Annotated in this window: 57 protein-coding genes (1 of these 57 running past the window's edge); 38 read left to right on the forward strand and 19 right to left on the reverse strand. The window is 57.3% G+C overall.

Translation table 11 applies throughout. The features are described from left to right. Together ompR and envZ are read left to right on the forward strand one after the other, a co-directional pair. Window positions 1-705: the 3' portion of an osmolarity response regulator transcription factor OmpR gene (ompR, locus tag AC0TN7_RS02485; protein WP_001157751.1), read on the forward strand. The gene continues 15 nt to the left of window position 1, outside the view; only the last 705 of its 720 coding nucleotides appear in the window; the start codon falls outside the window, past its left edge; its stop codon occupies window positions 703-705. Further along, on the forward strand, window positions 702-2,048 hold the full coding sequence (gene envZ / locus AC0TN7_RS02490) for a two-component system sensor histidine kinase EnvZ (RefSeq protein WP_023309494.1): 1,347 nt from the start codon (window positions 702-704) through the stop codon (window positions 2,046-2,048). Before ompR ends, envZ begins: the two co-directional genes overlap by 4 nt. A 66-nt stretch (window positions 2,049-2,114) precedes the next feature. Here the strand turns inward: envZ and pckA are convergent, their stop codons facing one another. The 5 genes from pckA to AC0TN7_RS02515 all read right to left on the reverse strand — a co-directional run bounded on the left by pckA (window position 2,115) and on the right by AC0TN7_RS02515 (window position 8,281). Continuing rightward, entirely contained in the window at window positions 2,115-3,734 is a 1,620-nt protein-coding gene (pckA, locus tag AC0TN7_RS02495) for a phosphoenolpyruvate carboxykinase (ATP) (protein ID WP_023309493.1), read from the reverse strand. Window positions 3,735-4,094: 360 nt separating this feature from the next. Continuing rightward, the gene (hslO, locus tag AC0TN7_RS02500) at window positions 4,095-4,979 is read right to left on the reverse strand and encodes an Hsp33 family molecular chaperone HslO (RefSeq protein WP_161495995.1); all 885 of its coding nucleotides are present in this window, start codon (window positions 4,977-4,979) and stop codon (window positions 4,095-4,097) included. Between the two features lie 17 nt (window positions 4,980-4,996). Continuing rightward, on the reverse strand, window positions 4,997-5,398 hold the full coding sequence (gene hslR, locus AC0TN7_RS02505; RefSeq protein ID WP_023333710.1) for a ribosome-associated heat shock protein Hsp15: 402 nt from the start codon (window positions 5,396-5,398) through the stop codon (window positions 4,997-4,999). Beyond that, a complete protein-coding gene (yrfG, locus tag AC0TN7_RS02510; RefSeq protein WP_032648326.1) occupies window positions 5,395-6,078 on the reverse strand; it encodes a GMP/IMP nucleotidase in 684 nt (227 codons plus the stop codon). The genes hslR and yrfG overlap by 4 nt, the downstream gene beginning before the upstream one ends. 67 nt (window positions 6,079-6,145) lie before the next feature. Next, window positions 6,146-8,281 (reverse strand): intracellular growth attenuator family protein, encoded by a 2,136-nt coding sequence (locus AC0TN7_RS02515; RefSeq protein WP_473701811.1) that lies wholly within the window; start codon window positions 8,279-8,281, stop codon window positions 6,146-6,148. 321 nt (window positions 8,282-8,602) lie between these two features. Between AC0TN7_RS02515 and nudE the strand changes: the two genes are divergently transcribed. Further along, on the forward strand, window positions 8,603-9,163 hold the full coding sequence (gene nudE / locus AC0TN7_RS02520; protein ID WP_023333707.1) for an ADP compounds hydrolase NudE: 561 nt from the start codon (window positions 8,603-8,605) through the stop codon (window positions 9,161-9,163). Window positions 9,164-9,243: 80 nt separating this feature from the next. Here the strand turns inward: nudE and mrcA are convergent, their stop codons facing one another. Continuing rightward, on the reverse strand, window positions 9,244-11,796 hold the full coding sequence (gene mrcA, locus AC0TN7_RS02525; RefSeq protein ID WP_473701812.1) for a peptidoglycan glycosyltransferase/peptidoglycan DD-transpeptidase MrcA: 2,553 nt from the start codon (window positions 11,794-11,796) through the stop codon (window positions 9,244-9,246). A 120-nt stretch (window positions 11,797-11,916) separates the two neighbouring features. Between mrcA and AC0TN7_RS02530 the strand changes: the two genes are divergently transcribed. The 12 genes from AC0TN7_RS02530 to trpS all read left to right on the forward strand — a co-directional run bounded on the left by AC0TN7_RS02530 (window position 11,917) and on the right by trpS (window position 21,900). Then, window positions 11,917-12,693, forward strand: a complete 777-nt coding sequence (locus tag AC0TN7_RS02530) for a DNA utilization protein HofM (protein ID WP_473701813.1) — start codon at window positions 11,917-11,919, stop codon at window positions 12,691-12,693. Then, entirely contained in the window at window positions 12,690-13,184 is a 495-nt protein-coding gene (locus AC0TN7_RS02535) for a PilN domain-containing protein (protein ID WP_032648332.1), read from the forward strand. Before AC0TN7_RS02530 ends, AC0TN7_RS02535 begins: the two co-directional genes overlap by 4 nt. Window positions 13,185-13,187: 3 nt before the next feature. Then, a complete protein-coding gene (locus AC0TN7_RS02540; RefSeq protein ID WP_090420622.1) occupies window positions 13,188-13,643 on the forward strand; it encodes a HofO family protein in 456 nt (151 codons plus the stop codon). After that, complete coding sequence (locus AC0TN7_RS02545) at window positions 13,633-14,037, forward strand: HofP DNA utilization family protein (protein WP_032645261.1); 405 nt, start codon at window positions 13,633-13,635, stop codon at window positions 14,035-14,037. The genes AC0TN7_RS02540 and AC0TN7_RS02545 overlap by 11 nt, the downstream gene beginning before the upstream one ends. After that, window positions 13,949-15,187: a DNA uptake porin HofQ gene (gene hofQ, locus AC0TN7_RS02550; protein ID WP_473701814.1), complete on the forward strand. Its 1,239-nt coding sequence runs from the start codon at window positions 13,949-13,951 to the stop codon at window positions 15,185-15,187. The genes AC0TN7_RS02545 and hofQ overlap by 89 nt, the downstream gene beginning before the upstream one ends. Before the next feature lie 286 nt (window positions 15,188-15,473). Then, window positions 15,474-15,995 (forward strand): shikimate kinase AroK, encoded by a 522-nt coding sequence (gene aroK, locus AC0TN7_RS02555; RefSeq protein WP_003861630.1) that lies wholly within the window; start codon window positions 15,474-15,476, stop codon window positions 15,993-15,995. A gap of 57 nt (window positions 15,996-16,052) precedes the next feature. Further along, the gene (gene aroB, locus AC0TN7_RS02560) at window positions 16,053-17,141 is read left to right on the forward strand and encodes a 3-dehydroquinate synthase (RefSeq protein ID WP_024907920.1); all 1,089 of its coding nucleotides are present in this window, start codon (window positions 16,053-16,055) and stop codon (window positions 17,139-17,141) included. Between the two features lie 92 nt (window positions 17,142-17,233). Then, the gene (gene damX / locus AC0TN7_RS02565) at window positions 17,234-18,550 is read left to right on the forward strand and encodes a cell division protein DamX (protein WP_024907921.1); all 1,317 of its coding nucleotides are present in this window, start codon (window positions 17,234-17,236) and stop codon (window positions 18,548-18,550) included. Between the two features lie 67 nt (window positions 18,551-18,617). Further along, entirely contained in the window at window positions 18,618-19,430 is an 813-nt protein-coding gene (gene dam, locus AC0TN7_RS02570) for an adenine-specific DNA-methyltransferase (protein ID WP_024907922.1), read from the forward strand. Window positions 19,431-19,471: 41 nt separating this feature from the next. Beyond that, window positions 19,472-20,149 (forward strand): ribulose-phosphate 3-epimerase, encoded by a 678-nt coding sequence (gene rpe, locus AC0TN7_RS02575; protein WP_024907923.1) that lies wholly within the window; start codon window positions 19,472-19,474, stop codon window positions 20,147-20,149. Continuing rightward, the gene (gph, locus tag AC0TN7_RS02580) at window positions 20,142-20,903 is read left to right on the forward strand and encodes a phosphoglycolate phosphatase (protein WP_267217662.1); all 762 of its coding nucleotides are present in this window, start codon (window positions 20,142-20,144) and stop codon (window positions 20,901-20,903) included. The genes rpe and gph overlap by 8 nt, the downstream gene beginning before the upstream one ends. Then, window positions 20,896-21,900 (forward strand): tryptophan--tRNA ligase, encoded by a 1,005-nt coding sequence (trpS, locus tag AC0TN7_RS02585; protein ID WP_148769869.1) that lies wholly within the window; start codon window positions 20,896-20,898, stop codon window positions 21,898-21,900. The genes gph and trpS overlap by 8 nt, the downstream gene beginning before the upstream one ends. 143 nt (window positions 21,901-22,043) lie before the next feature. On the opposite strand, the gene AC0TN7_RS02590 is transcribed toward trpS, so the two are convergent. From AC0TN7_RS02590 to nirB, 4 genes are all read right to left on the reverse strand, one after another. Then, entirely contained in the window at window positions 22,044-22,214 is a 171-nt protein-coding gene (locus AC0TN7_RS02590; protein WP_008503029.1) for a YhfL family protein, read from the reverse strand. A 143-nt stretch (window positions 22,215-22,357) separates the two neighbouring features. Continuing rightward, window positions 22,358-23,731: a siroheme synthase CysG gene (cysG, locus tag AC0TN7_RS02595; RefSeq protein ID WP_048226380.1), complete on the reverse strand. Its 1,374-nt coding sequence runs from the start codon at window positions 23,729-23,731 to the stop codon at window positions 22,358-22,360. Between the two features lie 134 nt (window positions 23,732-23,865). Further along, window positions 23,866-24,192, reverse strand: coding sequence for a nitrite reductase small subunit NirD (nirD, locus tag AC0TN7_RS02600; RefSeq protein ID WP_045909328.1), 327 nt, complete (start codon window positions 24,190-24,192; stop codon window positions 23,866-23,868). Beyond that, window positions 24,189-26,732: a nitrite reductase large subunit NirB gene (gene nirB, locus AC0TN7_RS02605; protein ID WP_233396107.1), complete on the reverse strand. Its 2,544-nt coding sequence runs from the start codon at window positions 26,730-26,732 to the stop codon at window positions 24,189-24,191. Before nirB ends, nirD begins: the two co-directional genes overlap by 4 nt. Window positions 26,733-26,971: 239 nt before the next feature. Here nirB and AC0TN7_RS02610 point away from each other — a divergent pair, with 239 nt between their 5' ends. Then, a complete protein-coding gene (locus AC0TN7_RS02610; RefSeq protein WP_024907928.1) occupies window positions 26,972-28,273 on the forward strand; it encodes a cytosine deaminase in 1,302 nt (433 codons plus the stop codon). A gap of 18 nt (window positions 28,274-28,291) precedes the next feature. Here AC0TN7_RS02610 and tsgA read toward each other — a convergent pair whose 3' ends face one another. Then, complete coding sequence (gene tsgA, locus AC0TN7_RS02615) at window positions 28,292-29,476, reverse strand: MFS transporter TsgA (RefSeq protein ID WP_024907929.1); 1,185 nt, start codon at window positions 29,474-29,476, stop codon at window positions 28,292-28,294. Window positions 29,477-29,754: 278 nt separating this feature from the next. On the opposite strand from tsgA, the gene ppiA reads away from it, so the two are divergent. From ppiA to argD, 4 genes are all read left to right on the forward strand, one after another. After that, entirely contained in the window at window positions 29,755-30,327 is a 573-nt protein-coding gene (ppiA, locus tag AC0TN7_RS02620) for a peptidylprolyl isomerase A (RefSeq protein WP_023309471.1), read from the forward strand. Between the two features lie 105 nt (window positions 30,328-30,432). After that, window positions 30,433-31,017, forward strand: a complete 585-nt coding sequence (locus AC0TN7_RS02625; protein WP_024907930.1) for a putative adenosine monophosphate-protein transferase Fic — start codon at window positions 30,433-30,435, stop codon at window positions 31,015-31,017. 30 nt (window positions 31,018-31,047) lie between these two features. After that, complete coding sequence (gene pabA / locus AC0TN7_RS02630) at window positions 31,048-31,611, forward strand: aminodeoxychorismate synthase component 2 (RefSeq protein ID WP_024907931.1); 564 nt, start codon at window positions 31,048-31,050, stop codon at window positions 31,609-31,611. Between the two features lie 86 nt (window positions 31,612-31,697). Next, the gene (gene argD, locus AC0TN7_RS02635; RefSeq protein ID WP_463727372.1) at window positions 31,698-32,921 is read left to right on the forward strand and encodes a bifunctional acetylornithine/succinyldiaminopimelate transaminase; all 1,224 of its coding nucleotides are present in this window, start codon (window positions 31,698-31,700) and stop codon (window positions 32,919-32,921) included. On the opposite strand, the gene AC0TN7_RS02640 is transcribed toward argD, so the two are convergent. Further along, window positions 32,918-35,005, reverse strand: a complete 2,088-nt coding sequence (locus tag AC0TN7_RS02640) for a YccS/YhfK family putative transporter (RefSeq protein ID WP_290094983.1) — start codon at window positions 35,003-35,005, stop codon at window positions 32,918-32,920. The genes argD and AC0TN7_RS02640 overlap by 4 nt on opposite strands. A 57-nt stretch (window positions 35,006-35,062) precedes the next feature. Further along, the gene (gene crp, locus AC0TN7_RS02645; protein WP_000242758.1) at window positions 35,063-35,695 is read right to left on the reverse strand and encodes a cAMP-activated global transcriptional regulator CRP; all 633 of its coding nucleotides are present in this window, start codon (window positions 35,693-35,695) and stop codon (window positions 35,063-35,065) included. Between the two features lie 311 nt (window positions 35,696-36,006). Here crp and AC0TN7_RS02650 point away from each other — a divergent pair, with 311 nt between their 5' ends. Next, on the forward strand, window positions 36,007-36,411 hold the full coding sequence (locus AC0TN7_RS02650) for an OsmC family protein (protein ID WP_008503018.1): 405 nt from the start codon (window positions 36,007-36,009) through the stop codon (window positions 36,409-36,411). A 66-nt stretch (window positions 36,412-36,477) separates the two neighbouring features. Here the strand turns inward: AC0TN7_RS02650 and AC0TN7_RS02655 are convergent, their stop codons facing one another. The 3 genes from AC0TN7_RS02655 to AC0TN7_RS02665 are packed head-to-tail and all read right to left on the reverse strand — an operon-like array spanning window position 36,478 to window position 38,615. Then, window positions 36,478-37,347, reverse strand: a complete 870-nt coding sequence (locus AC0TN7_RS02655) for a phosphoribulokinase (protein WP_008503017.1) — start codon at window positions 37,345-37,347, stop codon at window positions 36,478-36,480. Between the two features lie 30 nt (window positions 37,348-37,377). Continuing rightward, window positions 37,378-37,596 (reverse strand): YheU family protein, encoded by a 219-nt coding sequence (locus tag AC0TN7_RS02660; protein ID WP_008503016.1) that lies wholly within the window; start codon window positions 37,594-37,596, stop codon window positions 37,378-37,380. Beyond that, window positions 37,593-38,615 carry a hydrolase gene (locus AC0TN7_RS02665; protein ID WP_024907935.1) on the reverse strand — a complete coding sequence of 341 codons (1,023 nt, stop codon included), beginning with the start codon at window positions 38,613-38,615 and terminating at the stop codon, window positions 37,593-37,595. The genes AC0TN7_RS02660 and AC0TN7_RS02665 overlap by 4 nt, the downstream gene beginning before the upstream one ends. A gap of 228 nt (window positions 38,616-38,843) precedes the next feature. Here AC0TN7_RS02665 and mdcA point away from each other — a divergent pair, with 228 nt between their 5' ends. The 8 genes from mdcA (at window position 38,844) to mdcH (ending at window position 45,895) form a co-directional block, all read left to right on the forward strand. Further along, window positions 38,844-40,499: a malonate decarboxylase subunit alpha gene (mdcA, locus tag AC0TN7_RS02670; RefSeq protein ID WP_032648362.1), complete on the forward strand. Its 1,656-nt coding sequence runs from the start codon at window positions 38,844-38,846 to the stop codon at window positions 40,497-40,499. Further along, window positions 40,499-41,356 carry a triphosphoribosyl-dephospho-CoA synthase gene (locus AC0TN7_RS02675; protein WP_024907937.1) on the forward strand — a complete coding sequence of 286 codons (858 nt, stop codon included), beginning with the start codon at window positions 40,499-40,501 and terminating at the stop codon, window positions 41,354-41,356. The genes mdcA and AC0TN7_RS02675 overlap by 1 nt, the downstream gene beginning before the upstream one ends. A gap of 9 nt (window positions 41,357-41,365) precedes the next feature. Continuing rightward, on the forward strand, window positions 41,366-41,665 hold the full coding sequence (mdcC, locus tag AC0TN7_RS02680; protein ID WP_024907938.1) for a malonate decarboxylase acyl carrier protein: 300 nt from the start codon (window positions 41,366-41,368) through the stop codon (window positions 41,663-41,665). After that, window positions 41,658-42,491, forward strand: coding sequence for a biotin-independent malonate decarboxylase subunit beta (locus tag AC0TN7_RS02685; protein WP_473701815.1), 834 nt, complete (start codon window positions 41,658-41,660; stop codon window positions 42,489-42,491). The genes mdcC and AC0TN7_RS02685 overlap by 8 nt, the downstream gene beginning before the upstream one ends. Further along, the gene (gene mdcE / locus AC0TN7_RS02690) at window positions 42,491-43,291 is read left to right on the forward strand and encodes a biotin-independent malonate decarboxylase subunit gamma (protein ID WP_148768917.1); all 801 of its coding nucleotides are present in this window, start codon (window positions 42,491-42,493) and stop codon (window positions 43,289-43,291) included. The genes AC0TN7_RS02685 and mdcE overlap by 1 nt, the downstream gene beginning before the upstream one ends. A gap of 128 nt (window positions 43,292-43,419) precedes the next feature. Next, complete coding sequence (locus tag AC0TN7_RS02695) at window positions 43,420-44,379, forward strand: AEC family transporter (RefSeq protein ID WP_024907941.1); 960 nt, start codon at window positions 43,420-43,422, stop codon at window positions 44,377-44,379. A gap of 2 nt (window positions 44,380-44,381) precedes the next feature. After that, a complete protein-coding gene (locus AC0TN7_RS02700; RefSeq protein WP_473701816.1) occupies window positions 44,382-44,999 on the forward strand; it encodes a malonate decarboxylase holo-ACP synthase in 618 nt (205 codons plus the stop codon). Further along, entirely contained in the window at window positions 44,999-45,895 is an 897-nt protein-coding gene (gene mdcH / locus AC0TN7_RS02705) for a malonate decarboxylase subunit epsilon (protein WP_473701817.1), read from the forward strand. The genes AC0TN7_RS02700 and mdcH overlap by 1 nt, the downstream gene beginning before the upstream one ends. A 62-nt stretch (window positions 45,896-45,957) precedes the next feature. Here the strand turns inward: mdcH and AC0TN7_RS02710 are convergent, their stop codons facing one another. Both AC0TN7_RS02710 and AC0TN7_RS02715 read right to left on the reverse strand, forming a co-directional pair. Beyond that, window positions 45,958-46,890: a LysR family transcriptional regulator gene (locus tag AC0TN7_RS02710; protein WP_061716386.1), complete on the reverse strand. Its 933-nt coding sequence runs from the start codon at window positions 46,888-46,890 to the stop codon at window positions 45,958-45,960. Between the two features lie 15 nt (window positions 46,891-46,905). Continuing rightward, a complete protein-coding gene (locus AC0TN7_RS02715) occupies window positions 46,906-48,810 on the reverse strand; it encodes an ABC transporter ATP-binding protein (protein ID WP_061716387.1) in 1,905 nt (634 codons plus the stop codon). 138 nt (window positions 48,811-48,948) lie between these two features. Here AC0TN7_RS02715 and kefG point away from each other — a divergent pair, with 138 nt between their 5' ends. The 4 genes from kefG (at window position 48,949) to slyD (ending at window position 52,204) form a co-directional block, all read left to right on the forward strand. Further along, window positions 48,949-49,500, forward strand: coding sequence for a glutathione-regulated potassium-efflux system ancillary protein KefG (gene kefG, locus AC0TN7_RS02720; protein WP_014885493.1), 552 nt, complete (start codon window positions 48,949-48,951; stop codon window positions 49,498-49,500). Then, a complete protein-coding gene (gene kefB / locus AC0TN7_RS02725) occupies window positions 49,500-51,305 on the forward strand; it encodes a glutathione-regulated potassium-efflux system protein KefB (protein WP_473701818.1) in 1,806 nt (601 codons plus the stop codon). Before kefG ends, kefB begins: the two co-directional genes overlap by 1 nt. 13 nt (window positions 51,306-51,318) lie before the next feature. Next, the gene (locus AC0TN7_RS02730) at window positions 51,319-51,519 is read left to right on the forward strand and encodes a YheV family putative zinc ribbon protein (protein WP_010436300.1); all 201 of its coding nucleotides are present in this window, start codon (window positions 51,319-51,321) and stop codon (window positions 51,517-51,519) included. 94 nt (window positions 51,520-51,613) lie between these two features. Beyond that, window positions 51,614-52,204, forward strand: coding sequence for a peptidylprolyl isomerase (gene slyD, locus AC0TN7_RS02735; protein ID WP_024907947.1), 591 nt, complete (start codon window positions 51,614-51,616; stop codon window positions 52,202-52,204). A gap of 51 nt (window positions 52,205-52,255) precedes the next feature. Here the strand turns inward: slyD and AC0TN7_RS02740 are convergent, their stop codons facing one another. Next, entirely contained in the window at window positions 52,256-52,474 is a 219-nt protein-coding gene (locus AC0TN7_RS02740; protein WP_262751852.1) for a protein SlyX, read from the reverse strand. A gap of 238 nt (window positions 52,475-52,712) precedes the next feature. On the opposite strand from AC0TN7_RS02740, the gene fkpA reads away from it, so the two are divergent. The 5 genes from fkpA to tusB all read left to right on the forward strand — a co-directional run bounded on the left by fkpA (window position 52,713) and on the right by tusB (window position 55,460). Beyond that, window positions 52,713-53,531 carry an FKBP-type peptidyl-prolyl cis-trans isomerase gene (gene fkpA / locus AC0TN7_RS02745; protein WP_023309460.1) on the forward strand — a complete coding sequence of 273 codons (819 nt, stop codon included), beginning with the start codon at window positions 52,713-52,715 and terminating at the stop codon, window positions 53,529-53,531. A gap of 166 nt (window positions 53,532-53,697) precedes the next feature. Next, window positions 53,698-54,420, forward strand: coding sequence for a helix-turn-helix transcriptional regulator (locus AC0TN7_RS02750; protein ID WP_003861697.1), 723 nt, complete (start codon window positions 53,698-53,700; stop codon window positions 54,418-54,420). After that, window positions 54,420-54,806, forward strand: coding sequence for a sulfurtransferase complex subunit TusD (gene tusD, locus AC0TN7_RS02755; protein ID WP_024907949.1), 387 nt, complete (start codon window positions 54,420-54,422; stop codon window positions 54,804-54,806). The genes AC0TN7_RS02750 and tusD overlap by 1 nt, the downstream gene beginning before the upstream one ends. Beyond that, entirely contained in the window at window positions 54,806-55,165 is a 360-nt protein-coding gene (gene tusC / locus AC0TN7_RS02760) for a sulfurtransferase complex subunit TusC (protein WP_024907950.1), read from the forward strand. Before tusD ends, tusC begins: the two co-directional genes overlap by 1 nt. Window positions 55,166-55,172: 7 nt before the next feature. Continuing rightward, entirely contained in the window at window positions 55,173-55,460 is a 288-nt protein-coding gene (gene tusB, locus AC0TN7_RS02765) for a sulfurtransferase complex subunit TusB (protein WP_024907951.1), read from the forward strand. The last annotated feature ends 14 nt before the right edge of the window (window positions 55,461-55,474 follow it).

The following is a 55,474-nucleotide window of genomic DNA, read 5'->3' on the forward strand; positions in this document are numbered from 1 at the left end:
AAAATTCTGGTCGTGGATGACGACATGCGCCTGCGTGCGCTGCTGGAACGTTATCTGACCGAGCAGGGCTTCCAGGTTCGTAGCGTCGCGAACGCTGAGCAGATGGACCGTCTGCTGACCCGTGAATCTTTCCACCTGATGGTTCTCGACCTGATGCTGCCTGGCGAAGACGGGCTTTCTATCTGCCGCCGTCTGCGCAGCCAGAGCAACCCGATGCCGATCATCATGGTGACGGCGAAGGGAGAAGAAGTTGACCGTATCGTGGGCCTCGAAATCGGCGCCGACGACTATATTCCAAAACCGTTTAACCCGCGTGAACTGCTGGCGCGTATTCGCGCTGTCCTTCGCCGTCAGGCGAACGAACTGCCTGGCGCGCCGTCGCAGGAAGAAGCCGTCATCGCCTTCGGCAAGTTCAAGCTGAACCTCGGTACGCGCGAGATGTTCCGTGAAGACGAGCCAATGCCGCTCACCAGCGGCGAGTTTGCGGTCCTGAAAGCGCTGGTCAGCCACCCGCGTGAACCGCTTTCCCGTGACAAGCTGATGAACCTGGCGCGCGGTCGCGAATACTCCGCAATGGAACGCTCCATTGACGTGCAGATCTCCCGCCTGCGCCGCATGGTGGAAGAAGATCCGGCGCACCCTCGTTATATTCAGACCGTATGGGGTCTGGGCTACGTGTTCGTCCCGGACGGCTCTAAAGCATGAGGCGAATGCGCTTCTCGCCGCGTAGCTCGTTTGCCCGCACCCTGTTACTGATCGTCACCCTGCTGTTCGTCAGCCTGGTGACGACCTATCTGGTGGTGCTGAACTTTGCGATCCTGCCGAGCCTCCAGCAGTTTAATAAGGTCCTGGCCTACGAAGTCCGTATGCTGATGACCGATAAACTGCAGCTGGAGGACGGCACGCAGCTCGTCGTTCCCCCGGCGTTTCGCCGTGAAATCTACCGTGAACTGGGCATTTCGCTCTACTCGAATGAAGCGGCGGAAGACGCGGGCCTGCGCTGGGCGCAGCACTATGAATTCCTCAGCCAGCAGATGGCGCAGCAACTGGGTGGCCCGACGGAAGTGCGCGTTGAGGTCAACAAGAGCTCGCCCGTCGTCTGGCTGAAAACCTGGCTGTCACCCAATATCTGGGTGCGCGTCCCGCTGACCGAAATCCATCAGGGCGACTTCTCGCCGCTGTTCCGCTACACCCTGGCGATTATGCTGCTGGCGATAGGCGGCGCGTGGCTATTTATCCGTATACAGAACCGACCGCTGGTCGACCTGGAGCACGCTGCGCTGCAGGTCGGTAAAGGGATTATTCCTCCTCCGCTACGCGAGTATGGAGCCTCGGAAGTCCGCTCGGTGACGCGCGCGTTTAACCATATGGCGGCAGGCGTGAAGCAGCTGGCGGATGACCGTACGCTGCTGATGGCGGGCGTCAGCCATGATCTGCGCACCCCCCTGACGCGTATCCGTCTGGCGACGGAAATGATGGGAGAAGAGGACGGTTATCTTGCCGAGTCCATCAATAAGGACATCGAAGAGTGTAACGCCATCATCGAGCAGTTCATCGACTACCTGCGCACCGGTCAGGAGATGCCGATGGAGATGGCGGATCTGAACGCGGTGCTGGGTGAAGTGGTGGCGGCGGAAAGCGGCTACGAGCGCGAGATCGATACCGACCTTCAGGCGGGCGAGATCCAGGTACGTATGCACCCGCTCTCGATCAAACGTGCGGTCGCCAACATGGTGGTCAACGCGGCGCGCTACGGCAACGGCTGGATTAAGGTCAGCAGCGGGTCTGAACTCAACCGCGCCTGGTTCCAGGTGGAAGACGACGGTCCGGGCATCAAGCCCGAGCAGCGTAAGCATCTGTTCCAGCCGTTTGTGCGCGGTGACAGCGCACGCAGCACCAGCGGAACCGGTTTAGGCCTGGCGATTGTGCAGCGTATTATCGATAACCATAACGGATTGCTGGAGATTGGCACCAGCGAGCGGGGTGGGTTGAGCATTCGCGCCTGGTTGCCGGTACCGGTCACGCGGGGGCAGGTGAAAGAGAGTTAAAAAAAGGGTGGCATTCGCCACCCTTTTTTGTAGGTCGGGTAAGGCGAAGCCGCCACCCGACATGGACTACAGTTTTGGACCCGCACTCACCAGCGCAGCACCCGCCGGAGTATCGGTGTACTTCTCGAAGTTCTCGATAAACAGTTTCGCCAGCGATTCCGCTTTCTCACGCCACTGCTCCGGCGAACCGTACGTATTGCGCGGGTCGAGGATATGCGTATCCACACCCGGCAGCGACGTTGGGATCGCCAGGTCAAACATCGGCAGCGTGAAGGTTTCGGCGTCGTCCAGAGAACCATCCAGAATAGCGTCGATAATCGCGCGGGTATCTTTGATCGAGATACGTTTGCCGGTGCCGTTCCAGCCGGTGTTCACCAGGTATGCCTGCGCGCCGGATGCCTGCATGCGTTTCACCAGCACTTCAGCATACTGCGTCGGGTGCAGCGACAGGAAGGCCGCGCCGAAGCAGGCGGAGAAGGTTGGGGTTGGCTCCGTCACGCCGCGCTCGGTACCCGCCAGCTTGGCGGTGAAACCGGAGAGGAAGTGGTACTGCGTCTGGCTGGCCGTCAGGCGAGACACCGGAGGCAGTACGCCGAACGCATCCGCCGTCAGGAAAATAACCTTCGTGGCATGACCCGCTTTTGACACCGGCTTCACGATATTGTCGATGTGGTAGATCGGGTAAGAGACGCGGGTGTTTTCCGTTTTCGACGCATCGTCGAAGTCGATGGAGCCGTCGGCACGCACGGTGACGTTTTCCAGCAGCGCATCGCGACGGATCGCGTGGAAGATATCCGGCTCGGCCTCTTCAGACAGGCGAATGGTCTTCGCGTAGCAGCCGCCTTCAAAGTTGAATACGCCATCGTCATCCCAGCCGTGTTCGTCATCGCCAATCAGACGACGTTTAGGATCGGTGGACAGAGTCGTTTTCCCGGTGCCGGACAGGCCGAAGAAGACCGCCACGTCGCCTTTTTCACCGACGTTCGCCGAGCAGTGCATGGAGGCAATGCCCCGCAGCGGCAGCAGGTAGTTCATGACCGAGAACATCCCTTTCTTCATTTCGCCGCCGTACCAGGTACCGCCGATCAGCTGGATACGCTCGGTCAGGTTGAAGGCAACAAAGTTTTCGGAGTTCAGACCCTGCTCTTTCCACTGTGGGTTGGTGCATTTCGCGCCGTTCATCACGATGAAATCAGGGGTGAAATCCTGCAGCTCTTCGTCGGTTGGACGAATAAACATGTTTTTCACGAAATGCGCCTGCCAGGCCACTTCGGTGATAAAACGTACGGAGAGACGGGTGTCGGCGTTAGCGCCGCAGAAAGCGTCGACAATAAACAAACGCTTGCCGGAAAGTTGATGGGTGACGAGCCCTTTCAGGTGCTGCCAGGTTTCCGGAGAGAGCGGTTTGTTGTCGTTCTTCCCTTTGCCCTTGTCAGCCCACCACAGCGTATCGCGGGTGGTTTCGTCTCGGACGATATACTTATCTTTCGGCGAACGACCGGTAAAGATACCGGTATCGACGGCGATAGCACCAAGATTCGTCAACACACCACGCTCGTATCCTTCCAGTGCTGGATTGAGCTCTTCCTGATACAGCGTATCGTAGTCGGGGTTGTAGACGATTTCCTGGACGTCGTGAATACCATAAGCCTTGAGATCTTGCGGGGTTAAACCAGTAACACGCATATCACTGCTCCTTAGCCAATATGTACTGCCTGAAATTGTAGGGTTTTTCTGGGGTTGTTTACCGCGACGGGGCTCATAGATTCATGCATCTGGACAAAACCCTTACTAACGGAAAACGCTGCGACTCCAGTCACAGCGCAGGCGGATTATCGCAGGAATCGCTTTTTGGGTGGGGAAAATGTTCCTAAAAGGTTAAAGACTGGTGATTTTATCGGAAGGAATGTGAATGTAATCGCATACACGTAAGAAAATTACGTAAGAGTTACATAGGGAAAACGATTCAGCTTGGGTGGAGTTTTTACCCCTCACCCCAGCCCTCTCCTCAAAGGGGAGAGGGTTATAGGGGGAGGGGAAAGAGGTTTAGTGAACCTGAGGATCTGCCGGGGAGGCGTTATTGCGGATCTCAGCGATATCCATTGAATTGAACACATAGTGCGTACCGCAGTAGTCACAGTGCATATCAATTTCACCGTCTTCCGCCATGATGCTGTCGATCTCTTCATCCGGGAGGGTTTTCAGTGCGCCAGCGCAGCGTTCGCGGGAGCAGGTGCACTTAAATTCCACGGACTGCGGGTCGTAAACGGTCACTTCTTCTTCGTGGTACAGACGCCACAGCACGTCAGTCGCTGACAGGTTGAACAACTCTTCCGCTTTGATGGTTTCTGTCAGCGTCGCCAGGTGCTCAAAGTCATTGGTCTGTGCGTCCTGCGCAGGCAGAACCTGCAGCAGCATACCGCCCGCAGCAGGCTGACCGTCCACTTCACCGGTGCGGATGAACAGACGCGTCGGCAGCTGTTCAGAACGCATGAAGTAATCTTCCAGGCAGGCCGCCAGGGTATCGCCTTCCAGACCCACCACGCCCTGATAGCGCTCACCTTCCTCAGGGGAGATGGTGATCACCAGGTAGCCATTACCCACCAGCGTTTTGAGGTCTGCATTTTCAGGCACGTCGCCCTGAACGCGCGCGACGCCGCGCATCTGCTGCTGGTTATTGCCGTTGATGACCGCCAGCGTCATCGGGCCGTCACCCTGCAGCTGCACGGTGATATCACCGGCAAACTTCAGCGTCGCCGTCAGCAGGCTGGTGGCAACCAGCAGTTCGCCCAACAGGGTCTTCACCGGCAGCGGGTAGTTGTGGTTTTCCAGAATCTGTTTCCAGGTTTCAGATACGGTGACCAGCTCGCCGCGCACGGCGAATTGTTCAAACAGATAGCGGTGTAATTGGTCGTGTTGGGCCATTTTCATCTCTCGTGCGGGTGAGGTTATTCAGTCTCACCGTGTTTAAATTTCATCAGGTCGCGGCGCTCTTTTTTATCCGGTCGCCGGTCCGGGTGAGGCATCGTCAGCGCGTTCATTTTGCGCGCCAGCGCGGTCTTCTCGCGCTTTTCAATGCTCTCCGCCGTCTCTTCATAAAGCAGTACGGCTTCCGTTGCGGGTCGACGTTGTTCGGTAATGGCTTTAATCACTACCGTACGTTCATCGTTGCCCTGACGCAGCGTTAAGGTGGCATTCAGCTCAACCAGCTTGCTCGGTTTGCTGCGCTGGCCGTTGTAATGCACTTTTCCGCCGTCAACCATCTCGCGGGCAAGGGCGCGCGTTTTATAAAAACGCGCCGCCCACAGCCATTTATCCAGTCTTACCCCGTCAGAGGGTTTTTCTTTCATGGCGTCTCCTTCACGGTCAGTGAGGGGATCATCTGGCGATAGTCGTTCAGTCCAGGGTGGCGCAGATAGCTTTTTTCAGCCAGGCCAGAGTCAGGATTGGTAACGCCCAAACAGTAGCGGATGCCAAACTTTGCCGCGGAATCCAGAATGGGCTCGCTGTCATCAATGAACAGCGTACGTTCTGGCTGCAAACCCGTCTCTTCCTTCACCGCATGCCACAACCGCTGATCCTCTTTCGGATAACCAAATGTGTGGGTGGAAAGTAATAAATCAAGGTGCGACGCCAGACCCGTATGCTCCAGCTTCACCGCCAGATTATGTGGATGCGCGTTGGTCAGTAAAATACGGCGCTTGCCGCTTGCTTTCAGCGCATCCAGGAACGGAACCGTATCCTCGCGCAATACGGCGCGTGGACCCTGGGCGGTGGTCATGGCACAAATATCCAGACCGAGGCGTTCGCTCCAGTAGTCAAGACAGTACCAGTTTAGCGTATGTTGGACCGCGCTATATTGCGAACGAATGAATGCCTGCGCTTCTGTCGGGGAGATCCCCTGCTGCTCGCCATAGGTTTCAGGAACCAGCGTTTGCCAGAAATAGTTATCAAAGGCGAGATCGAGCAGCGTGCCGTCCATATCCAGCAGAACGGTATCAACCTCCTGCCAGGCGATATCAAGGTGCATAAGGGGGAACTCCAGCCAGAAGAAACGTGCGCGACAGGGTAGCACATCTTGTCGCGCAACGACGTTATCAGATCAGGCTCTCAGACGAGGGGATCAGCTTAGGATTGAGGCAGTTTTCATAATACTGCTGGATGTCGGCAAGCCGGGTGCGCGAGCGCTGGTAGCGGCGCAGGGCCATAAAACCGTTCCAGAAAATGGCAATCAGCATCACGGTCATCAGCAAAGAGGTGCCAACGTAACGCCACAGCCCTGCGCTATCCGGCATCCGGTGCAGGCCGATATGGCGAGTGCCGTTGGCATCGGTGTACAGGCTTGTGACAATCCCTTCGGCGCTGAATGGCGTTTGCATCAGCATCTGTGCCAGGCGCTGGAATTGGCTCCACTGCTCCTGCGCCGGGTAGTCATAAAGCGCAACCTGCGGGTAAGGCTGATCGACCAGGTCGCTGCCTTCATCGCTGACGATCACAAACCCGCCCGGTGCCGGGCTGTTCAGCGCCTGAGCCGCACGGGTGGTCTCGCGCATCATGAACGGCGAGGTGGAGGTGGCGACCAGGTTATCCAGCGATTCAGCGCTCACCGGACGCAGCAGCACGTTAACACCGTCCAGTCGTCCCGCTTCGGCGCGTTTCACCAGCGAGTCCCAGTCTTTACTGTTACCCAGGTTTACCAGGGCGTTTTTAAGACGTATACACTCATCCTGAGAGGAGCATAAATCCTGCGTTTTCAGGACGATGTCACCAAAATCATCCAGCAGAACCATGCCTGATTTCTGAATGGCCGAGCGCAGCGCGGGGCTGACGCGCGAGTCATCGTCCGTTTTCGGGTGCAGCTGGCGGTTCACCGTCTGGGTAAGGGCCGTGGCTTTATTCACCACTTCGGATTCCGGCAGCGGCAGCGGCGGCGCGTCGTTCCAGATAATTTGCGAGCAGTCGAACGGCATAAACGGCGAATTCTGGCGGGTGTTCCACGCCCCCGGGGTGTGAATATTACACATCCCGGTACCCTTCAGGCGCAGCGTGTCCCCCACGCGCACACCGGCTTCATCCAGCTTGTTGACGCTGGTCGCTTCGATGGTTTGCGCCCCTTTGATCCACGACAGGGTGAATTTGATGGGCATATCCAGCGGCACGAAAAGCAGCAGCATGACTAAGACCAGCGCCGCGCCTCCGGCAATGACCGTGCTGCGAAGCCAGTGCTGAAGCGGGAAATTTTTCACTTCATCATGCAGGGACAAGAAGCGCCCCTGACGCACAACATGTCGGTCAAGGTAAATATCAATATCGGTTTTCTGACCCAGGTCCTGCGCAATCCACGGTTGCCAGTGGCGCGGGTAGATCAGGTCGATAATACCGAGCGAAATATTATTGAGATGTTCCTGATCGTTTTCACCGAACAGGCCCCAGCGCTTTGGCGTACCGCGCAGGCAGTGGATCTCACGCAACGAGGTTTTGGCCGGTGGGGCAAAGAGACCCCAAAGCCCGGCCGCCAGCAGCAGCACCGCGCCTCCCGCCAGCCAGGGGACAAACACATCCGGCGTCAGCAGGCAGACAAAAAAGAGCAGGAAGGCGGAGACGATCAGAAGCGCTTCACGAATGCCGTCCGGGCGGCTCAGGGCGTACTCTTCATGCGTCTCCTGGCGAATATTCAGCAGTTCGATCTGCTCAGTCTCTTCGCCACGAATGGAAGCCTGCGTTGAACTCGCACGTTCCAGCGCAAAACGCGGGGCTTCCTGAAGGTATTCATTCAGCGTGTGGCCGTTAAGCGAGATAACCAGGGGCAACGAATCGGTGTGAATCAGCTCAACGCTGTTTTCGTCATTAATGTATTGCTCCCAGGACGGAGGGAGATGCACTTCGACGGAATCCAGGTAATAGCGCCATTTGTTGGGGTCATCAGTGGTGATGCCATAGCGCGTGATGGAGCGCGTCACGCAGAGCACGGTATCACTTTGCGCATTGAGCTTTAGCGCGACGGGTGCGGCGGTAGCTCCCGTTGGCCCAGGCGTGAGCTGAGAACGGTTCAGGATTTCGAGATAGTTTTCAACTGCATCGCGCTCGTCTTGCGTGAGTTTACGCGTGGTCGCGCCCGCAAATGCATTTAAAAAGGGCAGACGATAACGGCGCTGTACGCGGCGCCTGTACATCCACCCTGCAACCAATGCGCCGGCCAGCATAGCAGCGAGAACAATCAAAATGGTGCTCATGCTTTCCCCATCTTACTTATCTTACAGGTGTAGTCAGTAGCACCTTTACATTGAATGAGTGTCTGTGGTTGGCTATCGGCAAGTATGGAGTCGAACTTGAGCATTCTGAAGCGCATCCCAGTGACCGGTGATGATAGCAAAGCCTGTTATGGCGCGATATCAGCAAATTCCTGGAAACATTTCAACCTCTTGACATTTGTTTTGAATTGAGGATTGATTCCTGCTACGTTGCACAAATGTAAATACAGAACAATTGACATTGCCGAAACCGTGCGGCGTATCGCACAATAACCCCAGTTCTCACTGCTAAGACCCATCACGATGAGCAAACCACTACAAAAACCCACCATTCTGAATGTTGAAACTGTCGCCAAATCGCGGCTGTTTAATGTTGAAAGTGTGGACCTGGAGTTCAGCAACGGTGTGCGTCGCGTTTATGAACGTATGCGCCCCTCGTCGCGCGAAGCGGTGATGATTATTCCCATTATCGACGATCATCTGATTTTGATCCGCGAATACGCTGTGGGAACGGAATCTTACGAGCTTGGGTTCTCGAAAGGGCTTATCGATCCGGGTGAAACCGTCTTTGAAGCGGCAAACCGCGAGCTGAAAGAAGAGGTCGGTTTCGGGGCGAATGAGCTTTCATTCCTGAAAAAACTGAGCATGGCGCCGTCTTATTTTTCCAGCAAAATGAATATTGTGGTCGCTGAAGATCTCTATCCTGAATCGCTCGAAGGGGATGAGCCGGAGCCGCTGCCGCAGGTTCGCTGGCCGCTGGCGCATCTGATGGACCTGCTGGAAGACCCTGACTTTAACGAGGCTCGCAACGTGAGCGCGCTGTTCCTGGTTCGGGAGTGGCTGAAGGGGCAGGGGCGGCTGTAGGCCATAAAAAAAGCCGGGTGACGGCTTCGCCTTACCCGGCCTACGATGCTTTGCCCGGTTTTTACCGGGCATTTTTATGTTTAGAACAGCTCGTGCGTTTCGCCGTTGTCAATGATCTCTGTACCCACCTCGTGCACCGCCTGTGTGGTTGGCTGGGTGCCCTCAATGAAATACTCTTCGCGACTGTTACCGCCGTTGGCGAGCTGACCCGTACTGCGGTCGATATTGACCGTCACCACACCTGGCGGTGGCGTCAGCGGCTGCTCCGGCACGCCTTCAAGAACGAACTTCATATAGGCGTCCCAGGCTGGTTGCGCGCTCTTCGCTCCGCCTTCGTAGCCGGAAATCTGATCTTTAATCGCGCCGGAGGCCGTGGTACGACCTAAGTCGCGGCGGTGATCGTCGAAGCCGATCCAGACCGATGTCACCACGCCCGGCCCGTAACCGGAGAACCACGCGTCTTTCGAGCTGTTGGTTGTCCCCGTTTTACCGCCGATATCATGGCGCTGCAAATCACGTCCTGCACGCCAGCCGGTACCCTGCCAGCCCGGTTCACCGAAGATGTTGGTGTTCAGCGCGCTTTTGATCAGGAACGACAGCGGCGTGTTGATCACATGCGGGGCATACTGCTGCGCACCGGTCTGCGCCACCAGCGCCTGGTTCGCCTGTTCCAGCTGCGGCTGCGGCACAACGCCGTTCTGCTGCTCCTGCGACACGGCCGGGTCTTCCATGTCCTTGTTTTCAAGCACGTCGGATTTCGGCGTATTGCCATAAATGACTGGAATATCGCAGTCAGGGCAGGCAATTTTCGGCTTCGCTTCAAACAGCACGCCGCCCTGGTCGTTCTCGATCTTGCTGATGAAGTACGGGTCAATCAGGAAGCCGCCGTTGGCCATCACCGAGTAACCGCGTGCGACCTGAAGCGGCGTAAAGGAGGCTGAGCCCAACGCCAGCGACTCGGTGCGAACGATATTCTGCGCCGGGAAGCCGAAGCGCTGCAGATACTCTGCGGCATAGTCGACGCCCATCGCGCGCATGGCGCGTACCATCACCACGTTTTTCGACTGTCCCAGGCCCTGACGAAGACGAATAGGACCGGCATACTCCGCAGGGGAGTTCTTCGGCTGCCAGTCGGAACCGGCACCGGCATCCCAGCGGGAAATTGGCACGTCGTTCAGGATGCTGGCGAGGGTCAGACCCTTATCCATCGCTGCCGTGTAGAGGAACGGTTTGATATTGGAACCGACCTGACGCAGCGCCTGGGTGGCGCGGTTAAATTTGCTCTGGTTGAAATCAAACCCGCCGACCAGGGCCAGAATGGCGCCGTTCTGCGGGTTGATAGAGACCAGGGCCGAGTTCACGTCCGGCACCTGCGCCAGCCACCAGGATTCACCTACCTTGCGCACCCAGATTTGCTGCCCGGTTTGTACCGCATCGGTCACTTTACGCGGCGTGGCGCCCTGCAGGGTATCCGAGCGGTACGGACGCGCCCAGCGGATACCGTCCATACGCAGGGAGACGGAGGTACCGTCCGCGAGCGTTGCAACGGCTTCCTGAGGATCGGCCTGCGTCACCACGGCAGGAAGGAGCGGACCGTAGGTTGGCAGCGCCTTCAGCGTACTGGTGATTTTTTTGCTGTCCCACGCGCTTTCGCCCACTTTCCACAGCACGTTTGACGGGCCGCGATAGCCGTGACGCATATCGTAGTCCATCACGTTGTTGCGTACCGCTTCCTGCGCCGCCTGCTGAACTTTGCGGGTAACGGTGGTGTACACGCGATAGCCATCTTCATAGGCCTTGTCGCCATAACGATTCACCATCTCCTGGCGAACCATCTCGGTCAGGTAAGGGGAGGCGAAGGCGATCTCAGGGGCGTGGTAGTTAGCGTCAATGACATCGTTACGCGCCTGGTCGTACTCACTCTGGCTGATGTAGCCTTCGCTCAGCATACGTGACAGGACGACGTTCCGACGCGCGGTGGCGCGATCGAGCGAGTAGAGCGGGTTAAACGTGGACGGCGCTTTTGGCAGACCGGCAATGGTTGCCATTTCGCTTAAGGTGAGTTGCTCAACAGGCTTACCGAAGTACACCTGTGCGGCAGCCCCCACGCCATAAGCGCGGTAGCCCAGGTAGATTTTGTTGAGGTACAGCTCAAGGATTTCGTCTTTGCTCAGCAGCTGTTCAATACGGATCGCAAGGAACACCTCTTTGATCTTACGTATCAGCGTCTTTTCAGGGCTGAGGAAGAAGTTACGCGCCAGCTGCTGCGTAATGGTACTCGCTCCCTGAGAGGCGTGACCAGAGAACAGCGCAATGCTCGCGGCACGGAAAATCCCCACAGGATCGACACCGTGGTGCTCGTAAAAACGGCTGTCCTCCGTGGCGATAAAGGCTTTCACCATCACGGGGGGAATTTGGTTTAAGGTCAGCGGAATACGACGCTTCTCGCCATACTGCGCCATGAGCTCGCCATCGGCGCTATAGACTTGCATCGGGATCTGGAGTCGCACATCGCGAAGCGTGGCGACATCAGGTAGCTGTGGCTCAATATATTTGTACAAACCGTAAATCGAGCCTGCTCCCAGCAGAATGCAACAGACTGCAAGGATGAATAAATACTTTACGAACTTCACCGGAGATTTCCCATTTGGTTTCACTTGGGCAGTTTCTAAACAATCGCGCGGTAGTATAAAGGCAAGCCTGATTCATTGATATAGCCGTCAGGGTGACGGGCGATAAGGAGATCGTGAAGCATGGCTTTCAAAACATGGCAAACGGGCATTCATATTCAACAGGATAGGGTACTGATCGTCGCACTGGCCCGGGAGAAGTCCGGCTGGTGTTTGCGGCGCTGGTGGGCAATCCCGCTGGCCGAAGGCATCATTCGTGACGGCAAAATTTATCAGCCAGAACAGCTGGTTGATGCGTTACGCGACTGGCGAAAAACGCTGCCGCACTACCACCGGGCGTTTCTCTCTTTCCCGGCAGCACGTACCCTGCAGCGGTCGCTTGCCCGTCCGACCGTTGCGCTGCGCGACAGCGAGCAGCTCTCATGGCTTGGCGCCGCGCTCGCCCGCGAACTGGAGATGTCTGCCGATACGCTCTGTTTCGATTACGTGCAGGATACGTTCAGCAATACCTTTCAGGTAACAGCCGCACAAAACAACGAGGTTGACACCCTTCTGGCGCTGGCGAAGGCGCTGCGTTTGCGGCTGATGACCATTACGCCGGATGCCAGCGCTCTGGCGAATCTTCTTCCTGCGGTGACACCAGCGACGTGCATCGCCTGGCGGGACGAGCGGCAGTGGCTCTGGGCGATGCGCCACCAGTGGGGACGCCGCTTTACCACAGAAGCAGACAATGTGGCTGAGCTGTCGGCGCTGCTGGCGCTTGGTCCGGATGACATCGCGCTGTTTGATAGCCGACGTGACCCGTGGGAAATCCTTGAGCGCTGCCATGCCCCGCTGCCGGACTGCGGCGCTGATTATACCGTTGCGCTGGCGCTGGCCATGAGCGAGGTGCCCGGATGAGCATCATGAACTTTCTGCCCTGGCGTCAGCAGCGACGCGCGCGATGCCTGCGTTTCTGGGGCGCAATGTGTGTCGGTACCGTACTGTTAATCTTCATGGCCATTTTCTGTCTGCGGATGAACCCTCTTATGAGGCTGCACGCTCTGCAAACGGATCTGACGGGCATGCAGGCCGTGCAGCATGTGCTTCTCTCCCGGCAGAGACTCGCCTCACAGGCGCAGCTGCCAGCGCAGGAAATTCAACGACGTGCATGGCAACCGGTGCTGGAAGCCCTTTCCCGCACCATTCCGGCACAGGTCTGGCTGACAGAGCTGCGCTATCAGCCTCCTGCTCTGATGCTGAGCGGGTATGCCATAACCCTGCCGGCCCTGTCTGCTCTGCGCGATGCGCTTGGCCAAATAGCGGGTTTTACGCCCGGGACGGCGGGTGAGCTTCGGCGGGACAGCCAGGGGCGCTGGATGTTCACGCTTCAGCTTAAAAGCGAGGGGTAACGCGTGGATACCCTGTTAGAACGCTGGTGCGAAAGCCGTCCCTGGTATCGGGTGCTCTTCTGGTGTCTGGGGAGTCTCCTGGCAGGACTGGCCGCGTGGGGCACCTTGCTCAGACCGGTAGACAGGCAGTGTGCTGAACGACAGCGCCAGCTGATTCAGGACACGAGAGCTAACGCAGCGTTATGGCCTGCCGTCAGAAAGGTGCCGTTTCGTCCTGAAACGCCGGAATCACGGGAATTGATATCTTTTTCCCCGCTCGATTTTCAGGGTGATAACACGACGCTGATTCACTGGAAGCCGCTGCAGAACGGAGGGGAACTGATGCTGGAGGTTGAGTGGCAGGCGCTTCCGGCGCTTTTTTCCCGGCTGGCGCAGCGGGATGTGCAGATCGCCGCTTTTGCGATTTCGCCACAAGGTACGGCGTTGCGCCTGCGGCTGGAGCTGGCACATGCGAAATAGCGCGCGATATTTGCTGGTTTGCTCAGCGCTGCTATTGACCGGCATGCGCGATCCATTTCACCCGCCGGACGATCCCTGCGCCATTGGCGAGCTGGCGCAGTGGCACTATCGCGGCATGGTGGGAGGGCAGCAGGCTATCGGCATTTTACAGGATGGGCAAAAGCGCTGGTACCGGCTGAAAACGCATGAGCGCTTCCCGGCAGGCTGGACGATAACAGCCATCAATGCAACGGAACTGGTTGTTGATGTGGGTGACACATGTGAACCAGAAAAATGGACGTGGCAACGAGAAGGAACGGATAAGAATGAATTTACGGATAATGCTGTGGCTGCTGGCGTTCAGCCATCCGCTGTGGGCCGCCGCGCCAAAACCGGTCACGCTGGTGGTGGATGACGTTCCTGTTGTCCAGGTGTTACAGGCCCTGGTCGCACAGGAGAACCGTAATCTGGTGGTCTCGCCTGATGTTAACGGCACAATTTCGCTCAACCTGACGCGCGTCCCCTGGCGGCAGGCGTTACGGACGGTTGTCACCAGCGCTGGCCTCGTTTTACGAGAGGAGGGCGGCATTTTTTACGTGCATACCGCCGCCTGGCAGCGTGAACAGCAGGAACGTTCAGAACAGGAGCGGGCGCGTCGACAGCTTGATGCGCCGCTGGTGTCTCACACTATCCCTTTTTCCTATGCCGATGCCGGAGAGCTGCAAAAAGCCGCGGAAAAACTCCTGAGCCCGAAGGGGAGTTTATCTGTCGACAAACGCACCAACCGCCTGCTGATCCGGGATAACCAGACGGTGGTGGAGACGCTGCAGCGCTGGGCCGCTCAGATGGATATTCCCGTCGAACAGGTCGAGCTGGCGGCGCACATTGTGACCATTAATGAAAAAAGCCTGCGTGAGCTGGGAGTGAAGTGGAATCTCGCCGACGCCACCGACGCGGGCAAGGTTGGCCAGCTCACCACGCTTGGCAGCGATCTTTCCGTCGCCAGCGCCACCAGCCACGTGGGTTTTAACATCGGACGGATCAATGGTCGGCTGCTGGATCTGGAGCTCTCTGCGCTGGAGCAAAAACAGCAGGTCGATATCATCGCCAGCCCGCGGCTGCTGGCCTCGCATATGCAGCCGGCCAGTATCAAGCAGGGGAGTGAGATCCCGTATCAGGTCTCAAGCGGTGAAAGCGGCGCAACCTCCGTTGAGTTTAAGGAAGCGGTATTAGGGATGGAGGTCACGCCGGTGGTGCTACCGGGAGGGCGCGTGCGCCTGAAATTGCACATTAGCGAAAATATGCCGGGACAGGTTCTGCAGCAGGCGGACGGCGAAACGCTGGCGATCGACAAACAGGAGATAGAAACCCAGGTGGAGGTAAAAAGTGGAGAAACGCTTGCGTTGGGCGGAATTTTTTCGCAGAAGAACAAAACCGGCAGTGACAGCGTGCCGGGGCTGGGAAAAATCCCCTGGCTTGGTCAGCTTTTTCGCCATGACGGGAAAGACAACGAACGGCGTGAGTTAGTGGTGTTTATTACACCACGTCTGGTCGGTATTCGCTGACGGGTAACGATCCCCGCAATGAATTTGCATTCAGTTTGTTGCAGATGTTTGACGTGGGGCATGAATTAGCATACAAGGAGTACCGATTTGAGTTGGACTTACGTCTTATTACCTTATGCGCCCGGCGCGGTGATTTAATCAGTTGCCAAACAAGCCGGAGTATTGAGATAATTTTTAGTCTGACTCTCGCTCTATTGCATATGAGGTTTCAGTTCATGTCCTGCTACGCCGGGTGTCTGCGCAGCGGGGATTACCATTAACGAATAGTCTTAGTAGTACCGATAAAATGGCAGAGAAACGCAATATCTTTCTGGTTGGGCCTATGGGTGCCGGCAAAAGCACTATTGGGCGTCAGTTAGCTCAACAACTCAATATGGAATTTTACGATTCTGATCAAGAGATTGAGAAACGAACCGGAGCTGATGTGGGCTGGGTTTTCGACGTAGAAGGCGAAGAAGGTTTCCGTGACCGAGAAGAAAAAGTGATCAACGAACTCACGGAAAAACAGGGCATCGTTCTGGCAACAGGCGGCGGCTCTGTGAAATCTCGCGAAACCCGCAACCGTCTCTCCGCCCGTGGCGTAGTGGTCTATCTTGAGACGACTATCGAGAAACAGCTGGCACGTACGCAGCGCGATAAAAAGCGCCCGCTGCTGCAGGTTGAAACGCCACCACGCGAAGTTCTGGAAGCGTTGGCCGATGAACGCAATCCGCTGTATGAAGAGATTGCCGATGTGACCATTCGTACTGACGACCAGAGCGCTAAAGTGGTTGCAAACCAGATTATTCATATGCTGGAAAGCAACTGATTCTGGCTTTATATACACTCGCCTGCGGGTAAAAGCATTAAAGGTGGATGTCGCGTCATGGAGAGGATTACAGTTACTCTCGGGGAACGTAGTTACCCTATCACCATCGCGGCTGGTTTGTTTAACGACCCAGCTTCCTTTTTACCACTGAAAGCGGGTGATCAGGCGATGCTGGTCACCAATGAGACGCTGGCTCCGCTTTATCTCGACCGCGTACGCCACCTGCTTGAGCAGGCGGGCGTAAAAGTCGACAGTGTGATTCTCCCCGATGGCGAGCAGTATAAAAGCCTGACGGTACTGGATACCGTCTTTACCGCATTGCTGCAAAAACCACACGGTCGCGATACAACACTGCTTGCCCTGGGCGGCGGTGTTGTTGGCGATCTGACCGGTTTTGCGGCCGCAAGCTATCAACGTGGCGTCCGTTTTATTCAAATCCCGACCACGTTGCTGTCCCAGGTCGACTCCTCTGTCGGTGGCAAAACGGCAGTCAACCATCCGCTCGGTAAAAACATGATTGGCGCCTTCTACCAGCCCGCATCGGTGGTGGTGGATCTCGACTGTCTGAAAACGCTGCCGAAGCGCGAGCTGGCTTCTGGTCTGGCGGAAGTGATCAAATACGGCATTATTCTGGATGGCGAGTTCTTTAGCTGGCTTGAAGAGAATATGGATGCGCTGCTGGGCCTGGATGAGGCTAAACTGGCATACTGCATTCGTCGTTGCTGTGAGCTGAAAGCAGAAGTTGTTGCCGCAGACGAGCGTGAAACGGGCTTACGTGCTTTACTGAATCTTGGGCATACGTTTGGTCACGCGATTGAAGCCGAAATGGGCTACGGTAACTGGCTGCATGGTGAAGCCGTCGCGGCCGGCATGGTGATGGCGGCCCGCACCTCGGAACGTCTCGGGCAGTTCAAGCCGGAAGAGACGGCACGCATTATTGCGCTGCTTGAGCGTGCAGGTTTGCCGGTGACCGGGCCGCAGGAGATGTCGGCGCAAGCGTATTTACCCCACATGATGCGCGATAAAAAAGTATTGGCAGGCGAGATGCGTCTTGTACTCCCGCTTGCAATAGGGAAGAGTGAAGTACGCGGCGGAGTGCCGCACGATGTCGTTCTTGGCGCTATCGCTGACTGTCAGCAGGCGTAACAACTAGAAAGGTCAGGCCACTGTCGCAGGTGGTCGTTTAGCTTCAGGTGAAATGCAAAGTCGTTGGCATAAGCCTTTGAGTGGGGTGTTAAATGGATGAATTCAAACCAGAAGACGAGCTGAAACCCGATCCCAGCGATCGTCGTACTGGTCGTTCTCGTCAATCTTCAGAACGTGATAACGAGCCGCAGATCAACTTTGACGATGTTGATCTGGATGCAGACGATCGTCGCCCTTCGCGCAGCCGCAACGCGCACGAAGAGCGAGCAGAAGAGGATTATGAGTCCGAAGAAGATTCAATGGACGAACAGCCTGTAGAGCGTCGCCCGCGTAAACGTAAAAAAGCCGCTGCACCTAAACCGGCGTCCCGCCAGTACATCATGATGGGCCTTGGCGTTCTGGTGCTTGTGCTGCTGATTGTCGGCATTGGCTCCGCGCTTAAAGCACCGTCAACGAACTCAACCGAGCAAACGGCTTCCGCTGAGAAGAGCATCAACCTGTCCGGTAACGATGCGTCCAATCAGGCGAATGGTGCACAGCCTGCTCCGGGTACCACTTCCGCAGAGCAGACCGCAGGGAACACCGCAGCGCCGCAGGATGTTTCTCTGCCGCCTGTTTCTTCAACCCCTGCTCAGGGTCAGGCACCTGCTACGCCTGAAGGCCAGCAGCGCGTAGAAGTTCAGGGAGACCTGAACAATGCGTTGACGCAGCCGCAGAACCAGCAGCAGGTTGATAACGTCGTGGTTAACTCTACGTTGCCAACTGAACCTGCAACCGTTGCCCCGGTTCGCGGTGGTAACGCTCAGCCGCAAGCGGCCGCGACGGAAACCAAGCCGCGCCAGACGCAGACTGCGACACGTCCTGAACGCAAGCAGGCGGTGATTGAGCCTAAGCGTGAAACCAAACCTCAGGCAGTTGTTAAAGCGCCTGAAGTGAAAGCTGTTCCGGCCCAGCCGAAACATACCGAAACGGCCGCGGTGAGCGAGCCGGCTAAAGCGCCCGTCACGCAGACTGCGCCGAAAGCCACGGCGACCACCACGGCACCGGCTGCCACAGCTGCACCTGCAGCCACGGCTCCAGCAGCCACGGCAACAGCCTCCAGCAGCGCCGCAGGTAAAACTGCAGGTAACGTTGGCTCGCTGAAGTCTGCGCCATCCAGCAACTACACGCTGCAGCTGAGCAGTTCGTCTAACTATGACAACCTCAACAGCTGGGCGAAGAAATCAAATCTGAAAAACTACGTTGTTTATCAGACGACCCGTAACGGTCAGCCTTGGTATGTGCTGGTGAGCGGTGTTTATTCGTCCAAAGATGAAGCAAAACGTGCCGTAGCGGCGCTGCCAGCTGATGTTCAGGCGAAAAACCCATGGGCGAAGCCGATTCATCAGGTTCAGGCCGATCTGAAGTAATGTTTAAAGCGCAGGATGCTGTCGGAGCTTTCTCCACAGCTGGAGAAGGTGTAATCAGTTAGTCAGCATGAAAAAAAATCGCGCTTTTCTGAAATGGGCAGGGGGGAAATACCCCCTGCTCGATGATATTAAAAAGCACCTGCCTAAAGGCGAGTGTCTTATCGAACCTTTCGTGGGTGCAGGATCGGTGTTCCTCAACACCGATTTTTCTCGTTATATCCTGGCGGATATCAACAGCGACCTTATCAGCCTCTATAACATCGTTAAGCTGCGTACCGATGAGTATGTCGCCGAGGCGCGCAAACTGTTTACGCCCGAGAACAATAACCCGGACGTTTACTACCAGTACCGCGCGGAGTTTAACCAGAGCCAGGACCCGTTCCGCAGAGCCCTGCTGTTCCTCTACCTTAACCGACATGGTTACAACGGCCTGTGCCGGTATAACCTGCGCGGGGAATTTAACGTGCCTTTTGGCCGCTATAAGCGCCCGTATTTTCCGCAGGACGAGCTGTATCACTTTGCCGAAAAAGCGCAGAACGCAGAGTTTCATTGCCTCTCCTATGAAGAGTGTATGGAACTGGCAGGTGTAAACTCGGTGGTTTACTGTGACCCGCCATACGCGCCGCTGTCTGCGACGGCGAACTTCACCGCCTATCACACCAACAGCTTCAGCCCGGCCGAACAGGCTCGTCTGGCTGAGATGGCGGAAAAGCTGGTCAGCAAAAGAATTCCGGTGTTAATTTCGAATCACGATACCCCTGATACGCGCGAATGGTACAAAGCCGCGAAGCATTTTCAGGTCAAAGTGCGGCGTAGCATTAGCAGCAACGGCGGCACACGTAAAAAGGTGGACGAACTTCTGGCTCTTTATCGCCCCTGAGCCGTTTTGCCCGCCGGTAAACACATTTCAAGGAGAAGCGGATGAAACAGTTTTTGATTGCTCCCTCAATTCTGTCGGCCGATTTTGCCCGTCTGGGTGAAGATACCGCCAAAGCTCTCGCGGCTGGCGCAGATGTCGTCCATTTCGACGTGATGGATAACCACTACGTTCCGAATCTGACCATTGGTCCAATGGTGCTCAAGGCATTGCGTAACTATGGCATTACCGCGCCGATCGACGTTCACCTGATGGTGAAGCCTGTTGACCGCATCGTGCCTGACTTCGCCGCGGCGGGTGCCAGCATCATCACTTTCCATCCGGAAGCCTCTGAACACGTCGACCGCACGCTGCAGCTGATCAAAGAGAACGGCTGTAAAGCGGGTCTGGTGTTTAACCCGGCCACGCCGCTGAGCTATCTCGACTATGTCATGGACAAGCTGGACGTGATCCTGCTGATGTCCGTTAACCCGGGCTTTGGCGGCCAGTCGTTTATCCCCCACACGCTGGATAAGCTGCGTGAAGTTCGCCGTCGTATTGACGAGTCAGGCTACGATATTCGTCTGGAAGTGGACGGGGGCGTGAAAGTGAATAACATTGGTGAAATTGCGGCGGCAGGCGCGGATATGTTCGTTGCCGGTTCAGCCATTTTCGACCAACCGGATTACAAAAAAGTCATCGATGAAATGCGCCGCGAGCTGGCGAAGGTAAGTCATGGATAAATTACAGGCTATTCGGGGTGTGGCATTCGACCTCGACGGCACGCTGGTTGACAGCGCGCCGGGCTTAACGAGCGCCGTTGACCAGGCGCTGTATGCACTTGAACTCCCCGTTGCGGGTGAAGAGCGTGTCGTTACGTGGATTGGCAACGGCGCCGATGTTCTGATGGAGCGTGCGTTGACGTGGGCTCGCCAGGAGCGCGCGTCGCAGCGTTCCGCGCAGGGTAAACCGAGCGTCGATCACGCGGATATTCCTAAGGATGAGCAGCTGCGTATTCTGCGCAAATTGTTCGATCGTTTCTACGAAGAGACCGTCGAGGAGGGCAGTTTCCTGTTCCCGGACGTTCAGGAAACGCTGAGCGCGCTTCACGCGAAGGGCATCCCGCTGGGGCTGGTGACCAACAAGCCAACCCCGTTCGTTGCGCCTCTGCTGGAAGCGCTTGATATCGCGAAGTATTTCTCCGTGATTGTGGGCGGCGATGACGTGCAGAACAAAAAGCCGCATCCGGAACCGCTTTTGCTGGTGGCAGGAAAATTATCCTTAACGCCTGCGGAGCTGCTCTTTGTCGGGGATTCGCGCAATGATATTCTGGCTGCCCGAACGGCAGGGTGTCCTTCCGTCGGATTAACCTATGGCTACAACTACGGTGAGGCCATCACGCTAAGTGAGCCGGATGTGGTCTTCGACCACTTCAAAGATTTGTTGCCCGCACTCGGGCTTTCGCACAGTGAACATCAGGAATTGAATAATGACTAAGCCCATCGTTTTTAGTGGCGCACAGCCTTCAGGTGAATTGACCATTGGTAACTACATGGGTGCGTTACGTCAGTGGGTCAGCATGCAGGATGACTACCATTGCATTTACTGCATCGTCGATCTCCATGCGATTACCGCGCGTCAGGATCCTGAGAAGCTGCGTAAAGCCACGCTGGACACCCTGGCGCTGTATCTGGCCTGCGGTATTGATCCAGAGAAGAGCACCATCTTCGTTCAGTCTCACGTGCCGGAGCACGCGCAGCTGGGCTGGGCGCTGAACTGCTACACCTATTTCGGCGAGCTGAGCCGCATGACGCAGTTCAAGGATAAATCCGCGCGCTACTCTGAAAACATCAACGCCGGTCTGTTTGACTATCCGGTGCTGATGGCGGCAGACATCCTGCTGTATCAAACCAACCAGGTGCCGGTGGGTGAAGACCAGAAGCAGCATCTTGAGCTTAGCCGCGATATCGCCCAGCGCTTTAACGCGATCTACGGTGATGTGTTCAAAGTGCCAGAGCCGTTTATTCCAAAATCCGGTGCGCGCGTGATGTCGCTGCTGGAGCCGACCAAAAAGATGTCCAAGTCTGACGATAACCGCAACAACGTTATCGGCCTGCTGGAAGACCCGAAATCCGTCGTCAAAAAGCTCAAGCGCGCGGTCACCGACTCCGACGAGCCGCCTGTTGTGCGCTACGACGTGCAGAACAAAGCGGGCGTCTCCAACCTGCTGGATATCCTCTCCGGCGTGACCGGCCAGAGCATTCCTGAGCTGGAACAGCACTTCGAAGGCAAGATGTACGGCCACCTGAAAGGTGAAGTGGCAGACGCCGTTTCCGGCATGCTGACCGAGCTGCAGGAGCGCTATAACCGCTATCGCAACGACGAAGCCTTCCTGCAGAAGGTGATGAAAGAGGGCGCGGAAAAAGCCAGCGCGCGCGCGTCCGAAACCCTGAAAGCGGTATACAACGCGATTGGGTTTGTGGGTAAACCTTAAGTAAAAGCAAAACGGTAACCACGTTACCGTTTTTAGGGTTTGTTCCCTCTCCCTGTGGGAGAGGGTCAGGGTGAGGGCATCAGGCCGCACTTCCCTAAACAAAAAAACCGGGACATCCCGGTTTTTTTACGCCTGTAAAACGTTTACTGCTGCGCCGCCGGGCCGCAACCACCGATGATCTTCGAAATGGAGATCGCCGGGTGCAGCAGATAATCGTAGCTGCAGTTATTTTTGGTGTTCTGTACGTGACCGGTGCAGGCAGTCAGCGTCGATAACAGGCCAACCAGAACGGCGGCTTTTGCCAGTTTGAACATACGCATTCCTTGTCTTAAAAACGAAAATTGGATGTAACTCAATGGAATAAAGGGAAAAGTTCCACTTCGGGGCGGTATGTTATCGACAGCGGTAAGAGGGGAGTAGTCCGCTTAAGGACTACTCCGGAAAGGAAGAATATGCGTTAGTGATTCGAGAACCAGTTCAGCCTGTCGCGCAGTTCAACCACACGACCTACCACGATCAGCGCCGGGCTTTCAACCTGCTGCGCCAGCTCGCCTAACTGCGTCAGCACGCCATCCACCACGCGCTGCGTAATGGCGGTGCCGTTTTCGACCAGCGCGACGGGCATATCCGCATTCATACCGTGCTCCAGCAGCTTCGCCTGAATCGTGGCGGCCTGATTGAGCCCCATGTAGAACACCAGCGTCTGCTTTTCGGCGGCCAGGTTATGCCAGTCCAGCTCGCTGCCGGTCTTCAGGTGGCCCGTCACCAGACGCACGCTCTGAGCGTAGTCGCGATGGGTCAACGGAATGCCAGAGTACGCTGAACAGCCGGACGCCGCCGTAATGCCGGGCACGACAGAGAACGGAATGCCCGCGTCGCACAGGGTTTCCAGCTCCTCGCCGCCGCGCCCAAAGATAAACGGATCGCCGCCCTTAAGGCGCACTACGCGTTTACCTTTCTGCGCCTCGCGCAGCAGGATCTGGTTAATCTCCTCCTGCGGCACGCAGTGGTAGCCCGCCCGTTTGCCCACGAAGACGCGGTCGGCATCGCGACGGACCAGATTCATAATGTCATCGGACACCAGACGGTCGTACACCACGATATCCGCCTGCTGGATCTGCTGTAGCCCTTTCAGCGTCAGCAAACCCGCATCACCGGGGCCTGCGCCCACCAGCACCACTTCGCCGCGATGGTCCAGCGGTTCGCTCAGCAGCTGTTCGGTCGTCTCTTCAACGGCTTTGGTGTCCTGATTCGCCAGCGACTGCGCCAGCCTGTCGTTCACAAAGAATTTTTCCCAGAAGCGACGGCGCTCGCCCACGGTCGCGAAGGTTTGCTTCACGCGTGAACGCAGTTGCCCGGCATAATGCGCAATCTGGCCAAGATGCTGGGGCAACAGGGCTTCCAGTTTTTCCCGCAGCAGACGCGCGAGAACCGGCGAACGTCCCCCGGACGAGACCGCAATCATCAGCGGCGAGCGGTCGATAATCGACGGCATGATAAAGCTGGCCTCTTTCGGCGCATCCACCACGTTGCAGAAGATACGACGTAACTCGCAGGCGTCGCTCACGCGCTGGTTCACTTCATCGTCATCCGTCGCGGCAATGGTTAGCCAGCAGGTATCCAGCAGGGATTCATTAAACGCGCCCTGTTCCAGCGTGAGCATCCCTTCCTGAGCCCAAACCTCAAACTGGGGGGCGAAGGACAGGGCATTCACGGTCAGGCGGGCGCCAGCCTCTAACAGCAGGCGCGCTTTGCGCTCGGCCACGTCGCCGCCGCCCACGAGCAGGCAGTCGCGGTTGCGTAATTGACAAAAAATCGGCAGGTGATCCACGACGTTACCTCACAGCATTCATGGCGGGGGAAGAATTGACGTCAGGATAACAGCAGGAATCGTACAGAACATACGGTTTTTCCTGCCGTTACCCATAAGGGGTCATAAGCCTTTCCTATTGAAAAGGCGAGGGGTTACGCTTTCAGCTGCACCTCGCCGTCCTTCACGCGGACGTCGTAGTGTTTGACCGAGAAGCTTTCATCTTCCATGCAGAGTCCGTCGGTTAAGCGGAAACGCTGCTTTTTCAACGGGCTGGCGACCCACAGTTCACCCTGGTGCTCGGCAATCAGGCCGCGGGAGAGCACGCTGGCCTCAAAGAACGGGTCGATATTGCTGATGGCAAAAACCTGTTCATCGTGGCGAGGGCGGAAAATCGCCACCTGCTCGCTGCCCAGCAGCGCACAGACGCCGGTGGCGGGGAGAATGTCGTTAATATTGCAGATGTTTACCCACTGGCTCATGCGTTTTCCTCCACCAGCGTGACCGGAATACGTTCATACGGCGTCGCCGGACGATGCTGTTCGCGCTCCGGCACAACCTGTACGTTCGGGTCGCGCTGGGTGCTGTTGATAAAGTGTTTGAAGCGCGTCTGTGCCGCCGGGGTGTTGACGGTTTCCGTCCACTCGCAGATCACCGCCTCGCGCAGGCGCGCCATCTCCGCTTCCAGATGTTCGTTCAGGCCCAGCTTGTCGTCGATGATGACCGATTTCAGGTAGTCGATGCCGCCCTCGAGGTTATCGAGCCAGGAGGCGGTACGGGTCAGCTTATCGGCGGTACGGATGTAGAACATCATGAAGCGGTCGAGATACTGAATCAGCGTGTCGCGATCGAGATCCGCCGCCAGCAGGTCCGCATGGCGCGGTTTCATCCCGCCGTTGCCGCACACATACAGGTTCCAGCCTTTCTCGGTGGCAATAATACCCACGTCTTTACCCTGCGCTTCCGCACATTCGCGGGTGCAGCCGGAGACGCCGAACTTCATTTTGTGCGGGGTACGGATGCCTTTGTAGCGGTTTTCCAGCTCAACGCCGAAGCCCACGCTGTCGCCGACGCCGTAGCGACACCAGGTGCTGCCCACGCAGGTTTTCGCCATGCGCAGCGCTTTAGCGTACGCGTGGCCGGTTTCGAAGCCCGCTTCAATCAACTGACGCCAGATTTCCGGCAGGTCGTCCTTCTGCGCGCCAAACAGGCCGATACGCTGGGAGCCGGTAATTTTGGTGTAAAGGTTAAATTCACGTGCGATACGGCCCACCGCGACCAGCCCTTCCGGCGTGATTTCACCACCGGCCGAGCGTGGAATCACGGAGTAGGTGCCGTCTTTCTGGATGTTGGCCAGGAAGTTGTCGTTGGTATCCTGCAGCGGCGTATGCTCGGGCTTGAGCACGTACTCGTTCCAGCAGGAGGCCAGCAGGGAGCCGACGGTCGGTTTACACACTTCACAGCCGTAGCCCTGGCCGTGCTTCGCCAGCAGTTCGTCGAAGGACTTAATGCCTTCCACGCGGATCAGGTGATACAGCTCCTGGCGAGAATACGCGAAGTGCTCGCACAGGTTGTTGTTCACTTCGATGCCCTGTTTCGCCAGTTCGGCGTTCAGCACCTGAGTGACCAGCGGAATACAGCCGCCGCAGCCGGTACCGGCTTTGGTTTCCGCTTTCAGCGCCGCAACGGTGTGGCACCCTTTGTTGATCGCGGAGATCAGCATACCTTTGGTCACGTCGAAGCAGGAGCAAATCTGCGCGCTGTCCGGCAGTTTATCCACGCCGATGGACGGCTTGCCGCTGGAGGCGTGCGCCGGGAGGATTAGCGCGTCCGGGTTTTCCGGCAGTTCGATGGCGTTGAGCACCAGCTGGAGCAGATTACCGAAGTCGCTGGTGTCGCCCACCAGCACCGCGCCGAGCAGGGTTTTGTTGTCCTGGCTGACGATGAGTCGTTTGTAGACCTCTTTGCTTTCGTCCAGATAGACATAGCTGCGGGAATTCGGGGTGCGGCCGTGCGCATCGCCAATACCGCCTACGTCCACGCCCAGCAGCTTCAGCTTGGCGCTCATGTCTGCGCCAGTAAACGCGTTTTCGCTGCCGAGGATATGGTCCACGGCGACCTGCGCCATTTTGTAGCCCGGCGCCACCAGACCGTATACGCGGTTGTTCCAGCTGGCGCATTCGCCGATAGCGTAGATATCCGGATCGGAGGTCTGGCAGGTGTCGTTAATCATGATCCCGCCGCGCTGCGCCACGGCCAGCCCGCACTGGGTCGCCAGCTTGTCGCGCGGACGAATACCGGTGGAGAAGACGATGAAGTCCACTTCCAGCTCGCTGCCGTCGGCAAAGCGCATGGTTTTGCGTGCTTCGGTGCCTTCCTGGACAATCTCTTTGGTGTTCTTGCTGGTGTGAACCTTCACGCCCATGCTCTCAATTTTACGACGCAGCTGGTCACCGCCCATGTGGTCCAGCTGTTCGGCCATCAGCATCGGGGCAAATTCGATGACGTGGGTTTCAACGCCGAGGTTTTTCAGCGCGCCAGCCGCTTCCAGGCCCAGCAGACCGCCGCCGACCACCGCACCGCGCTTGCTGCGGCGTGCGCAGGATTCGATGGCGTTGAGATCTTCAATGGTACGGTAAACGAAGCAATCCTGTGTTTCCGAGCCTTTAATTGGCGGGATCCACGGGTAAGAGCCTGTCGCCATGATCAGCTTGTCGTAAAAAACCGTACGCCCGGCGCTGGAGTGGATCACTTTTTCCTGACGGTTGATGGTGATAGCGCGTTCGCCCACCAGCACTTTTACGCCATGCTTCTCGTAAAAACCTTCACGCACCAGAGAGAGCTCTTCGGCGGTATGATGGGAGAAGTAGGAAGAGAGGTGCACACGGTCGTACGCCTTGCGGGGTTCTTCACAGAACACGGTAATATCGAACTGCTCAGCATCGGCCTTATCGAGAAGATCCTCGATAAAGCGGTGGCCGACCATGCCGTTACCGATGATAGCGAGTCTGACTTTGCTCATTATTGCCTCGATTTCTTTTCTATTATTGCCTACCTTAACGATTCAGCAGGGGCGCTTATTGATGCAAATCAAATACGTCTTCGCCTACTCCTTAGGTGGTATATAACTGATTAGTCAGGATTTTTATAAGTGGCGGAAATCGAAGGCTTTTCGTGTTCGTTGAATTTGTGTACAACTCAGGGGCGGTTTTGCCAGAATCAATACGCCTGAATATCAGCGGCGTTTTTTAGGGGAAAGGTATGTCTACAGCACCGTTATGGCTTGTTCAGAATGTTCGTTTACCGGGTCGGGAAGGGCTGTGGCAGCTCGCTATTGAGAACGGGCGATTTGGTGACATCACCCCGATGGACGAAACCCATGCCGAAAGTTATGAAGTACTGAATGCGCGCGGTGGGCTGGCTATCCCGCCTTTCATTGAGCCGCATATCCATCTTGATACCACCCAGACGGCGGGCGAGCCGAACTGGAACCAGTCCGGCACGCTGTTCGAAGGCATCGAGCGCTGGGCGGAGCGCAAGGCGTTGCTCAGCCACGAGGACGTTAAAGCGCGCGCCTGGAAAACGCTGAAGTGGCAAATTGCCAACGGCATCCAGTTTGTTCGCACCCATGTGGATGTCTCCGACCCGACGCTCACCGCCCTGAAGGCGATGCTGGAGGTGAAGCAGGAGGTGGCGCCGTGGGTAACGCTGCAAATTGTCGCGTTTCCGCAGGAAGGTATTCTCTCTTACCCGAACGGCGCGGCGCTGCTGGAAGAGGCGTTAAAGCTGGGGGCCGACGTGGTGGGGGCGATCCCACACTTCGAGTTTACCCGCGAGTATGGCGTCCAGTCGCTGCACATCGCGTTCGAGCTGGCGAAGAAGTATGACCGTCCGCTGGATATTCACTGCGACGAAATCGACGACGAACAGTCGCGGTTTGTCGAGACGGTGGCCGCGCTGGCGTATGAGGCCGGTATTGGGCCGCGCGTGACGGCCAGCCACACCACCGCCATGCACTCCTACAACGGCGCTTACACCTCGCGGCTCTTCCGCCTGCTGAAAATGTCGGGGATTAACTTCGTCGCTAACCCGCTGGTCAACATCCACCTGCAGGGGCGCTTTGATGATTATCCGAAGCGTCGCGGCATCACCCGGGTGAAAGAGTTGCAGGAGGCGGGCATAAACGTCTGCTTCGGTCACGACGACGTCTTCGACCCGTGGTACCCGCTCGGTACCGGCAACATGCTGCAGGTGCTGCATATGGGGCTGCACGTCTGCCAGATGATGGGCTATCCGCAAATCGACAGCGGCCTGAATCTCATCACCCACAACAGCGCCCGGACCTTTGGCCTGAGCGATTACGGTATTGAAACGGGAAACCCGGCAAACCTGATTATTTTGCCTGCGGAGAGCGGGTTTGAAGCGGTGCGCTGCCAGGTGCCGGTGCGCTGGTCGATTCGTCAGGGACGGATCATTGCCACCACGCAGCTGGCGCAGACCTGGATCCAGATGGATACCGGAGGAGAAGAGGTAAGTTTCGCCAGAAACAGCCCCTCTGCCTAATGCAAAGGGGCGCAGGGTTTAGTGCGATGCCGCTGCCGCGTTGTGCTGGCGGTGGCGGGTCACAAAGCCCAGGATGAAGCACATGATGAACACCACGGCGTACAGACCGTTCGCGGTATGCAGCGCGGCCAGCGGGCCGCTGTGGGCAACGATCGGACCCGTCACCACGAAGGTCAGCATGGTGCCGATGGTGCCACAGGTCAGAACGAAGTTAACCAGCTTCGGCGAGGCCACTTTGGTCTGCAGAGAGCCCAGGGTGATGATCGAGGTGTAGATCGCGCTGGAGAAGAAGCCCAGGGTCAGAATGAACCACGGCATATGTTCCGGCGAACCGTTGATGAACAGATACATCAGCATGGTCGCCAGGCCCGCCAGCACGGTCAGAATGCGCTGCAGGTCGAAGAAGCGCAGGATGAAGCTAAACGCCCACATGCCGAACATGTAAGACATCCAGAAATCGCTCACCAGTTGACCCGCATCGTTCAGGCTCATGCCCAGACCTTTGGCGTATTCCGGTACCCAGGAGATAAAGCCCAGCTGGCCCAGGATATAGCACAGGGCGGCGATGGAGAGGAACAGCACGCCGATGCCCCACTTCTCTTTCGCGACGGGTTCTGCGGTGGTTTGCGCTTTCTTGCCCAGCACCGGGAACTCGCAGCCGAAGGTCAGAATGAAGATGGCAACGTAGACCAACCCAATGCAGGCATAGACCCAGTACCACTCAATGCTGCGCGCCAGCAGAACGGCCGCGACCATCGGGAAAATCATTCCGGCCATGCTGAAGAAGGAGTCGGTAAACAGCAGGCGCGCGCCGCGCTGGCGGCCTTCATACATATGGGTAATCAGGAACGTACCGATCGACATGGTGATCCCGCTGACCAGACCAAGCACGAACATCGCGGCGGAGAACAGGGCGATGCTGTGGCTCAGCATCAGGCCCGCCACGGCGGCGACCATTAGCACAAAGCCAAAACGCAGCTGGGTTTTCAGCGGCACGATTTCCATCAGCCAGGCATTCAGGAAAATAGAGATCAGGATCCCTGCGTTGAGGAAGGTGAAGGTATTACTCATGCTGGAAACGGGCAGCTGGAAGTAGTCTGCGATATTCCCCATCACCATCCCGGTGACGATCACCAACGCGCCGGTCAGGGCGTAGGAGAAGAAGCTGATCCATGTGAGCTTGATGCGATTGCTGTTAGTCATGTCTGGCCTGTTCAGAAAAAGAAAAGCGCCCAGGGGGCGCTGAGAGCGGGCAGATTTTAGACATTAAAGTGATCTATTCATATCTTTTAAGAGAAATTAGAACTTCATTGCATGTTTTTGTGTGATCCTGATCACACAAAATGGCGCTAAAGCCAACCGTTTGCGTGGTTACAACTGTTTCAATTTCGTAAAATTAGGTAAAAGGCTGGTCTCCGTTCATACTGCTCTTTAGAATCAAGCCATTCGCTTTTTATACTGCGCTTTGTTAAGGAATTCTCATGCTCAAATCAACACTGGCGGCTGTCGCAGCTGTGTTTGCTCTTTCTGCCGTTTCCCCTGCTGCGCTGGCAGCCAAAGGGGACCCTCACGTTCTGCTGACCACCTCCGCCGGGAACATTGAGCTGGAACTGAATAGCCAGAAAGCTCCGGTTTCTGTGAAAAACTTCCTCGACTACGTGAACAGTGGTTTCTATAACAACACCACTTTCCACCGCGTGATCCCTGGCTTTATGGTGCAGGGCGGCGGCTTCAACGAGCAGATGCAGCAGAAGCAGCCGAACCCGCCTATTAAAAACGAAGCGGACAACGGCCTGCTGAACAAGCGCGGCACCATCTCCATGGCGCGTACCGCAGACAAAGATAGCGCGACCAGCCAGTTCTTCCTCAACGTGGCGGATAACGCCTTCCTCGACCACGGTCAGCGTGACTTCGGCTATGCGGTGTTCGGTAAAATCGTGAAAGGGATGGATGTGGCTGACAAGATTTCTCAGGTGCCTACTCACGACGTCGGTCCGTATCAGAATGTGCCGTCAAAACCGGTGGTTATCCTCTCCGCAAAAGTTCTGCCGTAATTCTTCTGAACGCGGGCTCTCCTGCCCGCGTGATGTCGCCCTCCCTGCGAAAGCGCGTTTTGCTGCTTATACTTGTGGCAAACGGACTATTCAGGGAGGCGTTAAGTGAAAAAACTCACCGACAAGCAAAAATCCCGTCTCTGGGAACAGCAGCGTAACGTCAATTTACAGGCCAGTTGTCTCCTTGAAAAAGGTAATGGTCCCTCGGAACCCCACATTGAGACGCTGGAGCTTGGGCCTTCCGCGCCTGGGCTGCCCCATCTGTGCCTTATTCATCGCCATCTGTACCGCAGCGAGATGAAGCGGGCAGGCGAACTCCGTACCGACGATATTTTCAAGGGTGACATTCCGTTCTGCCATTTCGAATACATCGAAAAGATGGGTAACGAGCTGATGGCGGCGCTGGAAAGCGAAAAATATCTTGTGGGTCTTGAGAAAGCGGCGTTTGTTGACCGGGTTAGCCACTATTACTGCGAAATCAACATGCTGCATCCCTTCATGCGCGGCAACGGTATTGCCCAACGCGTTTTCTTCGAGCAGCTGGCGCTCCACGCGGGCTACGCGCTGGACTGGCGCGATATCGATCCCGAGCAGTGGGTGGCGGCTAACCGCAGCGGCGCAACGGGTGATTTATCCGCGCTAAACGCTATCTTTGCCAAAGTAGTGAGCGAAGCGCGGGAATCTGAGTAGAATAGGGCGGCATTTTTTTCGGGAGCCGCCATGATTCTGCTGATTGATAACTACGATTCCTTCACCTGGAACCTTTACCAGTATTTTTGCGAACTGGGTGCCGAGGTGGTTGTTCGTCGCAACGACGAGATCGATCTCGCCGATATCGAGACGCTGGCTCCACAGAAAATCGTGATTTCTCCGGGGCCGTGTACCCCCTCGGAGTCGGGTATTTCTCTGGATGTGATCCAGCACTATGCCGGCAGGCTGCCGATCCTGGGCGTCTGTCTGGGCCATCAGGCGATTGCCCAGGCGTTTGGTGCCACCATCGTGCGCGCTGCCAAAGTGATGCACGGTAAAACCTCGCCGGTCACCCACACGGGCACCGGAGTGTTCACGGGGCTCAATAATCCGTTAACCGTGACGCGCTACCATTCCCTGGTCATTGACCCGTCGACGCTGCCCGACTGCTTTGAGGTGACGGCCTGGAGCGATACGCAGGAGATCATGGGGATTCGTCACAGCGAATGGGACCTCGAAGGCGTGCAGTTTCATCCGGAAAGCATCCTCAGCGAGCAGGGCCATGCGCTGCTGGCAAATTTCCTCCATCGCTGAATAACTGTTGCCTTGTTGTGATTTTTTATGCATATTTTGTGATTATATTTTCACTATCAATGTGACATAAAATGGATGGGCATGACATGGCAACTGAACAACCAGCAATTACCCGCGCGACTTTCGATGAAGTGATCCTGCCGATTTATGCACCGGCTGAGTTTATCCCAGTGAAGGGAAAGGGCAGCCGCGTCTGGGATCAGCAGGGTAAAGAGTATGTGGATTTCGCGGGTGGTATTGCGGTCACGGCGCTGGGTCATTGCCATCCCGCGCTGGTGGAGGCGCTAAAAACCCAGGGCGAAACCCTGTGGCACACCAGCAACGTGTTCACCAACGAACCGGCGCTGCGCCTGGGTCGTAAGATCATCGATGCCACCTTCGCCGAGCGCGTGCTGTTTATGAACTCCGGCACAGAAGCCAACGAAACCGCCTTTAAGCTGGCGCGCTACTACGCCACAACGCGCCACAGCCCGTACAAAACCAAAATCATCGCCTTCCACAATGCCTTCCACGGACGCTCCTTCTTTACCGTCTCCGTTGGCGGCCAGCCGAAGTATTCCGACGGGTTTGGCCCGAAACCGGCTGATATCGTCCACGTGCCGTTTAACGATCTGCACGCGGTGAAGGCGGTGATGGACGACCATACCTGCGCGATAGTCGTTGAGCCGATCCAGGGTGAAGGCGGCGTGACGGCGGCAACCCCGGAATTCCTGAAAGGGCTGCGCGAACTGTGCGACGAGCATCAGGCGCTGCTGGTCTTTGATGAAGTGCAGTGCGGAATGGGGCGTACCGGCGATCTGTTCGCCTATATGCACTACGGCGTGACGCCGGATATTCTGACCAGCGCGAAAGCGCTCGGCGGCGGTTTCCCGGTGAGTGCGGTACTGACGACGCAGGAGATCGCCTCCGCGTTCCACGTTGGCTCTCACGGCTCCACCTACGGCGGTAACCCGCTGGCGAGCGCCGTGGCGGGTGCCGCGTTCGACATCATCAACACGCCAGAGGTGTTGAACGGCGTCAGCGCGAAGCGCGAGCTGTTCGTAAAACACCTGCAAAAGATTGACGAGCAGTACGATGTGTTCAGCGAGATCCGCGGGATGGGGTTATTGATTGGTGCCGAGCTGAAGCCGCAGTATAAGGGCCGCGCGCGCGACTTCCTGCACGCCGCCGCTCGCGAAGGGGTGATGGTGCTCAACGCCGGGCCGGACGTAATGCGCTTTGCGCCGTCGCTGGTGGTGGAAGATAAGGATATTGAAGACGGATTAACCCGCTTTGCCGCGGCGGTTGGGAAGATCGTCCAGCAGAATTAGTACGGCGTTCGTTTCAGCACGCGCGTTAACCAAACCCCATGATGCGGACGCTGACGCCATGCCACCGACGAAATGGTGTGCATGGTGTTCAAATGCCCCAGCACGCGCTGTAAATGCTGTTCCAGGGTGCTCATTGGGCCGTGGGTCAGCGTTTCCGGCGCTTCCAGAATATTTGAATCCCCCGACTCACCCGGCGAGTCATACTCCAGACGCTGCTGACACCGCTGCAACGCAATTTCACACGACTGCAAATAGCGCTGCGCCAGATCCGGCGTGAGCATCGTGTGCTCGCGCGCCAGCGTGGTCATGGCGTTAATGTGCTCGACGATAAACTGGCTGTGCGTCACCCAGAGCTTCATATCGGCCAGATAGTGCGAGTTAAAGCCCGGCTCCTGCATCGCCTGATTGAGCGAGTTAAACAGGGCGTTGTGCGCCTGGTTGACCTTCATGCGCTGATACGCCAGCGGGGAGGGCTGCGGGTCGTCGCTCAGGATCAGGCGAATGGCCTGCTGGTCGGCTTCCAGCGCGTCGTGGGCGTTCTGCCTGAGCAGCCCGCTTTGCCACTGCGGCCACAGCCAGACCATGCCGCCAAAGGCAATCAGGCAGCCGATCAGGGTATCAATCAGCCTGGCGACAATAAACTGTTCGCCATTGAGCGTGAGCAGCTGCAGGGTGTATACCGCCGTCACCGTGAAGCCCACCATCGCCCAGCCGTAGTTTTTGCGGATAATCAGGTAGCTCACCAGCGTGATCGCCAGCATCCCTGCCAGGGTGTAGCCTTCCGGCACGTGGAAGTGCAGCGTCACGCCCGCAATGATCAGCCCGGCCATGGTGCCGCCCGCCCGATGCAGAATACGCACCCGCGTGGCGCCATAGCCGTTCTGGGTGACAAACAGCACGGTCATTAAGATCCAGTAGGGTTTCGGCAGATGCAGCGCCATGCCCATCAGGCTGGCGGTACTGAGCATCACGCTAATTCGTGCGGCGTTGCGCAGGGCGGACGATTTAAGCGACAGATAGCTCCTGAGCGCGGGCAATAACGGCAGGCGTTTTTGCTTATCCGCCATCAGATCGCGCGGATAGAGCGGGCGCTGGGTGCGTAGCACGCGGGCGATGCGGCTGAAGTGCCAGGCGGCAAACTGGCCGACCGGGTTATCCGGATGCTGACGGGCGATTTTCTCCAGCGCGCCCAGCTGTTTTTCCATGTTAAAGCGTGTGGGGTAGCGGTGGTAAAGAATATCGTCTGCCAGCACCCGCAGACGTGCCGAGACGGTCTGCGCGTTCCAGCGGATCACCGCTTCGGCGTGGCTGCGCTCGACCAGCTTTTGCACCTCCTGCGGATGGTGCAGGCTTACGGAGATATGCTCCTGCAGATCCAGGCCTACCTGGAAGGTGCGCAGCAGCCGTTTGTATTCGTGGTTCTTGTTGGCGGCGAGCATATGCAGCTGCTGATAGCACTGGCTTATCAGATCCACCACCTTCTGCTGGCGCGTCAGCAGGGGCGGTAAGGATTTTTCCGGATCGGTATGCTGGGTCAGCAGGGTGTATTTGGCTTCGCAGTAATCCGCAAGCTGCACATAGAGCAGGCTCAGGGATTCACGCAGCGGCTGCTCCCGCCACAGCCAGAACCAGAACCAGTTAAACAGGCCGTACCATAATGTCCCCAGGGCGTAGATCAGCAGCGGCTCCCACACCGGCATATTCCCGGCGAGGCTCAGCGTGAAAATGGCCGCAATCAGCGACGCGGGAAGCAGGCGGGCGTGCAGAGAACTGATTTCCGCCGTGACGCCGAGGGTCATCGCCAGCACGGTCAGGATCAGCGGCAGCGGAATATCACGAGCCAGTAAAAGCTGTACGGCGAGGCTACAGCCCGCAAACAGGCAGCCGCCGATAATCAGGCGTTTGAAAAAGCGCTTATGCGGCGTGTCCAGACCGGCGATGTTGCAGCAGGCAGGCACGAGGGAAAACAGCAGACCTTGCTGAAGATGTCCGAGGATCAGGCCTATGGCCACAGGAAGACACAACACCAGCGTTTGTCGCAGTGCGTAGTTAACTTCCGGGTGATAGATCAGCCTGCGCCACATGGGGAGTAGAGACAAAAACGGCGTGACACCTTGCGATGGCACGCCGTTTAAGCGGAATTAACGCGTTCCGTAAACCACGATGGTTTTACCGTGGGCAGAGATCAGGTTTTGATCTTCCAGCATTTTCAGGATACGGCCCACTGTTTCACGGGAGCAACCGACGATCTGACCAATTTCCTGACGGGTAATTTTAATTTGCATGCCGTCCGGGTGGGTCATAGCGTCTGGCTGTTTCGCCAGGTTCAGTAGGGTCTGTGCGATACGGCCTGTCACGTCCAGGAAGGCGAGGTTGCCCACTTTCTCTGAGGTGACCTGCAGACGGCGCGCCATCTGGGAAGAAAGACGCATCAGGATGTCAGGGTTAACCTGAATCAGCTGACGGAACTTCTTGTAAGAAATTTCAGCCACTTCACATGCTGTCTTTGCACGAACCCAGGCGCTACGTTCCTGGCCCTCTTCAAACAGGCCCAGTTCACCGATGAAATCGCCCTGGTTCAGATAAGAAAGGATCATCTCTTTCCCTTCTTCATCTTTGATCAGCACTGCCACCGAGCCTTTAACGATGTAATACAACGTTTCCGCTTTTTCACCCTGGTGAATCAGCGTGCTCTTTGATGGGTACTTATGAATGTGGCAATGAGACAAGAACCATTCGAGAGTCGGGTCTGTTTGCGGTTTGCCAAGCACCATGCGCTGTTATCCTCTGTTATAAGCTGTCACCAGAGTCATCAGATGCATCCGGACTCTGGGGTTGCAATCGAATTCTTACCCATACCCTGGGAAGTCGGCTACCGTAACGTTTCGCAGCCAGTAAAGTTTGATGTCCTCTGCATACATGTGTAACGTCAATGTATTACTGTAGCATCCAGAGTGTTTTAGCATAGCTTTCGCCGCGTGTCTCCTGGTGTCTCGCTTCAGCATGATGCAGGTCGCCTTCCATTGCGAGAAATGTAACGCACGCGTAATCTGTCACCAAAAATGCAACGTTGGAGTTTAAGAATATGCAAGCGCGCGTGAAATGGGTTGAAGGTTTAACGTTCCTGGGCGAGTCCGCGTCAGGACACCAGATTTTGATGGACGGTAACTCCGGCGATAAAGCGCCAAGCCCAATGGAAATGGTGCTGATGGCGGCAGGGGGATGCAGCGCCATTGACGTGGTGTCGATTCTGCAAAAAGGTCGTCATGACGTGACGGATTGTGAGGTTAAACTCACGTCAGAACGTCGCGAAGAGGCGCCACGCCTGTTCACCCATATTAATCTGCACTTTGTGGTCACCGGTAAAGAGTTGAAGGACGCAGCGGTCTCGCGTGCGGTGGATCTGTCTGCGGAGAAGTACTGCTCTGTGGCGTTAATGCTGGAGAAAGCGGTAAAAATCACGCATTCGTATGAAGTGATCGAGGCTTAATTATTGGGGCATCGTGCGTGTTGATGCCCTCACCCTAACCCTCTCCCACAGGGAGAGGGAACATGTTCACGCGATCTGCTTCCCTTCCATCAGTCGCTCCACCAGCGGCGTCATGATGAGCTCCATCGCCAGCCCCATTTTTCCGCCCGGCACGACTAACGTATTCATGTGCGAAATAAACGAGCCCTGCAGCATGGCCAGTAGCCAGGGGTAATCAATGCCTTCGAGATTGCGGAAATGGATCACCACAAAGCTCTCATCAAGGGACGGGATACTTTTGGCGGCAAACGGGTTGGAGGTGTCCACCGTCGGCACCCGCTGGAAGTTGATATGGGTGCGGGAGAACTGCGGTGTCAGGAAGTTGATGTAATCTTCCATGGAGCGCACCACCGAGTCCATCACCGCCTCTCGTGAATGGCCGCGCTCGCTCATGTCGCGCGTCAGCTTCTGGATCCACTCCAGGTTAACGATAGGGACCACGCCGACCAGCAGGTCCACGTGGCGCGCCACGTCGTGTTGAGGAGTGACCACGCCACCGTGCAATCCTTCGTAAAACAGCACGTCGGTGGGTTCCGGCAGCGGTTGCCACGGGGTGAACGTCCCCGGCACCTGATTCCAGGGAACGGCTTCATCATAGGTATGCAGATACTTGCGGGACTGCCCTTTGCCGCTCTGACCGTACTCTATAAAGGTTTGTTCCAGCAGGCCGAAGTCATTGGCTTCCGGGCCGAAATAGCTGATGTGTTTACCCAGATCGCGCGCTTTACGGATGGCCATATCCATCTCCGGACGCGTGTAGCGGTGAAAGCTGTCGCCTTCGACCTCCGCCGCACGAAGATTCAGCTGGGCGAAAATCTTGCGAAAGGCGAGGCTGGTGGTGGTGGTTCCCGCACCACTCGACCCCGTAACGGCAATAACCGGATGTCTGGCAGACATAGCAACTCCCTGACTGAAAAGGGTGGAAGATCAGCCGTGAAACGCGTTGCGGGGCATGATATTGACCGTCTCATGCAGTTCTGACCACACCAGCACCACGTCGCCGCTTTTCAGCTGGCGCTTTACATCGTTGACCTTTTGCTCAAGCGAGCGTTCCTGTTCACCATAATCGGTGCCTTCGCGTAATACAAAGCTTTCAATCAGATTATCGAGCGTTTCGGGAGCCAGATCCTGCCAGGGAATAATCATTTTGCACCGTCCAGATAAGGGGTTAGCCAGTCAGGAATACGCGTCTCAAGCCACATTTTCGGGCGGCGCAGCGTACCGCCGATAAACCCGACGTGGCCGCCGTGCTCGGTCAACTGATAGTGAACGTTGTCGGGCAGGAATTCCTGAGCGGGGATCGAGTGATGATCCATAAACGGGTCATCTTTGGCATGAATGATCAGCGTCGGCTGCGTGATCTTGCTGAGCAGCGGCATGGCGCTGCACTGACGATAATAGTCAATCGCATCGGCGAAGCCGTGGATTTTCGCGGTGATCAGGTCGTCGAACTCGCGAATACGGCGCACCTTTTTCAGCTGACGCAGGCTGACCGGCAGGGTATCCGGATAGGCTTTCAGCTTACGCGCCGCGTTGGCCTTCAGCAGGTTGAGCAGGTAGCGCTGATAGACGCGGGAAAAGCCTTTATCCATGTGGTAGCTGCACTGCTCCAGCATAAACGGTGCGGAGACAATGACGGCGGCATCCAGCGGGACGGTTTCACCCTCTTTGGCCAGCAGGCAGGCCAGCATATTGCCGCCCAGCGAGTAGCCCACCGCGGCGGTCGGCACGGTGCCAAAGTTGTCCCGCAGCCAGTGTAAAAACCACGTTCCGTCTTCGGTTTCACCCGAGTGATAAATGCGTTTCTGACGATTCGGTTCGCCGCTGCAGCCGCGAAAATGCATCACCACGCCGAGCCAGCCGCGCGCTTTTGCCGCCTCAATTAACCCGTGTGCATATGGGCTGTGCAGGCTGCCTTCCAGACCGTGAAAGACCACCAGACGCGGCTTATGGCGGGCCTGCTCCGGCGCTTCGCTCCAGGCGAGATCCAGAAAATCACCGTCTGGCAGGTCAAGCCGCTGCCAGTGTGGGGTGAACTGAACCTTGCGGCGGATCAGTCGCGGCAGCATGGTCTGCAAATGGCGATTGGCCACGCCGCGCATAGGCACGAACTCAGTGCTGTCTTCGGCCGCAATGTCGAAGTCTGATGGAATGATTTGGGTCATAAGGGCGATGCTGATTCTTGTCAGAAATTTACGGTACTTTCCGAATTGTACCCCGTTTAGCCTGGTTTTCCGAAACATGAACTGATCCCGATCACAAATCTTTACCTTGATTATTACTCTCAGGCTAATGATTCCACTCTACGCTTAATTGATGCCTTTCTCACCAGAGCGCACACTTTACTCAACGTTAAGCAAATCAAAATGATTAGCTGAATCAGGAGGTTAATAATGTTATCTGGGCAAACACCCACCCGGCAATGGAACACGCGACGCAGCGAAAAAGCGCGTCGCCTGGCGTCCGTACCGGTGCAGGGCAAGGTACTGCCAACCGGCGATCTTGTCGCCATGCTGGAAAAACTGATCGCGCCTGGCGACAAGGTCGTTCTGGAAGGTAACAACCAGAAGCAGGCGGATTTCCTTTCCCGCTCGCTGGCCGAAGTGAACCCGCAAATTGTCCACGACCTGCATATGATCATGCCGAGCGTCGGCCGCAGCGAGCATCTGGATATCTTCGAGAAAGGCATCGCCCGCAAGCTGGATTTCTCCTTCTCCGGAACGCAGAGCCTGCGAATCTCCCAGCTGCTGGAAGACGGTCAGCTCGAAATCGGCGCAATTCACACCTACATCGAACTTTACTCACGTCTCTACGTCGACCTGTCGCCCAACGTGGCGCTGATTGCCGGCTTTAAAGCCGACCGCAAAGGCAACCTCTACACCGGGGCGAGCACCGAAGATACCCCGGCGCTGGTGGAAGCCGCTGCGTTCCACGACGGCATCGTCATCGCGCAGGTGAACGAGCTGGTGGACGACGAATGCGAGCTGCCGCGCGTGGATATCCCGGGCTCCTGGATCGATTACGTCGTGGTTGCCGACAAGCCGTTCTTTATCGAACCGCTGTTCACCCGCGACCCGCGCCTCATTAAACAGGAACATATCCTGATGGCGATGATGGCCATCAAAGGCATCTACGCGGAGCACCAGGTGCAGTCCCTGAACCACGGTATCGGCTTTAACACCGCAGCGATCGAGCTGCTGCTGCCCACCTACGGCGAACAGCTCGGCCTGAAGGGCAAAATCTGTAAACACTGGACGCTGAACCCCCATCCGACGCTGATCCCCGCCATCGAAAGCGGTTGGGTGGAGAGCGTGCACTGCTTCGGCGGCGAGCTGGGGATGGAAGAGTACATCCGTGCTCGTCCGGACGTCTTCTTTACCGGTGCCGACGGCTCTATGCGTTCCAACCGTGCCTTCTGCCAGCTGGCAGGTCAGTACGCGGTGGATATGTTTATCGGCTCTACGCTGCAGGTAGACGGTTACGCCAACTCCTCAACCGTGACCCGCGGTCGTCTTTCCGGCTTCGGCGGTGCGCCAAACATGGGCCATGACCCGCACGGTCGCCGCCACGCCACGCCGGCCTGGCTGAACATGATCACCGAGCCGGACCCGATGCAGCGCGGTAAAAAGCTGGTCGTGCAGATGGTCGAAACCTTCCAGGCAGGCGTGAAGCCAACCTTCGTGGAAAAACTCGATGCCGTAGACGTGGCGAAAGCCTCCGGCATGCCGCTGGCACCGGTGATGATTTACGGAGATGACGTGACGCACGTGCTGACGGAAGAGGGGATTGCCTACCTCTACCGGGCGAAAGATCTGGAGGAGCGTCGGGCCATGGTTGCCGCCGTCGCGGGGATCACCGACATCGGCCTGGGCGTGGATGCCAAACGCGTGGCGGAACTGCGCCAGAGCGGCAAGGTTGTGTATCCGGAAGATATGGGGATTCGCCGCACTGACGCCACCCGCTCTCTGCTGGCTGCGGGCAGCGTGTCTGACCTCGTTGAGTGGTCCGGCGGTTTGTATAACCCACCTGCGAAATTCCGGAGCTGGTAATGAAACTTCTCCCCCAGATTCAGGTTGAAGGCGGTGCCGAATGGCTGGCGCGAACCGCCACGCAGTGTCTGATTGACGAAGCACGTTTAAGCCCGAAACCCGGTCTGGTGGACAGTCGGGGGAACGGCGCGCACCACGATTTATCCCTTGCGCTGATGGAGCGCTCCGCGCACAGCCTGACCTCCACGTTTCAGGCGCTGGCGCAGCAAAGCTGGCAGCGTCCGGCAGATATTGCGCTTCGGCAAACCGTCGGGCGACTCGGTCGCGAAGGCGAGCAGCAAATGATGTCCGCAACCGGGGGCGTAAACACCCATCGCGGCGCGATTTGGGCGCTGGGGTTGCTGGTCAGCGCGGTGGCGATGCTCGGCGGTGATGCCAGGGCGCAAGATGTCGCCCGCACCGCCGCGCAGCTGGCAAAGCTACCGGACGAGGCGGCGCCCAAAGTGTTCAGCAAAGGCCTGCGCGCCACGCACCGCTACCGCGTGCCGGGCGCACGCGAAGAGGCGCAGCAGGCGTTCCCGCACGTTATGCAGCGCGCATTGCCGCAGCTTCGCCTCAGCCGTCTCAACGGCAGCAGCGAAACGCATGCCAGGCTCGACGCGCTGATGGCGATCATGACGTCGCTCACCGACACCTGCGTGCTGTCGCGCGCCGGAATGGAGGGGCTGGACGCCATGCAGAGCGGTGCCCGTGCGGTACTGAACGCCGGAGGCTGTGCAACGGCGGCGGGCCAGCAGGCGCTGGCGAGCCTGGACCGTCAGATGCTGGCGCTTAACGCCTCACCGGGCGGCGCTGCCGACCTGCTTGCCGCCACGCTGTTTCTCGACCGCGTCGAAACGCCTTATTCAAAGCATTAAGAGGATGTTATGGAAAAAATTACATTGACCGTGCCCGCCAGTCGCGAAGTAAGCGGCAGGGCGCTGGCAGGGGTTGTCGGCTCCGGGGATATGGAGGTGTTGTTCGCCGCCGAACCGGGCCAGACCTTAACCATTGATATCACCACTTCAGTAGACAATAGCCGTGGCCGCTGGGAGGCACTGTTCAACCGTCTGCAGACGGTCAGCAGCCTGCCGGCAGGCAAACTGACCATTCATGACTTCGGCGCGACGCCGGGCGTGGCGCGCATTCGCATCGAACAGGTTTTTGAGGGGGTGAGCCATGCGTGATGACAGCAGCTTTATCGAACTAAAAGCGCGCCAGCGCGCGCAGGCCCTGCTGGATGACGGCAGCTACCGCGAACTGCTGGATCCGTTTGAAGGCATTATCTCTCCGTGGCTTGGGCCGCAGGGGATTGTTCCTCAGGCCGATGACGGCATGGTCGTCGCAAAAGGCACCATCAACGGCAAGCCTGCCGTCGTCGTGGCGATTGAAGGCGCGTTCCAGGGCGGCAGCATGGGCGAAGTGTCCGGTGCAAAAATGGCGGCGGCGCTGGAGCTGGCGGCGGAAGATAACCGCAACGGCATTCCGACTCAGGCGGTGCTGTGCCTCGAAACCGGCGGCGTGCGCCTGCAGGAAGCGAATCTCGGCCTGGCGGCGATTGCCGATATCCACGCCGCGATTGTTGACCTGCGCCGCTACACCCCGGTGGTGGGAATTGTGGCCGGGACCGTGGGCTGCTTCGGCGGGATGTCCATCGCGGCAGCGCTGTGCAGCTACCTGATTGTGACCCGCGAAGCGCGTCTTGGCCTCAACGGCCCGCAGGTTATCGAGCAGGAGGCAGGCATTGAGGAGTACGACTCCCGCGACCGTCCGTTTATCTGGAGCATGACCGGCGGCGAAGTGCGCTATCAAAGCGGGCTGGTGGATGCGCTCGTCGGCGACGGTATCAACGCGGTGAAACAGGCGATGAACGACGCGATTGCGAAAGGCGTACCGGCGAAACACCGCACCGATAACTACGACGATTACCTGAACCGTCTGACGAATTTCGACACCCGCAAGCAGGCCGATGCCGAACAGATTAACGCGCTTTTTGCCCGGGAGGTGAAATGATGAGTAATTCAAAAAGCCGTGGCGAGCTCTGGCTGGAAACCCTCGCCCCGAATGCCAAACGTATCGAAGGGCTCTGCCCGTCCGTGCAGGCGGCAGACGGCGAGCTGAACGGTGAGGCGGTGCGCTTTGTGGCCGTGGTGCCGGATGCCCACAACCACTTCCCGCGCGCGGCGCAGGGCGAAGTCGGTCTGCTGGAAGGCTGGACGCTGGCGAAGGTGGTCAGCGAAACCGTCGCGGCGGATGCCGATAAAGCCGTCAAACGCCCGATTGTGGCGGTGATCGACGTCCCAAGCCAGGCCTATGGCCGTCGCGAAGAGGCGTTTGGTATTCATCAGGCGCTGGCCGGTGCGGCGGCAGCCTATGCTAACGCGCGCCTGGCCGGTCACCCGGTGATTGGGCTGATCGTCGGCAAGGCAATGTCCGGCGCGTTCCTGGCACACGGCTACCAGGCCAACCGCCTGATTGCCTTTAACGACAAGGGCGTGCTGATCCATGCGATGGGCAAAGAGTCCGCGGCGCGCATCACGCTGCGAACCGTCGAGGCGCTGGAAAAACTGGCGGCGACCATTCCGCCCATGGCGTACGACATCGGCAACTACGCCACGCTGGGGCTGCTCTCTAACCTGCTGGATATCAGCAACCCGGATGCCCCCTCCGATAACGATCTAACGCTGGTGAAAACCACCCTGCAACAGGCCATCAGTGACGCTCGTCAGGACACCACCCTGAAAAACCGTCTGGGTGCTGACAACCGCCGCAGCTCGGCGCTCGTACGCGAACGTATGCGAGCCAGCTGGTAAGTAAAAAAAAAGACCTGCCAGAGATGCAAACCCCGTGGGCGCGCCCGCTGCGCCCGCGCGGGAGCCTGCATCCTGAAAAATAATAAACATCGCACCAGTGCTAAAACTTTTTTTACTACAGGTGATTTATGACTTACGTAATTGTTCATGCTCTTGCACCGATTTTCGTCATCATGCTGCTGGGATTCTGGGCCGGTAAGGCAAAGATGGTCGATAACAAAAATGTGTCCCTGCTCAATATCTTCGTGATGGATTTTGCACTGCCTGCCGCGCTGTTTAGCGCCACCGTGCAAACGCCGTGGACCGGCATCGTGGCGCAGTCGCCGCTGATTCTGGTTCTCACTCTGGCGATGTGGATCACCTATGCGGCCATCTATTTCCTCGCCACGAAAGTCTTTAAGAAATCCCCGCAGGATGCGGCCGTGCTGACCCTGACGGTAGCTTTACCGAACTACGCAGCGCTGGGCCTGCCGATTCTGGGCAGCGTGCTGGGCGAAGGATCGTCCACGTCGCTTTCCGTTGCGGTCTCTATTGCCTGCGGTTCGGTGCTGATGACCCCGTTCTGCCTGCTGATCCTGGAGCGTGAGAAAGCACGCGCCGAGGGTAATAACTCGGGCTCAACGCTCTCCATGTTGCCGGTGCTGATGTGGCGCTCCATTAAAAAACCGATCGTGATGGGCCCGCTGCTGGGCGTGATTCTGTCCGCCATCGGGATCAAAATGCCGGAACTGGTTCTTGCGGCGATTAAACCGCTGGGGCTGTCCGCCACCGCTGCCGCGCTGTTCCTGACCGGGGTGATCCTCTCTGCCCGTAAGCTGCAGATCAACACCATGGTGATTACGTCAACCATCGCCAAGCTGCTGATTCAGCCAGCGATTGCCTGGGGTATTGTGCTGATCTTCGGCCTGCATGGCTCCGTGGCGATCACCGCTATCCTGATGATTGCACTTTCTGCGGGCTTCTTCGGCGTGGTGTTCGGTAACCGCTTTGGCGTGCAGTCGCCGGATGCTGAAGCCGTGCTGCTGTTAAGCTCCGTACTGTGTATCCTGTCGCTGCCGCTGTTTATCTCGCTGACTTCAGGAATGTAATCATGACCACAACATTACGCCCGCACGACCTCATCTGGCTTACCGCGCGCAACGCGCTGGAAGGCATCACCGAATCCTGGGTGGAGGCGGCCTGGCATACCGGCCTGCCGGTGGTGGTGCGGCGTGATGTTGACAGTGAAGGCCGGATCCCCGTTGGCGTGCGCGGACTGCGCCGCGACCAGCGGGCGGCCGGGTGGGTGAAGCCGGAAAACGTGTTACGCGTGGTTTCACCGGAAGACCTGAGCGTTGCGGCCGATCTGCTGCGCTCGCCGTTTGTTACCCAGCCACCCGTTCAGGTGGCGCTGCAGCTTTCTCAGCAGGCGTGGCCGTGGACGTGGGGCATTACCGGCAGCACCGGCTACGCGCTGGCGACCGGTATTCCGGTTCTTCATGCCGACAGCGATCTTGATCTGCTGATCCGCGCCCCGCACGCCGTTTCCCCCGATGCGTTTGCTGGCTGGCAGTCTCAGCTTAGCCGGGCGCTGTGTCGGGCGGATACGCAGGTGGATACCCCCGAGGGTGGCTTTGCGCTGGCAGAGTGGCTGCGCGACGGCAAAACGCTGCTGAAAACCCACCGCGGACCGCGCCTGGTGGCGGATCCGTGGCGCAGGGAGGAGTAATGAAAATACTGTTTACCTTTCCGGGACAGGGCACGCAGCACGAAGGTATGCTGCAAAACCTGCCGGGAACGGAACTGGCTCAGGCGCATGAGGTGCTTGGCGCCGAAGTGGATACGCTGGATAGCGCAGACGCATTAACCCACACCCGCGCGGTTCAGCTTTGCCTGCTGATTTCAGGCGTGGCCTGGGGGCGAGAGCTGGAGCGGCGCGGCGTGACGGCGGATATCGTTAGCGGGCTGTCCATCGGCGCTTATCCTGCGGCGGTTGTCGCAGGCGCACTGGACTTTACGGACGCGCTAAAGCTGGTGGCGCTGCGTGGCGATCTGATGGAGCAGGCGTATCCGCACGGCTACGGCCTGACGGCAATTATGGGGCTCACCCTGCCGCAGGTGGAAGACCTTATCCAGGGCACCGGGACCTACATTGCCAACCTGAATGCCGAAACGCAGATCGTGATTGCCGGAAGCGATGACGGGATGGCGCAGGCGGCGGCACGCGCGCTGGCGAAAGGGGCGAGCAAGGCCAAACGGCTGGCGGTCAGCGTGCCGTCCCACTGCGAACTGCTGACAGCACCCGCGCAAAAGCTGGCAACGGCGTTTGAATTGGTCACGCTTTCACGCCCACGCTGCGCCTACCTGAGCGGCAGCACCGGGCGCGTGCTGTGGCAGCCGGAAAAGATCGCCGACGATCTGGCGATGAACATGGCGCGTACGGTGCGCTGGCAGGAGGCGATGATTTCAGCGAATGAACGCGAAGCCCGGCTGGCGATTGAAATGCCGCCTGGCGGCGTACTGACCTGCCTGACGCGTCAGGCGCCGTGGGAAGGAGAGACGATTTCACTGGAGCGCAGCGGGGTGGACGTGGCGGTGCATCTGGCGCGTCGGCTTCGCGGGTGAGTTTTTAGTCCGGTGGCGGCTACGCCTTACCGGGCCTACGGGTTCGGTTGCCTTGTTTTGTATCACGTACTTTCCTGCAGGCTGCGCGCATACATCCGCCCTTCGGCGGCTAATGCCCGCAGGCTCGGGTCCTGCTCGCGGTTGCGGGCAAAGACGATCGCGATCAGCTGCTGCATCTGGTACGGCTCCGCCAGCTTCAACAGCTGCACGGAATTCTCATACACTTTCTTCATCCTGCCCGGCATTAGCGTAAATCCAACACCTGCCTGCACCAGGCTGAGCATCGAGAAAATGTCATTCACCCGGGTAACTATCTCCGGCTCGAACCCGGCGATATGAAAGGCTTCCTGAAACCCTGCATAGGTGGCGAACCCTTCTGCAAGAGCGACAAATTTCTGGTCTTTGTAATCACGCAGATCCGCGGGTCCGCGGGTATTCAGCGTGGCGGAAGCCGGTGCGGCAAGGAAAATGTCGTCGTGGAACAGGGGCAGCACTTCAAGGCTGTTACGGTCAATGTCGCTTTCGGAGATGGAGATAAGAATCGCGTCCAGCGAGCCTTCATCCAGCATGTGCAGCAGGGTGTCGTTGGAGCCCATCGTCAGATCCATCTCCAGATCCGGACGGCGCAGCTTCATGCCCATGATCAGGCGCGGCACGGTTTCCAGGGTGAGCGAGTAGAGCGTCCCGACTCGCAGCCGCCCCTGACCGATCCCGGCAATTTTGCGCGACGCTTCCAGCCCGCGCTCCATCACCTGCATCACCTCCTGGCAATACTCCAGCAGCGTCCAGGCGGAAGGCAGGGCAATCAGGTTGCGCCCCTTGTGGGTGAAGAGCGGGCAGCGCACGTTCTCTTCCAGGGTGTGCAGCGCACGGTGCACGCTCACGCCGCTCAGGCCCAGAGTTTCGGCGGTACGCGCAATATTCCCTTTCTCCATAAACGTCATGAAGATGCTGAGCTTGCGGAACGTAATCTCGCTCGTGATATCGAAACTCATAGCCCTCCCGGCGTGTTATTCAGCCTGCAGCATCGCTTCCAGCTGTTCCTGCGCGTCGAGCCACGCCATTTCGCACTCTTCGAGGCTGGATTTGGTCTTCGCCTGCGTTTGCAGGCAGTCCGTCAGCTCAGCCTTGCGGCTCTGGTCATACAGACCGCTGTCGCCGAGCTTCTCTTCAACAGCGGCAAGCGTGGCGTTGAGTTTTTCCATCTCTTTTTCGAGACGGGTAATCTCTTTACGCAGCGGCTGCGTCTGGGTGCGCAGCTCCGCTTCACGACGCTTCTGGTCTTTACGTGCCTGCGCGCTGTTGGCGTTGTCTTTCGCCGACTCCTCCGGTTGGTTCTCCTGCTTCTGCACGTCCGTCAGCCACTGCTGGTAATCTTCCAGATCGCCGTCGAACGGTTCGACTTTGCCATCGTGCACTAAGTAGAGATCGTCCGTGGTGGAGCGGATCAGGTGACGGTCGTGCGAAACCACCACCAGTGCGCCTTCGAACTCAATCAGCGCTTCGGTCAGCGCCTGACGCATATCGAGATCCAGGTGGTTGGTCGGTTCATCGAGCAGCAGCAGGTTCGGGCGCTGCCAGACGATCAGCGCCAGCACCAGACGGGCTTTTTCACCGCCCGAGAAACGCTCGGTGTTTTCGGTGACCTTATCGCCCTGGAAGCCGAAGCCGCCGAGGTAGTCGCGCAGCTTCTGCTCCATCTCCTGCGGCGCCAGACGCGCGAGATGCTGAATCGGGGATTCATCCGCGCGTAAAAATTCCAGCTGATGCTGGGCGAAGTAGCCAAGCTTGATGCCCTTCGCCAGGCCGATTTCACCGCTGACCGGGCTAAGCTCGCCCGCCAGCAGCTTGATTAGCGTCGATTTACCGGCGCCGTTACGCCCCAGCAGGCCAATGCGCGAACCCGGCACCAGGTTGAGCTTGATGGAGTCGAGAATAATGCGGTCGGCATAGCCCGCGCTGACCTTCTCCATCTTCAGCAGCGGGTTCGGCAGACTTTCCGGCTCGCGGAAGCTGAAGTGGAACGGGTTATCCACGTGCGCCGGGGCAATCATCTCCATGCGTTCCAGCATCTTGATGCGGCTCTGGGCCTGCTTGGCTTTTGAGGCTTTGGCCTTAAAGCGATCCACAAAGCTTTGCAGGTGCGCCACGCGCTGCTGCTGGCTTTCGTACATGGACTGCTGCTGGGCAAGGCGCGTCGCGCGCTGGCGCTCGAAGGAGCTGTAGTTGCCGGTGTACTCGAACATCGTTTGTTGTTCGATATGAATGATTTTATCCACTACCGGGTCGAGGAAGTCGCGGTCGTGGGAGATCAGAATCAGAGTGCCCTGATAGCTCTTGAGCCACTTCTCCAGCCAAATAACCGCATCGAGATCGAGGTGGTTGGTCGGTTCATCGAGCAGCAGCAGGTCAGAGCGACAGATCAGCGCCTGCGCCAGGTTGAGGCGCATGCGCCAGCCGCCGGAGAAGTCGCTGACCGGGCGTTCCAGCTGTTCATTGCTGAAGCCCAGGCCGTGAAGCAGGCTGGAGGCGCGGGAGCGGATGGTCCACGCGTCGATAGCGTCCAGCTTGCCGTGAACGGTGGCGATGGCGTGACCGTCGTTGCGCTCGTTAGCGGCGTTAAGTTCCGCCTCGAGCTTACGGTATTCACGGTCGCCGTCGATAACATAGTCGAGTGCCGGTTCGCTCAGCGCCGGCGTCTCCTGGTTTACCCAGGCGAGCTGCCAGTTCCCCGGGAAGGTAAAGTTACCGCCATCCGCGCTAATCTCGTTTTTCAGTAGTGCCAGCAGGGTGGATTTACCACAGCCGTTTTTGCCGACCAGGCCCACTTTTTGGCCCGGGTTGATGGTAGCAGTGGCGTTATCCAGCAGGACGCGCACGCCGCGACGAATTTGTAACGAGGAGAAAACAATCATAGAAGCGCCGTATGTTCCGACTATGTTAATTTGTCATTATGATAATGTAAGGTGTGGGCCATTTTCCGCACCGGGCCGCCATGGTAGCCCAAAACAACGACGATACACAAAAACAGAAACAAGACCGGGAGGGGAATGATGTCTCAGACAGCAAAAGTGCTGCTGCTGTATGCCCATCCGGAATCTCAGGACTCGGTGGCAAACCGGGTGCTGCTTAAGCCGGCCACACAGCTCAGTAACGTGACGGTGCACGATCTCTACGCGCACTATCCTGATTTCTTTATTGATATTCCTTACGAGCAGGAACTGCTGCGTCAGCATGACGTGATTGTGTTCCAGCATCCGCTTTATACCTACAGCTGTCCGGCGCTGCTCAAAGAGTGGCTGGACCGCGTGCTGAGCCGGGGCTTCTCCAGTGGGGTGGGGGGCAACCAGCTGGCGGGAAAGTACTGGCGTAGCGTGATTACGACCGGTGAACCCGAAAGCGCTTACCGCCACGACGGGCTGAACCGTTATCCGATGAGCGACATTCTGCGGCCTTTCGAGCTGACGGCGGCGATGTGCCGTATGCACTGGATGAGCCCGATTATTGTCTACTGGGCCCGACGTCAGGATCCGAAAGAACTGGCCAGCCACGCCAGAGCCTATGGTGAATGGCTGGCGTCACCGATTCCGGCAGGAGGTCGTTAATGGAAGGATCGAATTTGCTCCTCGCCGGGGTGCTGTTTTTATTTGCTGCCGTCGTCGCGGTGCCGCTTGCTGCGCGTATTGGTATCGGTGCAGTACTGGGGTATCTGCTGGCGGGGATCGCGATTGGCCCCTGGGGACTGGGATTCATCAGCGATGTAGATGAGATTCTCCATTTCTCCGAACTGGGCGTGGTGTTCCTGATGTTCATCATCGGGCTGGAACTGAATCCTTCGAAGTTGTGGCAACTCCGACGCTCTATCTTTGGCGTGGGCGCCGCGCAGGTGATGTTCAGCGCCGCGATCCTGGGTGGCCTGTTAATGCTGACCAACTTTTCATGGCAGGCGGCGGTGATTGGCGGGATAGGCCTTGCGATGTCGTCGACGGCGATGGCGCTGCAGCTGATGCGCGATAAAGGGATGAATCGCAACGAAGCCGGCCAGCTCGGCTTTTCGGTGCTGCTGTTCCAGGATTTGGCAGTCATCCCGGCTCTGGCGCTGGTGCCGCTGCTGGCGGGGTCCGGCGATGACCACTTTGACTGGGCGAAAATCGCCATGAAGGTGCTGGCCTTCGCGGGCATGCTGATTGGCGGTCGTTTCCTGTTACGTCCCGTATTCCGCTTTATTGCCGCGTCGGGCGTTCGCGAGGTATTTACCGCTGCGACGCTGCTGCTGGTGCTGGGGTCGGCGTTGTTTATGGACGCGCTGGGGCTGTCGATGGCGCTCGGGACCTTTATCGCGGGGGTGCTGCTGGCGGAGAGCGAGTATCGGCACGAGCTGGAAATTGCCATCGATCCCTTTAAAGGGTTGCTGTTAGGCCTGTTCTTTATTTCGGTGGGGATGGCGCTCAACCTTGGCGTGCTCTATACCCATCTTCTGTGGGTTGTGGTGAGCGTGGCCATCCTGGTGGCGGTGAAAACGCTGGTGCTGTATGTCATGGCGCGCATTTACGGCTTACGCAGTTCGGAACGCATGCAGTTTGCCAGCGTGTTAAGCCAGGGGGGCGAGTTCGCGTTTGTGCTGTTCTCTACCGCCTCCTCCCAGAAGCTGTTTAAAGACGATCAGATGGCGCTTTTGCTGGTAACGGTCACGCTGTCGATGATGACCACGCCGCTGCTGATGAAGCTGGTGGATAAACTGCTGTCGCGCCGCCTGAATCCCACTGACGATGAAGACGAAGCGCCGTGGGTGGAAGACGACAAGCCCCAGGTGATCGTGGTGGGCTTTGGCCGCTTTGGACAGGTGATCGGGCGTTTGCTGATGGCGAACAAAATGCGCATTACGGTGCTGGAGCGCGATATCAGCGCGGTTAACCTGATGCGTAAATATGGCTATAAGGTTTACTACGGCGACGCGACCCAGCTTGAGCTGCTGCGCTCGGCGGGGGCAGAGGCGGCAGAGTCCATCGTCATTACCTGTAACGATCCGGAAGACACGATGAAGCTGGTAAATCTCTGCCAGCAGCATTTCCCGCATCTGCATATTTTGGCGCGTGCGCGGGGACGTGTTGAAGCTCACGAATTATTGCAGGCGGGTGTGAAACACTTCTCCCGTGAGACGTTCTCCAGTGCGCTGGAGCTGGGGCGCAAGGCGCTGATCTCGCTCGGCATGCATCCGCATCAGGCGCAGCGCGCCCAGATGCACTTCCGCCGGCTGGATATGCGGATGCTGCGCGAGCTGATGCCGGTCCATACCGATACGGCGCAGATCTCCCGCGTGCGGGAAGCGCGTCGCGAGCTGGAGGAGATCTTCCAGCGCGAGATGCAGCAGGAACGACGCCAGCTCGATGGCTGGGATGAATTTGAATAAAGGGTAACGAAAGATGGCTGTACGTAAACGCTTTATTGCGGGTGCAAAATGCCCGACCTGCCAGGCGCAAGATACCCTGGCGATGTGGCGGGAAAATAATATTGATGTTGTTGAGTGTGTTAAGTGCGGTCACCAGATGCGTGAGGCCGACAAAGAGGCCCGCGATCACGTTCGCAAAGAAGAGCAAGTTATCGGGATTTTTCATCCGGACTAGCGATATGCCCTGAGTTTTTTTAAGCTAAAGGGTACACAGGTGCAGATTTCCGCTACAATCTGCGCCAGCAATTTTCCCACGCTCAGGAGATATCATGAAAGTAGCAAAAGACCTGGTGGTCAGCCTGGCCTATCAGGTACGTACAGAAGACGGTGTGTTGGTTGATGAGTCTCCGGTGAGTGCGCCGCTTGACTACCTGCATGGTCACGGTTCCCTGATTTCCGGCCTGGAAAACGCGCTGGAAGGTCATGAAGTTGGCGACAAATTTGACGTTGCTGTAGGCGCGAACGACGCTTACGGTCAGTATGACGACAACCTGGTTCAGCGCGTTCCTAAAGACGTATTCATGGGCGTTGACGAACTGCAGGTTGGCATGCGCTTCCTGGCTGAAACTGACCAGGGCCCGGTTCCTGTTGAAATCACCGAAGTGGAAGATGACCACGTCGTGGTTGACGGTAACCACATGCTGGCTGGCCAGAACCTGAAGTTCAACGTAGAAGTTGTTGCGATCCGTGAAGCGACCGAAGAAGAGCTGGCTCATGGCCACGTTCACGGTGCGCACGGTCACGACCATGACCACGATCACGGCCACGACGGCTGCTGCGGTGGTCACGGCCACGACCATGGTCACGACCACGATCACGGTAAAGGTGGTTGCGGTAACGGCGGCTGCGGTTGCCACTAATTCCGTCATGCGGAAAATAAAAAAGCGGGATAATCCCGCTTTTTTTACGCCTCAATAATGAGGAGGTGGCGTCTCTTCTGACTGAGAGGCAATGTTTGACGGCTGCGTGGCCTTCAGCTTTTCCGTCAGCAGGCGCATATGATCCCGCAGTTTTGCCATTTCGAGCTCATGTGCGGTCACGGTCTGGTTTAGCTCTTCGATGGTGATGTCCTGAAAAGCCAGGCGGCTTTCCAGCTCAGCCATTCTCGCTTCTAATGTTGTATCCTTCATCATTCACCTCGTTTATTTCAGATTCGCCATATTGGTCCTGCGGCGGCGCAGTTTAACCGAGTTTATCCTTAAGTACAGTCCGCATCCCCTTGGCAGGAAACTTATTTAAACAAAAATAGTCTGAAAAGTGGCGAGAATTGGAAGTGTCTGTCTGTAGATTTCTTCCGCAACGTTTTATAGTACGTAACTCATTTACGTTTAACGCTGGGGTGAGAGTCCCCAGGCCCTGGAGATATGGATGAAATCACTGTTTAAAGTAACGCTGCTGGCGACGACGATGGCTGTTGCGCTGAACGCGCCGCTGTCATTCGCTGCTGATACTGCTGCGAAGCCTGCTGCCACTGCAGACAGCAAAGCGGCGTTCAAAAATGACGACCAGAAATCCGCCTACGCACTGGGCGCATCTCTGGGCCGTTACATGGAAAACTCTCTGAAAGAACAAGAGAAACTGGGCATAAAACTGGATAAAGCTCAGCTGATCGCGGGCGTTCAGGACGCATTTGCAGATAAGAGCAAGCTGTCTGACCAGGAAATTGAACAGACTCTGCAGGCGTTTGAAGCGCGCGTGAAGGGTGCCGCGCAGACTAAGATGGACGCGGACGCTAAAGACAACGAAGCGAAAGGCAAAGCCTACCGCGACACCTTTGCTAAAGAGAAGGGTGTGAAAACCTCTTCGACTGGCCTGGTGTACAAAGTTGAGAAAGAAGGCACCGGCGATGCGCCTAAAGACAGCGACACCGTTGTTGTGAACTACAAAGGTACGCTGATCGACGGTAAAGAGTTCGATAACTCTTACACCCGCGGTGAGCCGCTCTCCTTCCGTCTTGATGGTGTGATCCCGGGCTGGACTGAAGGCCTGAAAAACATCAAGAAAGGCGGCAAGATCAAGATGGTTATCCCACCGGATCTGGCCTATGGCAAAACCGGCGTGCCGGGTATCCCTGCCAACTCTACGCTGGTCTTTGACGTAGAGCTGCTGGACATCAAACCAGCACCGAAAGCGGATGCCAAGGCAGACGCGCCGGCTGACGATAAAGCCGCTGCTGCTAAGAAGTAATGCTGAAAAAAAACCGCCGCCTTTAAGGCGGCGGTTTTTTATTGTGGGGCAGATATAATTAACACTGGAAAGCGTTAGGCACGCTGTATTAATTTAGTTGTCCGTGTAGATAATGAGCCTGCCCTGAAAACCTAACGACAGGCTCCTGAAAAGGAGTGTTTTTTTCATGTCCAGGTCGCTTTTAACCAACGAAACCAGTGAACTTGATTTGCTGGATCAACGTCCTTTCGATCAGACCGACTTCGATATTCTGAAATCCTATGAAGCGGTAGTGGACGGGTTAGCGATGCTCATTGGCTCCCACTGCGAAATCGTATTGCACTCCCTGCAAGATCTGAAGTGCTCCGCCATCCGTATTGCGAATGGTGAGCATACTGGCCGTAAAATTGGTTCGCCAATTACCGACCTTGCATTGCGTATGCTGCATGACATGACCGGCGCGGACAGCAGCGTCTCCAAATGCTATTTCACCCGCGCCAAAAGCGGCGTGCTGATGAAATCAGAAACCATCGCGATTCGAAACCGCGAGCATCGTGTTATTGGACTGCTGTGCATCAACATGAACCTTGATGTGCCATTCTCGCAAATCATGAGCACCTTTATTCCACCAGAAACGCCGGACGTTGGCTCTTCTGTTAACTTTGCCTCCTCCGTTGAAGATCTGGTGACGCAGACGCTTGAGTTTACGATTGAAGAGGTGAATGCCGATCGCAACGTCTCGAACAACGCCAAGAATCGTCAGATCGTGCTCAATCTCTATGAAAAAGGGATTTTTGATATTAAAGACGCCATCAACCAGGTGGCCGATCGTCTGAACATCTCCAAGCACACGGTCTACCTCTATATTCGTCAGTTCAAAAGCGGCGATTTCCTGGGACAAGACAAGTAATGCGTTTTGCGTTAATGGTGACAGGCCCGGCGTACGGGACTCAGCAGGCCAGCAGCGCGCTGCAGTTTGCGCATGCGCTACTGGCGGCTGGACATGAGCTGGCGAGCGTCTTCTTCTATCGGGAAGGGGTGTATAACGCGAATCAGTTTACCTCACCGGCGAGCGATGAGTTCGATCTGGTGCGCGCCTGGCAGGCATTAAACGAAAAGCAGGGCGTAGAACTGCACATCTGCGTGGCGGCGGCACTGCGCCGCGGGGTGGCCGATGCAACCGAAGCCGCGCGTCTTGGTTTATCGGGTTCTAATCTGCAGCCCGGTTTTTCGTTAAGTGGTCTGGGTGCACTGGCACAGGCGGCATTAACCTGCGACAGAGTGGTGCAATTCTGATGAAGCGCGTGGCATTTGTTTTTACGTCTGCGCCGCACGGCAGCGCTTCCGGCCGCGAAGGGCTGGATGCGTTACTTGCGACGTCCGCGCTGACCGAAGATATCGGCGTCTTCTTTTTGGGGGACGGGGTGTTTCAGCTTCTGGCGGGTCAGCAGCCACAGGCCATTCTGGCGCGGGATTACATCGCGACCTTCAAAGTGTTGCCGCTGTACGACATTGAAAACCTTTATGTCTGCGCCGACTCGCTGGCCGCTCGCGGTTTAGATGAGAAGACGCCTTTCGTGCTGGATGTGACCGTCCTGTCTTCTGCTGCATTGCGCGAACACCTTTCCCACTACGACACCGTTCTGACTTTCTGAGGCCGACATGCTCCATACTCTGAGCCATTCACCGTGGCAATGTGATATCGACGCGTTACTGAGTATGCTGCGCGAAGGTGACGATCTGCTGCTGATTCAGGACGGCGTGCTTGCCGCACTGGAAGGCAGTCGTTTCGTTGAAATTCTCACGAACGCCCCCATAACAGTCTCTGCGCTGAAAGACGATCTGGATGCGCGGGGTCTTTCTGGTCAAATTTCAGCCAAAATTGACGTGGTTGGCTATACTGATTTCGTCAATCTTACTGTGACGCACGCCAGTCAAATGAACTGGTGATCTGAGATCGCTGT

Source organism: Enterobacter sp. PL_is511 (assembly GCF_055816065.1).

What these genes read in the sequence shown, in the direction of transcription:
- envZ (WP_023309494.1), top strand. Translation starts at nt 702, where the DNA reads ATGAGGCGAATGCGCTTCTCGCCGCGTAGCTCGTTTGCCCGCACCCTG.
- pckA (WP_023309493.1), bottom strand. Translation starts at nt 3,734, where the DNA reads ATGCGTGTTACTGGTTTAACCCCGCAAGATCTCAAGGCTTATGGTATT.
- hslO (WP_161495995.1), bottom strand. Translation starts at nt 4,979, where the DNA reads ATGAAAATGGCCCAACACGACCAATTACACCGCTATCTGTTTGAACAA.
- hslR (WP_023333710.1), bottom strand. Translation starts at nt 5,398, where the DNA reads ATGAAAGAAAAACCCTCTGACGGGGTAAGACTGGATAAATGGCTGTGG.
- yrfG (WP_032648326.1), bottom strand. Translation starts at nt 6,078, where the DNA reads ATGCACCTTGATATCGCCTGGCAGGAGGTTGATACCGTTCTGCTGGAT.
- AC0TN7_RS02515 (WP_473701811.1), bottom strand. Translation starts at nt 8,281, where the DNA reads ATGAGCACCATTTTGATTGTTCTCGCTGCTATGCTGGCCGGCGCATTG.
- nudE (WP_023333707.1), top strand. Translation starts at nt 8,603, where the DNA reads ATGAGCAAACCACTACAAAAACCCACCATTCTGAATGTTGAAACTGTC.
- AC0TN7_RS02530 (WP_473701813.1), top strand. Translation starts at nt 11,917, where the DNA reads ATGGCTTTCAAAACATGGCAAACGGGCATTCATATTCAACAGGATAGG.
- AC0TN7_RS02535 (WP_032648332.1), top strand. Translation starts at nt 12,690, where the DNA reads ATGAGCATCATGAACTTTCTGCCCTGGCGTCAGCAGCGACGCGCGCGA.
- AC0TN7_RS02545 (WP_032645261.1), top strand. Translation starts at nt 13,633, where the DNA reads ATGCGAAATAGCGCGCGATATTTGCTGGTTTGCTCAGCGCTGCTATTG.
- hofQ (WP_473701814.1), top strand. Translation starts at nt 13,949, where the DNA reads ATGAATTTACGGATAATGCTGTGGCTGCTGGCGTTCAGCCATCCGCTG.
- aroK (WP_003861630.1), top strand. Translation starts at nt 15,474, where the DNA reads ATGGCAGAGAAACGCAATATCTTTCTGGTTGGGCCTATGGGTGCCGGC.
- aroB (WP_024907920.1), top strand. Translation starts at nt 16,053, where the DNA reads ATGGAGAGGATTACAGTTACTCTCGGGGAACGTAGTTACCCTATCACC.
- damX (WP_024907921.1), top strand. Translation starts at nt 17,234, where the DNA reads ATGGATGAATTCAAACCAGAAGACGAGCTGAAACCCGATCCCAGCGAT.
- dam (WP_024907922.1), top strand. Translation starts at nt 18,618, where the DNA reads ATGAAAAAAAATCGCGCTTTTCTGAAATGGGCAGGGGGGAAATACCCC.
- rpe (WP_024907923.1), top strand. Translation starts at nt 19,472, where the DNA reads ATGAAACAGTTTTTGATTGCTCCCTCAATTCTGTCGGCCGATTTTGCC.
- gph (WP_267217662.1), top strand. Translation starts at nt 20,142, where the DNA reads ATGGATAAATTACAGGCTATTCGGGGTGTGGCATTCGACCTCGACGGC.
- trpS (WP_148769869.1), top strand. Translation starts at nt 20,896, where the DNA reads ATGACTAAGCCCATCGTTTTTAGTGGCGCACAGCCTTCAGGTGAATTG.
- AC0TN7_RS02590 (WP_008503029.1), bottom strand. Translation starts at nt 22,214, where the DNA reads ATGTTCAAACTGGCAAAAGCCGCCGTTCTGGTTGGCCTGTTATCGACG.
- nirD (WP_045909328.1), bottom strand. Translation starts at nt 24,192, where the DNA reads ATGAGCCAGTGGGTAAACATCTGCAATATTAACGACATTCTCCCCGCC.
- nirB (WP_233396107.1), bottom strand. Translation starts at nt 26,732, where the DNA reads ATGAGCAAAGTCAGACTCGCTATCATCGGTAACGGCATGGTCGGCCAC.
- AC0TN7_RS02610 (WP_024907928.1), top strand. Translation starts at nt 26,972, where the DNA reads ATGTCTACAGCACCGTTATGGCTTGTTCAGAATGTTCGTTTACCGGGT.
- tsgA (WP_024907929.1), bottom strand. Translation starts at nt 29,476, where the DNA reads ATGACTAACAGCAATCGCATCAAGCTCACATGGATCAGCTTCTTCTCC.
- ppiA (WP_023309471.1), top strand. Translation starts at nt 29,755, where the DNA reads ATGCTCAAATCAACACTGGCGGCTGTCGCAGCTGTGTTTGCTCTTTCT.
- pabA (WP_024907931.1), top strand. Translation starts at nt 31,048, where the DNA reads ATGATTCTGCTGATTGATAACTACGATTCCTTCACCTGGAACCTTTAC.
- argD (WP_463727372.1), top strand. Translation starts at nt 31,698, where the DNA reads ATGGCAACTGAACAACCAGCAATTACCCGCGCGACTTTCGATGAAGTG.
- AC0TN7_RS02640 (WP_290094983.1), bottom strand. Translation starts at nt 35,005, where the DNA reads ATGTGGCGCAGGCTGATCTATCACCCGGAAGTTAACTACGCACTGCGA.
- crp (WP_000242758.1), bottom strand. Translation starts at nt 35,695, where the DNA reads ATGGTGCTTGGCAAACCGCAAACAGACCCGACTCTCGAATGGTTCTTG.
- AC0TN7_RS02650 (WP_008503018.1), top strand. Translation starts at nt 36,007, where the DNA reads ATGCAAGCGCGCGTGAAATGGGTTGAAGGTTTAACGTTCCTGGGCGAG.
- AC0TN7_RS02655 (WP_008503017.1), bottom strand. Translation starts at nt 37,347, where the DNA reads ATGTCTGCCAGACATCCGGTTATTGCCGTTACGGGGTCGAGTGGTGCG.
- AC0TN7_RS02660 (WP_008503016.1), bottom strand. Translation starts at nt 37,596, where the DNA reads ATGATTATTCCCTGGCAGGATCTGGCTCCCGAAACGCTCGATAATCTG.
- AC0TN7_RS02665 (WP_024907935.1), bottom strand. Translation starts at nt 38,615, where the DNA reads ATGACCCAAATCATTCCATCAGACTTCGACATTGCGGCCGAAGACAGC.
- mdcA (WP_032648362.1), top strand. Translation starts at nt 38,844, where the DNA reads ATGTTATCTGGGCAAACACCCACCCGGCAATGGAACACGCGACGCAGC.
- AC0TN7_RS02675 (WP_024907937.1), top strand. Translation starts at nt 40,499, where the DNA reads ATGAAACTTCTCCCCCAGATTCAGGTTGAAGGCGGTGCCGAATGGCTG.
- mdcC (WP_024907938.1), top strand. Translation starts at nt 41,366, where the DNA reads ATGGAAAAAATTACATTGACCGTGCCCGCCAGTCGCGAAGTAAGCGGC.
- AC0TN7_RS02685 (WP_473701815.1), top strand. Translation starts at nt 41,658, where the DNA reads ATGCGTGATGACAGCAGCTTTATCGAACTAAAAGCGCGCCAGCGCGCG.
- mdcE (WP_148768917.1), top strand. Translation starts at nt 42,491, where the DNA reads ATGAGTAATTCAAAAAGCCGTGGCGAGCTCTGGCTGGAAACCCTCGCC.
- AC0TN7_RS02695 (WP_024907941.1), top strand. Translation starts at nt 43,420, where the DNA reads ATGACTTACGTAATTGTTCATGCTCTTGCACCGATTTTCGTCATCATG.
- AC0TN7_RS02700 (WP_473701816.1), top strand. Translation starts at nt 44,382, where the DNA reads ATGACCACAACATTACGCCCGCACGACCTCATCTGGCTTACCGCGCGC.
- mdcH (WP_473701817.1), top strand. Translation starts at nt 44,999, where the DNA reads ATGAAAATACTGTTTACCTTTCCGGGACAGGGCACGCAGCACGAAGGT.
- AC0TN7_RS02710 (WP_061716386.1), bottom strand. Translation starts at nt 46,890, where the DNA reads ATGAGTTTCGATATCACGAGCGAGATTACGTTCCGCAAGCTCAGCATC.
- AC0TN7_RS02715 (WP_061716387.1), bottom strand. Translation starts at nt 48,810, where the DNA reads ATGATTGTTTTCTCCTCGTTACAAATTCGTCGCGGCGTGCGCGTCCTG.
- kefG (WP_014885493.1), top strand. Translation starts at nt 48,949, where the DNA reads ATGTCTCAGACAGCAAAAGTGCTGCTGCTGTATGCCCATCCGGAATCT.
- kefB (WP_473701818.1), top strand. Translation starts at nt 49,500, where the DNA reads ATGGAAGGATCGAATTTGCTCCTCGCCGGGGTGCTGTTTTTATTTGCT.
- AC0TN7_RS02730 (WP_010436300.1), top strand. Translation starts at nt 51,319, where the DNA reads ATGGCTGTACGTAAACGCTTTATTGCGGGTGCAAAATGCCCGACCTGC.
- slyD (WP_024907947.1), top strand. Translation starts at nt 51,614, where the DNA reads ATGAAAGTAGCAAAAGACCTGGTGGTCAGCCTGGCCTATCAGGTACGT.
- AC0TN7_RS02740 (WP_262751852.1), bottom strand. Translation starts at nt 52,474, where the DNA reads ATGAAGGATACAACATTAGAAGCGAGAATGGCTGAGCTGGAAAGCCGC.
- fkpA (WP_023309460.1), top strand. Translation starts at nt 52,713, where the DNA reads ATGAAATCACTGTTTAAAGTAACGCTGCTGGCGACGACGATGGCTGTT.
- AC0TN7_RS02750 (WP_003861697.1), top strand. Translation starts at nt 53,698, where the DNA reads ATGTCCAGGTCGCTTTTAACCAACGAAACCAGTGAACTTGATTTGCTG.
- tusD (WP_024907949.1), top strand. Translation starts at nt 54,420, where the DNA reads ATGCGTTTTGCGTTAATGGTGACAGGCCCGGCGTACGGGACTCAGCAG.
- tusC (WP_024907950.1), top strand. Translation starts at nt 54,806, where the DNA reads ATGAAGCGCGTGGCATTTGTTTTTACGTCTGCGCCGCACGGCAGCGCT.
- tusB (WP_024907951.1), top strand. Translation starts at nt 55,173, where the DNA reads ATGCTCCATACTCTGAGCCATTCACCGTGGCAATGTGATATCGACGCG.